Genomic DNA, 57237 nt, shown 5'->3' with positions numbered 1-57237 from the left:
ACAAGAGATTCAAAAAAATGGAAAATGGGATATAATGAATTATAATGATATCATTATGTACTATTGACATGTATGCTGTTAACAATGAAAGCCGAAGAAGTCCTGAACCTGTTACAGATATCCAGAATATTTATAAGATACTTAATAAGGGTGTAAAGAGGAAAACTGTTCTCTATGCACGTGTATCAACAACAAAACAGAAAACAGATCTGCAAAATCAAATAGATCAGATGAAGCAGTGGTGCTTCATGAATGGTTATACTATTAATGCAATATATTCTGATATTGCTTCTGGAATATCATTTGAGAAGAGAAAAGGATTCTTTGAGATGCTTGATCAGATTATGGACAATAAGGTTGAAAAAGTTATTGTAACATATAAAGACCGTTTAAGCAGAGTTGGTTTTGAATTATTAAACTAGATATTCAAAGAAGAGAAATAAATCCATTGAGATAGGATATGAAAATCAATAGGGCAGAGCAGATATATACAGAATACAACGAAAACATCTCCAGTCTATGCCATATTTCAAATAATCTTTATAATCAGGCAAATTATATTCTCAGGCAGTCATTTATAAAAAAGGAGAAAATGGAAGGATATTATAATTTAGTAAAGCAATTTCAGAATCATTAGAGGATGGGATAGATGGTATCTGGTTGCATCCAGGAAGTTTAAGCCTCAAAGAGATAATAACTTCCAAAGGAGTTTGTTATAATGCTTAACAAATTTCAAAACCTGAAGCCAACACTGAAAATGATAAAGATTATTAATAATTTAAAGCCAAATTAAAAATTTCATGAACAGATTAATTATTCTCTATATTTTTATATAGCCATTGAACCTTTTACTATACTTAAATATTAAAAATATAATTTTGTATACAATTGCTCCAAATAATTAAATTTCTGGTTAACATAAACTTTTAGTACTCATTATTTATATTTGAAATATGTACAGACCGCTAAAATATTACTCTGATGAAGTTATGAAAAATATGAATAACAGAGCTAAAGAAATAATGAGCTTTATGTATCCGCCTGTCACAATGTACGAAGACAATGGTTACATAGGAATAGAAGCAGACCTGCCTGGCTTTGCCCGTGATGATATAAAAGTTACACTGGAAAAAAATGCGATAGTGATAAGGGCAGAGAGAGAAATAAAACCTGAAGGAACCGTATTTGAAAACCAGAGGCCAGATAAAGTCTTTAAGAGAATGGCTTTGCCGCTTGAAGTTGATACAGAACAGGATTTTGTTGCTAAGTATAATGATGGAGTATTGTCATTAAAAATACCGGTAAAAAACGTGAAGACTGTTAAAATAGAATAATTATTTTTTTAATATAAACGCAAAAAGAATGATATCTATTATTATAATAATATATGATATTACTGGATGAACTCTGGAAAATAATATCATTGCTATAAGAACTGCTGATAAAAATACTGTTTCTGGAAGTTTTTTATTTTCTTTTGTTTCTCCTCCTCTTTCTTCAAGGGAACGTTTCAGCAAGGGAAGTACGTCCAGGCCTTTTTCAATTGATATGATTGATTTCTGGACAAATTCATTTATTTCCTTTCTATAAAGTTCCTGAAGCATCCCTTCATTGTAAAGTATGTCACGCAGAACCAGAACAAATTTAAAATTCGGATCCAGTGTTTTGCATATTCCTTCAAGCAACGATGACATTCTCATGTAAAGCACAAGTTCTCTTGGCAAGTGAAATGGAAACTCAAATATTACATTGTTTGCTATTTCAAGCAATTCCCTGATATCCATTTCATTTACATTTGCACCTGAAAGGTTTGCTATTGATAATTCAATGCCCTTCCTTATTATTCCGCGGTTTGCAGCAGGTGACAGTGCATTCAGCTGTAGAAGTGAATCCATAATCGTATCTGGATCTTTATTAATCAGGCCATCATAAAGCTTTAAAAGTTTGAATCTTGTATCGTCATCAAGTTTTCCAACCATTCCAAAATCATAAAGTATTATTTTACCCTCATTTGAAATAGCTATATTGCCTGGATGTGGATCTGCGTGGAATATATCATTTCTAAGAAGCATCCTTATAAAGGTGAGGTCAAGCTTATGGGCAAGTTTTGGAAGGTCTATTCCTTTCTGTTTAAGCTTTTTTACATCTGTAACTTTTATGCCTTCAATGTATGTAAGTATTAAAACCTGCTTGGATTCAAAAAGAATGTCCGGTATAATTATATCATATTTCTTAATATTATTTCTTATTCTTTTTATATTCTCTGCTTCTATCATGTAATTTGTTTCATCATATATCCTTGCAGAAAAATCTGAAAGAACGTTTGATATGCTTATATAGAGATAATTATCTATAAATCTTTTAAACGTTTTTAGGAGTTTCTTAATTACAATTAAATCGCTTTTAATTGTACTATCTATATTATGCCTGTTTACCTTTACTGCAGCATCTATTCCCATATAGGTTGCCCTATATACCTGCCCAAGTGAGGCACCGGATATGGCATTTTCATTGAAGTCGCCAAAAACCTTGTTAATTGCGCCAACGTTCTCTTCTATTAGGGCTCTTGCATATGCAAAATTATCAGGAGGCACTTTGTCCTGAAGATCGGAAAATGCCTTTAGATATTCCTTAGGCAGCAGATCCGGCCTGGCTGAAAGTACCTGCCCAAGCTTAATAAATGTTGGCCCTAATTCAATAAATGTATTCACTGCTGCACGGCCGTGCTTCTCTATTTTATAATTATATTCTTCCTGCCTTTTAGATTTGTTTCTATCGGAACTGAATTTCAAAAATACTGGCAATAATTTTCCAAGGTATCGAATTTCCTTTCTGTTCAGACCTTTAAGATCAGTATTCACCTGAGTTCATTTAAAACATCCTTTTAATATTTACTGGAAAGGAATATAGATTATATGTATTGCAATGCGCCCAAATGCAAAAATGTTTACAATCCAAATTCATTTATAATATTACACTGAATTCATGCCATAAAAATTGTTTATAAAAAAAAATAAATCCAATGACATGATTGGTTATTATGAAAAATGTGGAAATCTCTCCCTCAATTATATCCAGCGATCTTCTGGATCTAGGAAATCAGATTAAACAATGCCAGCAGGCGGGTGCTGGTTCATTCCACCTTGACGTTATGGACGGGCATTTTGTTGACAATATTACAATGGGACCTGAATTAGTTTCTTCAATAAGAAGAGGCACGGATTTGAGGCTGGATTGCCACCTTATGATAGAAAGGCCAGATAAATACTACAAAGCATTCTTAAAGGCAGGATGCGACGTTCTGTTAATACATTATGAAACTCCTATAGAAATTGCAGAATTCTTTAAAAAGCTTGAAAAAGAAGAGATAAAATATGGAATAGTTATCAATCCTGATACAGATGTAAATAAAATTTTAAAATTTGTCCCATTCTCTGAAATAGTTCTGGTCATGTCTGTTTATCCTGGTTTTTCTGGGCAAAAATTCATTGAAAGTTCACTGGATAAGGTAAGAATCCTGCGAAAATATATAGATGATAATCTCTACAGCACAAAAATAGAAATAGATGGAGGAATAAATGATCACACAGGAAAACTTGCTGTAGAAGCAGGAGCAGATATTCTTGTATCAGCATCATATATATTTAATAATGGCATTTCCGAAAGCATAAAGAAATTAAAATCCTTATAAGTTAAGGACAATTCTTCCATTGACCCTCTCTTTGAAAGCGTATAGCGCGTCTTTTATATCCCAGAGAGAGTATTCTTTATACATTGGAAGGCGAAAATTGCTTTTTTCAAGTATGCTTAAAAGCTCGGATAAATCTTTTCTTGTTCCTCCAGTTGATCCTGTTATTTCCAGCTCATTTGTGTACAGTTGTGCAATATCCAGATCCGCCATTCTACCTGTCAGTACACCATAGGTAACTATTTTGCCCTTTCTGCGAAGATGCTTAATTGAATCGCCAAACAACTTTCCTCCCAGTGGATTTATAATAATATCAGCAAGGAAATCCTCCGGAATCGAGTCAATAACCTTTATGCCAAGCTCTTCAAGTTCCTTATTTCTTGAATAAACATAGACATCAAGTCCCATTTTATGTGCCAGCTGTACTGTAAATATTCCCGTATTTCCTGCACCGTATATCAGTATTTTATCATTTATTTTCGGCTTTGAGCGTTTCAGAGACCTATAAGATGTTAATGCCCCAATGCCGATGCTCACCGCCGTATTATCGTCTATTGGCTCAGGAACTCTGAAAAGATTCTGTTCATCTATTTTGATATATTCAGAATATCCTCCGTTGGTAATCACACCCCATATGCCGCCATTGTAGCATAAATGTTCATTCCCGGAATAACACATATCACATGCATTGTCAAATATGCGGTTGTATACTATTACCCGATCGCCTTTCCGTATATTTTTTCCATCTTCCATTGCAATTCCCATAACTTCTGAACCGGGAATATGCGGCATTGGCTTTACATTGTATACAACATTGCCAGCTATAAGATTATAATCCAGTGGGTTTAATCCCGCCTTTATTACTTTAACTTTAATTCCGTTGCCTTTTAAATCTGTATCCACAATTTTTATATTATCTATTCCGGATTTGTCAAACTCTATTGCTTTCATATGTAATTATAGACAAATCTGATTATTAAATTTATTGAAAATAATAGTTAAAAAAAATATAATTTAATATTATTCATTTTCAATTTTGGCTCTTAGCGCCTTTAAGGATAGATTTTCTGGAGAATATTTAAGAACACTGTCCAGTATCTCCAGAGCCTTTTCCTTTTTCCCCATCAAATAGTATATGTTCGCCTCATCCTTATAATATTCTGGATTTCTTGCCAGTTTAATGCATTCGTCGAGATCCAATAATGCCTCCTGGTATTTTTTAAGCTCTGTATATATCTGGGATCTTTTATACAGGAATACAGGGTCAGACGAGTTCAAATTTACAGCCTTGCTGTAATCGTTTAATGCCAGATCTCTTTCATTTTGTTTCCAGTAAACATTGCCCCTATTGTAATAATAATCCGGCATATCATCCTCTATTTTAATTGCCGCATCAAATTCCTGCAATGCTTTATCAAGCTCATTCGCATCATCATATATAGAACCCAGAGTATTATGGTAATCTCCCCTGTCCTTACTGAGTTCTATTGCGCTTTTGCAATCTTTAATTGCATCATTATACATATGCATAGAATAATACGCCAGTGCCCTATTTATGAAATAATCTGGGTCGGTTTTAATAATGTTTATTGCCTTTGTGAATTCCTTAACTGCGTCAGCATATTGCACCACATTAAAATATGATATTCCACGTTCATTATAATCATCAGCTTCATCATCTTTCTTATATACATAATTTTCTGACATAATATATGATATTTATATTTAATATATTAAGATTAAGTGCAAAGAATCATGAAAAAACTTAATAATAATTTAACCAATTAAGTGTAACTTGAAAAACATAGAAGATTATAAAAAGCAGCTCGATGAACTGAAGGAAAAGATAAATATTGAGTTAGAAAATTATTTTCATTTTAAATTGCAGGAATGCAATGATAAAAAAATAGCGGATATTATAACCAGGTTGAGAGATTTTACCATGAATGGGGGAAAACGTGTAAGGCCAATTCTCATGATACTTGGGTACAGCATGTTTGCCGAAGAGAATGAAAAAATAATAAAGGCTTCAATTTCAATAGAAATGGCACAATCATTTCTGCTTATACATGACGATATAATGGATCAAAGTGACATGAGAAGGGGGAAGCCAAGTTTCCATAAAGGCATTGAACAGTCGATGAAGGGCGATGGTATAGCAAGAATTGCGGAAAACATAGCAATCAGTGCAGGCGATCTTATTGATACTTTTTCCCATGAGGCGCTTATTCGTTCCGGTTTTAATGTTGAAAATCTTCTTGATGCGGATTTAGAATTTTCCAGAATAATAGAAGATACGGGAAAAGGGCAAATACTTGATATATATTCCTCAATAGAAGATGTATACAGCGAGGAAAGGCTTTTAAAACTTCATTTTCTCAAAACAGCAAGATATACCATTCAGGGGCCGCTTCTCATGGGTGTATATCTATCAGGAAATAAAGAGTATATAGATGACATCAAAGAATTTGGAAAATACGCAGGCATAGCTTTCCAGCTTTATGATGATTTACTCGGCCTTTTTGGCAATGAAGAAAAAACGGGAAAACCGGTGAAAGGTGATGTTAACGAAGGGAAGAAGACACTTTTAATGATAAAAGCTTATAATAATTCAGACACAGAAACAAAAAATTTCATACAACGCTGCCTTAAGAGCGGAAACATAAATGATTCTGACTTTTATCACCTTAGAGAAATAGTAAAATCTACTGGCTCATATGAATATACGTTAACAAAAATAAATGAATATAACAATCTGGCGAGGTCTGCACTGGTAAGAATAAATGGAAATCAAAAAATAAAGGAAATGCTGGATTTCCTTCTTGAATATCTTATAAAAAGGCAAAACTAATATTTTGGCATATGCATGGAATACATTTCTTTTAATGTATTATCATCAATATGTGTATAAATCTGTGTCGTTGCCAGGCTTGAATGCCCAAGTATCTGCTGAATGAATCTTATATCGCCTCCATTCCTCAAAACTGATGTGGCAAATGTATGCCGCAAGACATGAGGTGTAACATTTTTGATTATTCCTGTATTCTTTGCTACTCTCTTTACCATTCTTTCAATTGTGCTTGTGTTAAATTTTGTTTTTTTATTTGATATGAAAAGATAGTTATTGTTTGACATAATTTTGATTCTATCTTTCATGTAAGATTTTACATGGTTATGACATATTTCCGGCATTACCACAATTCTATCTTTATCGCCTTTTCCGCTATGTATATATATTATATTTTCATCAAAATCTACATCTCCGAGCTGCAAATTTGCCAGTTCACTGACACGTACCCCCGTATACAGGAATACTGATATTATAGCATGATCCCTTGAATTTGTTGTACCGTTAATCAGTATGCCTGCGTCTTTCTCATTTAAGTATACCGGCATTTTTTGTGACCTTCTTGGTGGTATAAGATTTGGAGGAATTTCTTTATTTTTAAATTTATAATAAAGCCGCAGGGCCTTCATGGCAAGATACTGTGATGCTTTTGAATAATTTTTTACGGTGACGATGAAATGCTTATAATTTTCTATGTCCTCATAATTTATTGAAGATATATCCTTATTACAGTATAACAGGAATCCAGAGAGCAGGAATTTATATTCCTTTATTGTATAGAAGCTCTTCCTTTCAATTATCATAAATCGTTCAAAGGATTTTAATTCACGATTGCTGTCCATTATTGTGTGCATAATATTATCACCTATTATCTTTACCTTTAAAATCGTCTTTGTTGCTGATACTTGAAATTATAGTAGCAGTATTTGTGGAATTTGCAGAAATGTAATATGCCATTACCAGAGTAAAGAATAGAAGTATTGGCCCCTCAACGAGCAGATATCCTGAGCGGATGCCATTGTACTCACCTGTATTCAATGGAGATACATGCAGTATAAGTGCCATTAAAACGCCTGCACCTATAAATATGAAAGCTACTGCAGCAAGGTAAATCCTGCGCTTTTTAATATCTACAGATGGGAACAGAAGTCCGACAACAGTAAAAACATTGCCAAATATGAGAAAAACTGGAAATATTCTCGGTATTATGCCAAAATAGTAATTATAGCCAAAATATGTTATGAGTTTTTTACCCGGGATAATGAAAATTAAGAGATATGTAATCGAAACTATAAGAATTCCAACATAAAAAAATTTACTGTACCGGTTCATATTTAATATTAATTGTCAGACATATTTAAACTTTTTGAAATGCTATTTTATTGTAAAATTTTAATAAAAGGTATAATTAAACGGCAAATACGTAAATTTATATTCCAATTAAATATCATAAGTTAAATGGAATTCAATAAAATCAAGGCAATGCATTTTCCAAACGATGTTTACATAGGGCATAACGCCATTGATAATATAAGGCAGGTAACTGAAAACCATTTAAAGTCCGGCACAATTTTGATAGTTTCTGGATCAAAAACCTATGAAATCGCAGGAGAAGCTGTTGTTGAAAAATTGCACGGGCTTGATTATCATGTGTTAATGTCAGGCAACGCAACCATGGATGCATTGAAAAAGGCTGAAGAAGAAGTATCACAAATTAAGATAGGAATTGTTATCGGTGTTGGTGGCGGATCTAAAATAGATATGGGAAAAAAGATAGCTTTTGATTTAAACGTTCCTTTCATCAGTTTTCCAACTGCACCAAGCCATGATGGCATTGCGTCGCCAAGAGCTTCAATATATGATGGAAAATCCTTTTTATCAATAGAGGCTGCAATGCCAACAGCTATTGTTGCCGATACCAAAATCATGGCCAAAGCACCTTATCGCTTTGCAGCTGCTGGAGCCTCTGATGTTATATCAAATATTACTTCTGTTATGGACTGGAAGATGGCAAACAGGATAAAGGGGGAACCATTCAGTACCACAGCCGCAGTAATTTCTGAATATTCTTCAAGAGAACTTATAGAAAACGCAGGCATGATTCAACCGGGGCTTGAAGCAAGCATATGGATGATAACAAAACAGATACTTGCATCTGGCACTGCAATGGCAATAGCCGGCTCCTCCAGGCCTGCAAGTGGAAGCGAACATCTTTTTGCCCATGCGCTTGAAATTCTTGGCAGTGGAAATGCAATGCATGGAGAGCAGGTAGCGATGGGTTCCTTAGCTGCAATGTATCTTCATGGTGGCGACTGGAAAATGCTTTACGATACGTACAAAAAAATAGGGGTGTCGACAAAGGCAAAAGATTATGGCATATCTGAAGAAGTTGCCATTAAAGCCCTTTCAATAGCACACAGGCTGAGGCCGCAGAGATATACCATACTTGGCGAAACGGATTTAAGCGAGGAGGTTTCAAGAAAAGCATTGAAGTTGACAGGAATAATATAATTTCCTGCGATTTATTAATATCCAGCAATGGATATCTAATTTAAATCATAACTTTAATAAACCATTTAATTTTATGGAATGTGATCAAATTGGATAAAATAAGTTTAATTGGTGTAGAGCTGGCAAAACCAGGCCTTGTATTCACCTTCAGAGGGGCACTGTCAGGCAAATGCGATGAATGCAGAATAAAAAGTGTTTGCTTCAACCTGGAGCCCGGCAGGTCATATAAAATAAAAGAAGTAAAGGAACAGGTAAATCCGTGCTTCATATATGATAAAAATAAAGTTTCTACAATTGAAGTTGAGGAAGTTCCTGATACGTATAATGTGCAGAATGGAAAGCGCCTTATGGAGGGATCTTCCATTGAATTGCGGAGCATGAAATGCGATTATCTCACCTGCCCAAATATAGAGAAATGCAATCTATTAAATATGAAAGCAAACAAGAAAATTGTTGTCAAAAATATAAAAAGCAGATTGAATTGCCCGAAAGGATACGATATGAGAGAAGTTGAATCTTAATGCTGAAAATTGGATTGATCGGGAAACCAAATGCAGGGAAATCCACATTGTTTTCGGCCATAACTTCAATAGATGTTGATATAGCAAATTATCCATTCACAACAATTAAGCCAAATGTTGGCGTTTCCTTCATAATGGATAAATGTCCGGAAAGTGAGATAAATGCAAAATGTAACCCCAGAGAAGGCAAATGTATTAATGGCATCAGGTACATTCCGGTAGAAATTATAGATGTTCCAGGCCTTATAGAGGGAGCAAGTGAAGGAAAGGGCATGGGAAATGAATTTTTGGATAATATCAGGGACGCCGATATTATAATAAATCTTTTTGATGCTTCTGGTATGAGTGACTCCGAAGGGAATCCATCTGAAAAAAAGCATGATCCAGAAGAGGATATTAAATTTGTGAAAAATGAGATAATTAACTGGATGAGCAATAAAATATCTAAGGATTGGCAGAAATTTGCCAGAAAGGAAGATAACAGCAGTGAAAGGCTGGAAGTTAAAATGCTGCAGAAAGCAGCAACATTTGGTTTAAATGAAAAGGATGTAATATTTATAATGGCGAAGGAAAAATTCCCTGATAAGCTCATTCACTGGAGTCAGGAGGATATAAACAGATTTTCCCAGACAATATTAAAGTATGTTAAGCCGATGTTCAATACAGGCAATAAAGCGGATCTATTAACAGAAAACATGCTCGAATCATTCAATAATACTGATGAAAAAAAATATTTAATTTCAGCGGAATATGAACTTTTAATAGAAAAAGCGTTCAATAATGGATATATAACATCGGACGGAAGCGACTTTGCATTTACAGCAAAATCAGGGGAAGCACAGAAAACTGTTCTCAATAATATAAGGAAAAAATACGAAAATGGCAATATAATGCGTTTTTATGATGTTCTTACATCAATAATAAAATCACTTGGATACATTGTTGTATATCCTGTTCTTGATGAAAATAAATGGGAAGATAAGAATGGAAGAGTGCTCCCAGACGCCTATCTTGTGAAGGATGGTTCAACCGCACTGGACCTGGCATATAAAATACACACAGACATTGGGAAAAACTTCATTCGTGCAGTTAATGGAAAAACGAAGAGGATTATTGGAAAAGATTATAAATTATTAAATAATGACGTTATTAAAGTAATTTCAAATTCAAGGTGATGTAGTGGCAAATGGTATAAATGCAGGAAAAAAATTAATGAAAGCAAGGAAACATTATGAGTGGTCTGATCGTAATTATAAAAGAAGGATGCTTGATCTCAGAAGAAAAAGTGATCCCCTTGAAGGGTCTCCACAGGCCAAAGGCATAGTTATAGAAAAAGTTGGCATAGAAGCAAAACAGCCTAATTCTGGAATCAGGAAATGTGTTAAAATACAGCTCATAAAGAATGGGAGGCAGTTAACTGCTTTTGCACCGGGCGATGGTGCAATTAACTACATCGATGAGCATGACGAGGTCATGGTGGAAGGCATTGGCGGAAGAATGGGAAGAAGTAAAGGAGATATTCCAGGAGTGAGATTCAAAGTAATAAAAGTCAATGACATATCTCTTAACCAGCTTGTACGTGGTAAAAAGGAGAAAACAGTAAGGTGATTTCATGGAACAGTTAATAATGAACAAATATGATATTTCAGGTATACAGATAAAAGACCAGGGTCTTGCCACATATATAAATTTAACATCTTATCTTAACCTTGACACAGGAGGCAGGTTCTCCAATTATCTGTCTGGCAAAAGAAACATAAATACAGTGGAAAGACTGCTTAACAACCTTATGAGAACTGCAAAGTGGACAGGCAAGAAATATTCAGCTTATAGAGTTCTTGGAGATGCCTTTGATATAATTGCAACAAAAACAAAGCAGAACCCTGTTCAGATACTTGTTTCTGCAATAGAAAATTCAGCACCAAGAGAAGAGGTTACAAGGTTAAAATATGGTGGTATTGCAGTTCCTAAATCAGTCGATGTTTCACCGTCCAGAAGGCTTGATGAGGCATTAAGAAATATAGCCAAAGGAGCAACAAAAGCCTCATTCAAACATAAAACACATATACAGGAGTGCCTTGCAAACGAGATTTTGCTTGCAGCCAGAAACGATGCAAATTCATTTGCAATAAGCAAAAAAGAAGAAATTGAAAGAGTTGCAGCATCTGCAAGGTAAACGCAACTTATTTTTAATATTTTAAGCAATTTATTTTTTCAGTTCAACTTTATTGGTTTTGTAAGTAGTAATATTATAATTTTATACTTTGGCTCAATTGCATAACAAATAATTATAACTTATAAGTGGTAGTTATAGATGAACTATAATTTTAAAAATTTTGATACTCAAAAAGTCCAAGGTCGTGAGCTGTTAACAGCATCTTTTTTTGGCCGGATTCTGTTATATCCTTTAATTCTTTTTTTACGTATTTTTTTATTGCATCCTCAAGCCTTTCATTTTCTGCCAGAAATATTTTAATATTATCATTTGCAAATTTATTTCCCTTAAGAAACATTACGCCGGGTGAATGTATTTCATTTACTATAAAAGCACTGACATCTTTATCCAGAGCGGATTTGAGCATAATCATTCCAGGAACTGATTTCGCAGTTTTTGCTGGATTGTCATATATTTCTACAAGTTTTGCAAAGTCACTTATGTCGTAAATATATATTTCCTGACCAAGGGGTGGGCAATCAACTTTTCCATCGGTTACTGGTACTGCCACTTTTACCATGGTAAGACAATATCACTTAAAATAAATATATTCCTGTTTCATTAAGATGTATTAATACTGATTTGCATAAAATGTAGAACAGGCAATTAACTGTGAAATTAATAATAATCTGCATGATTTGGATTTGCGGCTCTTTGTGTTTCTAAAAAATGAATTAAGGGGAATTTGAGAAATTAGAATAATTAAAATTATGAAATGAGTTTATAAATAACTCCTTTTTCACTGTAAAGCCTGTTTTCTGCCTCATCAAATACCACACTGTGTATTCCATCAATAATTTCATCTGTTACTTCTAAGCCTCTTCTGGCCGGCAGGCAATGCATAAATATGTAATTTTGATCTGAAAAATCTGCAAGTTCCTGATTTACCTGATATCCATTAAATAGCTTTTCCTTCTGTGCCTTTTCATTTTCCTCCCCCATTGAAACCCATACATCTGTATATATTACATCTGCCGAATCTACTGCAGTTCTTGGATCTCTTATTATTTCAATCCTGCTTCCGGTCTTTAAAGCCAGATCTTTTGCTTTATGGATTATATCCTGATCAGGTTCATGATGTTCTGGGCATGCTACTGATATGTCCATTCCAGTTATTGCAGCACCAAGAAGCAGGGAGTTTGCCATATTGTTTCCGTCACCTATATAAGCCATTTTAAGATTTTCCAGCCTGTGTTTCTTCTCCATAATTGTCATAAAATCGGCAACAATCTGCATTGGGTGTTCAAGGTTGTCAAGAGCGTTTAATACTGGAACAGTTGCATATTTTGCCAGTTCCCTTACATTTCTATAATCAAATGCGCGGTAAGAAATTATATCCACGAATTTTGACATTACTCTTGCGGTATCTGCGATGGTTTCTCCATCCCCGAGATGCATATCCTTTGGACTGAGATAAATTGCATGGCCATTAAGCTGTTCCATGGCAGCTTCAAGAGATATTCTTGTTCTTGTACTCGGCTTTTCAAAAATCATTCCCAATATTTTCTTATCAGAAAATTTTATAGTTTTATCTTTCTTCAATTTTATGGATGTGTCTATTATTTCACATAAATCATTTTCCATGTCTGCAACTGATAATATATCTCTTTTCATGATTGTAAATAAAAAAGATTAATTTAAAACTTCTTATTTATTTTATCAGTATATAGAGTAATCGCAGCTCTGCTGCCATCGCCTACTGCAGTGGCAATCTGTTCTTCACTTCCAGAAAGCACATCGCCTGCAGCATATATGCCGGGGATGCTTGTTCTTCCCTTTTCATCTGCAATTATAAATCCATGTTTATCCAGCTCCATGCCTATGTTTTTAAGGAAAGATGTTTGAGGAATGACACCTATATACACAAAAATTCCATCAATATTTATGATTTTTTCATCACCTGTGCCAAGATCTTTATATTTTATCCCGGTAAGTTTTTTGCCGTCTCCCAGGAATTCTTCGGATTCTGCATTAAGTATAAAGGGAATTTTTTTCTCATCTATTGCTTTTATGTATGCCTCTTCGCATTTTTTAATTTTTGAATGCGCTATAATAGAAACATTTTTTGCAATTCCTTTCAAATAAAGTGCTGATATAGCGCCGGAATTCCCGCCACCAATCACTGCTACATTTTTATCTTTGAAAAGGTAACCATCACATGTAGAGCAGTATGATATTCCTTTACCATAATATTCATCCTCCCCCTTAATGTTCATCTTTCTATGTGTTGTACCTGTAGTTATTATTATGGCGTTTGCTGTGAATTCTGACCTGTTTGTAATAATTTTAAATTTATCTCCTTCTTTTTTAATATCGCGCACATCTATTTCGGTAATAATTTTTCCGTACTGCTCGTAATGCTTTTTAAAATCTTCAGCAAGGTCAGATCCAACTATTGCATTGTATCCAAGATAATTTTCAACCAGAGGTGATACTCCTGTATTTCCTCCAGGAACTGCTTCACGCTCCAGTATTGCTACACTCATACCGGATCTTTTAATATAAACGCCTGCAGAATATCCTGCTGCGCCGGCACCAATAATAATAACATCATAATCTGTTGCATAATCTCTTTCTGTTGAACTCACGTTAAACTGCATCATAATAAATCACCGTTTAAAATATTGCTAAAAGGTATATATACTTTTAAAATAAAAATAAAAAATTAATAGCCGCCCATGCCGCCTGGCATGCCGCCCATTCCGCCAGCTCCACCCTGTGGGGCTGATGATTTTCTGCTTGCTATTACATCGTCTATTCTCAATATCATTGTTGCAACTTCCACCGCACTTTCTATAGCATGTGTTTTCACACGGAATGTATCATACACACCTGCGTTCAGCATATCACTTATTTTATTTGAATCCATATCAACACCGAAGTTTTTGTTTCCCTTTTCATGCTCAGATTTAAGCGATATCAATGTATTTATTGGATCCATTCCTGCATTTTCTGCAAGTGTCCTTGGAATTATCTCAAGTGCCTTTGCAAAAGCTTCTATTGACAGCTGTTCCCTTCCTCCTACACTGTTAGAATAGGATCTGAGTTTCATTGCAAGCTCGGCTTCTGCTGCTCCTCCTCCTGGAAGATATTTGCCATCTTCCTTTGTTATTGCAACTACACGTATTGCATCATTGAGTGATCTTTCAATCTCATCAACGACATGCTCGGTTCCACCCCTTATTAATATGTTAACGGCCTTTGGATTTTCACAGCCAGTAACAAATGTCATCCTGTCATCGCCTATTTTTCTTTCCTCGACGGTTTCGGCTTTTCCCATTGTTTCTTCTGTTATGTCATCAAGATCGGTAATCATCTTTGCTCCCGTGGCTTTTGCCAGTTTTTCCATGTCGCTCTGCTTTACTCTCCTTACAGCATATATTCCGTATTTTGCAAGGTAATACTGAACAGTATCATCTATTCCTTTCTGGCACAGGACAACGTTTGCACCTGATTTCTTAATTTTATCAGCCATGTCTTTAAGTGTGTCGGTTTCCTGGTCAAGAAATTCCTGGATTTTTGAAGGGTCTGTTATCTGAACTTTCGCATCTATTTCTGTTTTCTTAATTTCCAATGCAGAATTTATAAGTGCTATTTTAGCGTTCTTAACAACAGATGGCATTTTTGAATGAACCTTTTCCTTGTCTATTATTATTCCATTTATGAATTTTGTATCTGCTGCACTGCCGCCGCTCTTCTTATCGACTTTTATATTTGCTGTATCAACTACAGTTTTTTTGCCAATTGTGTCACTAACGGAATTTATTGCCTTTACAACAAGATCTGCAAGGAATTCAGGTGCCACCCCTGTGTTTTTGCCTGACAGTGCTGTAATTGCAACCTTTTTAAGCATTGCATCATCACTTGCACTTACTGCCATATTTGAAAGCTGTTTTCTTGATTCTTCTGCAGCAAGATGGTATCCGTCAGCTATAATTGTTGAATGGACTCCCTGATCCAGCAATGCTTCTGCCTGCTTTAAAAGTTCTCCTGCGAATACAACAACTGTTGTTGTTCCGTCTCCTACTGCTGTATCCTGTGACTTTGCAGCCTCTACAATCATTTTTGCAGTGGGATGGTCAACATCCATTTCTTTCAGTATGGTTGCACCGTCGTTTGAGATAATTATATCTCCTATGGAATCAACCATCATCTTGTCCATTCCTTTTGGTCCAAGAGTTGTTCTTACTGCATCAGCAATTGCCTTGGCGGCTTCAATGTTGTTCTTCTGGGCATTCTTGCCCTGTTGCCTTTCTGTTCCTTCTTTTAATATTAATATTGGGGTTTGACCTGACATCATAACAATCGATTCATAAATATGTTCTTCAATATAAATTTTTCTAAAATTGAAATATTAAAATTAAAGAATGAAAATAATTTTAATTTTTCCTTGCCAAAGTTTTCTTTTTATTTTCCTTCCTTACCTCTGATGGTAGCCTGCCAAGCCTGTAATCTCCAGTATCCACAAATTTTATCATGGATGCCAGAACTGGATGCACATTTTTAATCTCACCATAAATATCAAGTGCAACTTTTCTCAGGTCAGGATGCACCTGCTGATTGCTTCTCAATTCAATGAAATATGTGAGCTCATTTAGATTAGAACTGAAAACTAACGGATATTTATATGCGTATGGAACTGCATACTGAGCTATTTTTGTACCAGATTTTTTCTTTATTTTATTGTATAATGGCACTGCTTGCTCCATCAAATCAATATACTCCGATCTGAGTCCTGATATATCCCCAAGGGTTTTTGGTATATCATATCCATATATTGTTGATAACGGTTTCCTGATTATTGAAAAAAACCGGTGGCGCTGGAATTCCCTAAATGCGCCGTAATTCATAGTTACTTCAAATGTATAATTAATCCCTTCAAAAGACCTGCCGAGTTTATGCCTGCGATTTTGCCTGAGTTCTGTCAACTGATTTAAAATTTTGTGTTCCTTTTCTGAAGGCATGCCGGTGCTTCCATAGTAGCCTGAATTACCATAAACAAGCATCCTGGTAGCCATGTCTATTGCCTTCGCTTCATCCATATAATTGAGCAGTTTTACAGCACAGGCATTGCTATCATCCACATTAAAATTATTTCCAATAGAATCTCTTGCAATATTGTATTCATTCTGGGACTTTCCATGGCCAGATACAGCATCGTCTATTAATTCCGGGAGTTCCGGCTTAAGTTCATTATAAATTAGATTTCCATATTTTGATGCTTCAGGAATTCCATAAGCATTGAGCCTTTCTATAAGAGATATGAACGCCCTTCCATTGCCCGATATTCCTATGTTTGTTAGGGTTGATGATGGAAGCACAGACCTGATTTCGTCAAGAACGGCTGATCTCAGGGAGGTATTATATGATTTTTCTATTGTTTTTTCATCAATATTTTTTAATTCTGATGATCTATAATTTTTTCCACCAATTTCAAAAGTAAAATTTTCCAGTGGATTGATTTCACCCATATATTTGAGCATTTCCGGGTATGCGCTGGAATAAAAATTAAAGAGTTCATTGCAGTATTCATTGTAATCATCAGGTTCTTCTATTCCAGCATCTTCACCATGCAGGAAAAGATATTTTCCATTATCTTTTTTATTGTATTTCACATATCTTGATGATTTTTCCAGATATGACAATCCTATTCTGGGTTCCTCTATCACTTTTGATATTATATTTGACACATTCTGGATTCCAAGCTGGGCTGTTGTAAGCTCGGCTACGGATTCATCACCATAATCAAGAAATATTCTTTTATAGAAATCGACAGCTTTATCTGGATTATTTTTGAATTCTTTTTCATAAACTCCCCTGATATCAAGGCTCCCTGTTCTACTATACCTGGACATTAGAGCTCCTCTATCAATCATATCTGTTTTTATTAAAAAAACATCTTTATCCCTGTTTGAAAAATCATCCATGATATTTGAATTAATTCAAAGAATAAAAATATAACTATTTGTTGATTGTTGTGGCAAATTTAAAGATATAAGATTTTTATATGCATTAAATATACAGTATCATGAAATTAATAGTTCTTGGTGGGTCAGGATTCGTTGGAAGCAATATCCTGAAACAGATGGATGCTGAAGAAAAGGCTTATTTTTCAAGGAATAATTCCGAGGAACTTGACAGGCTTGGCGTTAAATATATAAAAGGCGATGTTAGGGAATATGAAGATGTTAAAAACGCCATTGGTGATTATGACCTTATTGTACATGCAATAGATGTCTTAAAAGAAGATGAGGAAACACATGAAGATTTATCGCTTAAGGGCATGAAAAACGTAGTTCAGGCCATGCAGGAGCTCAGAGGAAATAAGAAACTTATATACTTTTCAGCAATAAATGCAGACAAGGGAAGTACCGATTATTTCAGGTATAAAAGGCTTGCCGAGGATAATGCAATCATGCTCAAAAATTCACTTGTTATAAGGCCGTCCACAATGTTTGGAGCCGGTGATAAATTTACAAAAATGCTTCTTGACGTTGCAAAGGGGAAAGTTCCATACCTGCCAAAGAGCGGCAATATGGCACCAGTATACATCAACGATGTTATCACTGTGATTAAAAATTCACTTGAAAGGTCTGGAGTACTTGATGTGTGCACAAAAGATAAAGTAACATTTGCAGATATGTTCAATATTATTAGAGCCAAACTTGGGATGCAGCCTGTGAAGGAAGTGTCATCATTGATTTTCAGACCTTTTATAGGAACATTGCAGAAAAGAGGATTGCTTACAAAGGAGCAGTTTTATATGCTTCAGCTGGATTATTACAAGGAGAATACATCCTTATTCAGGTATGTAAAGGAGCCAACAACATATAAAGAATATATTGATTCCACAGATTTAAATAATTTATAGACCATGCTATGAAGGAAGGCACTAAAACCTTAATACCGAAACTATAGAGAATACAATTACTGCGAATATCAAAGGAGAACGTTTCCTATGGCTTCGTTATTTATCATATTTATTAATTTTGGCATAAATTCCAGTGTATAATCCGTTATATGCTCAGAAAAATCGGGATCTTTTTTCAAGGTCCAGAGCTCTGATAAGGCTATTCTGAGATTTGAAGCTGCAAGCACAAGGTATGCGGTGTATTTATCGCCATTATCCATTTTTTGTTCAATATCAATCCATTCCTTTGTTTCATGTCTCATAGATTTCCTAACCTGATCTGGAAGAACTGTATCACTATCATATATGTTTTCATTCAGTGTATCCAGTATATCAAGAATTTCCCTGATTTTTTCAACATTTCTCGCCTGAGATACGGCAAGGCCAAGATAAGATTGTACTATTTTTATATGTGCTTCATAAAGGAAAAATGCGTGGTCTGGCGGAAGAGTTTTATCTATTAATTCGCAGTATTCATATAATTCTTCTACTCCCATAACAGTAAATTATTACCTATTTAATTAAATTATTCAATAAAATATAACTACAATAGCTCCGGGCAGATTCGAACTGCCGTCTGCTGGTCCAGGGCCAGTAATGCTTGGCCTCTACACCACGGAGCTTTATACGGTTATTGCTATTTGATATAAAAATATTAATAAATTATAACCATATATCTTTTTATGTTCTCACTTGGCAATGAAGTAAAGCTTACAGTATTCGGTTCATCCCATGGCCCTTACATAGGCGGTACAATGGACGGCCTTCCTGCAGGGATAAATATCGATGAAGAGTTTATACAGAAATGGCTTGACAGGAGAAAGCCCGGGCAGACAATTATAACCACACAGAGAAAGGAAGATGATTTAATGGAAATCATTGGAGGCTCCCATAATGGATATACAGATGGTTCACCATTTACATTTATTTTCAAAAATAAGGATTATATTGACAAACATTATGATGATTTGAAGGCAAATCCAAGGCCAGGGCATGCAGATTTAACCATGTATTACAAATATGGAGAATACAGAAACTATGAAGGAGGAGGATTTTTTTCGGGAAGGATGACCATGCCACTTGTTGCAGCCGGTGCACTCGCCATGGATATAATAAAAAAATACAATATAAAAATAGTAACTTACATAAAATCGGCCGGGGGCATAACGCTTGAAGAAAGCCCCCCAGATAATGAAGATTATGCATACGATTTTAAGACAAGAATGCCGAATAAGGAAAAAGATGAATTGCTATATACCAGAATACTTGATGTAATAAAGGAAGGCGATAGCCTTGGGAGCGTAATAAGTACCAAAATTTGCAATGTTCCAGAAGGCATCGGGGAACCATTTTTTAATTCTATTGAAAGCGAGATCTCAAAAGCCATGTTTTCCATACCGGGATTAAAGGCGATAGAATTTGGTTCTGGATTTAAACTGGGCAATATGAAGGGTTCCCAGGCAAACGATGAATTTTACATTGAAAATAATAAAATAGTAACAAAAACAAATAATTCTGGTGGCATACTTGGGGGCATAACAAATGGAATGCCTGTTGAGTTCAATATTGCTATGAAACCAGCATCGTCAATTAGATTGCCGCAGAAAACCGTTAATATTGAAAAAATGGAAGCCTCAGAAGTTGTGGTGAAGGGCAGGCATGATCCTTTTATATCTTACCGTGCGGTTCCTGTAATTCAGGCAATGACAGCATTTGTAATACTTGATATGATCATGTCAAAAAGATCATTATAAATGGAAAACCAGGTATCTGAAGGAAAGAACAGATACAAATATGGATATAAACATTATAAAAGCGATGGAGTATTTTGCTACTTTCATTGAGGTGATAACTGTGTTCATAAGATTGTGGAAGGCGTTTTCTTCACCCATTGTTACATTTATATGCTCTGTATGCGTTCCAACTGAAACAGGGCTGCAATTCTCAATGGCATCCATTACTGTTTTATTTATAAGATTGGCAACAGGTTCTGGTTCACAGTGCATTCCAAGAGGATTTATATCCAGATTTCCAACATTCACTACATGATTATCTGTTGTATATATATCCATGTTCTTTACCCTTTTATCAGATTTTAACCGTGCCAGTTTTATTATATCCCTGCTTATATTATTAGAATCTGTTAAAACTATGGCATTGTAATGGTCTTCAATTTTGAAAACCAGTGCCTGCACGCCCATTGATGCCAGGCCATTTATTTTTTCATAATTTCTTGCATATCCGATAATGGCAGGATATTTTGAATCTGTGGATTTGAATTTTTTTATGAGAGGATTTATAATCATATCGCAGTTTTCCAGTTCATCAGCATTTTCAATAAAACTGTTCTGTGCATCCAGCAATGCAAAATTCTCCGCGCCATTTTCCTCAAGGGCTTTCATGACCTTTAAACCTGCTTTTATTGAAATATCATCAAATGGTTTATCATAAGGTATTACTGCTGAAATTCCAGAGTTGCCAAATTTTTGAAGTGAGACATCGTAACCGTCCACATTGAATTTTACAAAATCAGATACAGAATTATAATATTTTATTTTAGACATTGAATTTTTAACAGCTCTGCCAATATTTTTAATATCGTTTACTCCACTGCAATTATTGCTGTTTGTTGTTGCAGTATGAAAAACCATTACATTGTCCCTTTCAAGTTCTTTGCTGAGCTTTAATGGCAAATTGCTGCTGCAAAGATTACCGAATGGGCCAGGATGCACAAACGGGAAAACAAGTGTAACTAAATTCTCATTTCCCTTCTTTATATTTGTTGTAACTACCGGAATGTTTCTTTTTTTGTTATACACATGGCTGAAAAATTTTTCACCTATATCTCCGTCATTATCTCTGTTAAGGAAAAAATTAATCAGTTCTGAAGGCCTTGACTTGTATTTTGCTGTGAATCCTATTGTTGTAAATATAAGGAATAAATATGAAAAAATAACGTAAATAATTGTTGCCACAATGAGTGGAACAATAAATCTAACTGCAATGCTATTTATTTTATAAAAAATCAATGCTATAATTATATATGAATATGTATAATTCATCGAAAGAGCTATTGCGGAAATCATGGATGATGGATAATAAATATATAAAACCAGGAATCTTAAAAATGCAGGAAAAGCTATGGCTACAGCTATAATATAATAATCTGGCATTAAAATTATTGGGTGCAATAAAACACCAACCAGGAAAAATAATGTAACCATGACCAGTGATATGAAATCAAGGTATATGATACGGTTATTATTGAATTGTTTATTTGTAAGTTTAATGCTAATATAATCAATAAGCAATAAAAGCATGAATGGGAGAATCGATACAATTAGAAGTAAAATAAAATCGTTCAGTATAAAATAATTAATGAGAAATAGTATGACAACTGGCAATATTAAATAATACCACTTAGGTGAAGTTTTTAGATATCTTGATAATCCTGCCAGTGTATTTCCTTTTTGCACAACCGTTAATGGAACTATTAGATATAAATTATTCCGCTTAATTATTTAGGAATATAGATAAATTAGTATCTGCTTTTCATCATTTTAAACTGCCCGTATCCTGTTAATATCCTTATGAATTTCGGAATTTTAATTTCATGATCATTGATATCCACTGCAAGTGATGAAATGCCGGAAAGCTTTTCTGGTGATGATATAACACAAATATTTTCAAAACCGGTTTTTTTTATTATTCTCGCCGATAGCTGTTGATTCCCCCGCCCAAGCAGGAATCCCTGTCCACCAATAATCGATATTATTATCTTTACGTGCCCTGTAAATATATTATTGTATATTGCATCCTCACCAGCATCTTCTGTTATTAAATTTTTTCCCTTAAAGATGTCAAAGCCAAGCATATTTGTTTTAAAGCCAAGGGAATTAACTATTGCCTTGCAGGTACTTCCCGGGCCTATTATATAATAAACATCTTCTTTCATATTATCAATAATGTATTCTGCAATATCATATGATGAAGATTCCGGATATTCTGCCTTTGAGGAGAACATCATTCCATCAAAATCGGGAATTTTTAAAGTTCCAAAGCTGGTAATCTCCAGTTTTCCCTTTCTGTACTGCTCTTCATTAATATCCGCAACTTCGCATTCTATATATTCTGGATCAGATATGCAAAATTTAGTAAAAACTTCAATTGCATATTTTATATTTATAGAAAAAACAGAACTGTACATTTTTACTCCTGCAGGAACTCCAATAACTGGTATACCCAAACCTGCTTTCAATACGTCCCTTGCAGTTCCGTCTCCTCCAACAAAACATATTAAGTCTGCCCCGGAAGCAGAAAGCAGGAAATTTATCGTGTCCTTTGATGTTGTTGGCTCTTCGGGATGATATGAAATTGTATATTTCAATCCAGCAATGTCCATTTCATCAGATCCCATGCAGCCATATGGAACAATAAATGTTATGTCCCTGCATTTAATTCCTGAAAGAAACTCTATTGATCTTTTAATTGATGTTGAATCTTCAATATTTTCCAGATGCATATTATCGGACCCTTTATTGTTTCTTATGCCTCCATAACCAGCAAGCGGGTTAACAAAAAATGCCACTGTTTTCACAGATAATACACCTTTCCATCCTCAGGAATTAATATATTTTCATAATTCAATGATTTGATTTGATTGAGTGAATCAGCAGACATGTGTGTGGGAACAAGGATTTTAGATCTGCTTAAAGTAAAGGCTTTAAGTGCATCATTTACTGTTGAATGGCCATATTTTTTTGCTTCATCTTCCTTATTATTGCAGTACGTGGCTTCGTGTATAAAAATATCACAATTTTCACCATTTTTTATTGCTGTTTCCGAATATGATGTATCGCCTGAATAGAATAATTTTTTATTTTCTATTTTGATTCTGTATGTATAGTCTTCTACAGTATGAATGCCAGGTGCAACTGTAACCCTGTTATCAGGATTATTGAATTTTACTCCTTCGAGCATAAATTCAGGCGTATTATAGTATTTAAGTATGGATATTGTGCTGTTTTCTATTTTCTCAGGGCCAATTATATTAACAGGGTCTGTTATGCCATTAAGTGCTCTCTGCCATATTAGTTCCGGGATGCCACCGTAATGGTCCAAATGTAAATGAGTAACCAGAACTGCCTTAATATCTTTTAAATTTATGCCTGAATTAATTAATTCCTCTACAGCATGAGGGCCACAGTCAAGAAGTGTATTATCCTCCAGGAGAAATGAACTATTCTTCTTTCCAATGTCAAGTTTTGAACTCCATGTGCCTATTGCCTTAAATTTCATGGAAACGTATATGTTTAAAGATTAAAAATTTAGTGCCTTACCATGTTTTCTATAATTCCATACAGGTCTGTGAATTCTACAAAGAAATCAGATGGTTCGATTAATCTGGAGGAAGATGGATTAAATGCAACAAAATATTTTGATCTTTTTTTCATTGATAAATCCATGTAGGAGTCTCCTACACTGACTGTTTCGGACTGTGATATGCCATATCTTTCCTGTATTTTTTTTACATTTAAGTCCTTCGTGGCTGGATCAACGTTTTTAATAAAATTATGATTTTTTACATCAACTTCATTTCCTGTGTAATAATCAATGCCAAGAAGTTCAGATAAATATCCAGCAAAAACCTGCGATCCTGCAGATACTATGGCTGTTTTTATTTTCCTGTTCTTCAAATATTCCATTGTCCTTAAAACGTTAAAAGATAAATCATTGAGATTTAAATATGTTTTAATTTTTGTTTCTGTGAGTTCCTCAAAAATATTATCAGGCAGTCCATTATGCCAGAGATAATCAAAAGTATATTTCATTTCATTTGCTAAATATATCTTTTTCATCGATCTGTGTATTATTATATCCCATGAATTTCTATTTTTTAATAATACTCCATCCATATCAAATACCATTAATTTAATATTTTTTAAATAGTCTTTGTCTGCTCTTATGCCATTTTTCAGTTCTTCTATTTCTATCATTAAGTATATATTAACAATATATATTAAGAACTTACTATATAGTTTTCATATAATTATATATATAATATGAATTTACTTCATGGCATAAAAAATTTATAGCCCTGCAATATATATGACGTAATGTCAGAGATTAAATCGTGCCATATTTTCATTTTAATAGAAAATAATATTTCCATCAATGAAAGGTGTAAAGCATGAACATTTACTATATAATAACATCAGTGGCAATTCTTCTGACACTTTTTGTATTTGCATTAAAATTCAATGTATTTGATTTTAAGGGCACAGTGGCTGCCCTCATAGTTGGTATTATTGTTCTGGTTTTAGGGTCTCTCTACTGGCTTATTTTAATGCTTATATTTGCTGTTACAGCACAGCTCGCAACAAAATTCAGAATTAAAGAAAAAATGCAGAGAAAATTGCAGGAAGGCGAAAATGGAGAGAGGCACGCATCCAATGTCATATATGCTGCATTGATAGGAATTGCTATAGCAGTCATGAATGCAGCAAAAATTGGAGGATTTCCATATTTCCTGATATTTGGCGTTTCTTTTGCGTCGGTTAATGCAGATACTTTTGCATCTGAAATAGGGGTATTTGACAGTAATGTTTATATGATTACCAGCTTAAAAAAAATAAGGCCAGGAATAAACGGTGGAATTTCTTTACTTGGGGAAGCTGCCGCACTATTTGGTGCATTTATAATTGGGATATCATATGTCATACTCAATTTCCATGGTTTTGATGTTATTTCATTGCTAGTTATAACAGTTCTTGGGTTCACGGGATGCCAGATCGATAGTATTTTAGGTGCCCTTTTTGAAAATAAAGGCAAAATGTCCAAGGGCCAGGTTAACGCTTTTTCAACATTGCTGGCTGTGGCTATTGCATTTATACTATATCTTTGATAAAATATGATCAATACAGTTATGTTTATTAACCGTCATTATATTATAGATTATGGCAAAAATGTTCGTAGTTCTTACAAAAGGAAAAGACGATCTGAATATGGTAAATGTAGCAGCTAATTTTGCTTACAGCTCTGTTAAAAATGCAAATGCAACAGTTCATTTTATGTTTCTGGGAAGGGGAGTTGAGAATTTATTGAAGGATTCCAATGGAATAAAGCCAATCATAGAACTTGTTGATAAGATGAAAAGCGCAGGAATAGAAATTACATATTGCAAGGTTTCGGCAAAAGGAATTGGGCTAAGCGAAGAACAGCTTCTTGAAGGCATTGAACCTGTTATGGGTGGAATTCAGACAGCAAAAGAGATAGATAACGGTTTTTCAGTAATTACATTTTAATTTTTTTAATATAGATCGCCAACTTTAATAATCAGTTTGCCTTGAAATTTTATGAGTAATATTTCATGGAGTACTGCATGTGCAATCGCTCTTGCTGATGGAAAAATTGATTTACCAAAGGAAATGGAAGACCCGTTGGAAACAGGGTTATTTTTCAGATCTATCGGAAAAATTCGTGGCCAAGTAAGAGATTATAGATGCAGCATTGATGGATCAAAACTGGGAATACATGTTGTAGAATTCATTGACCATTATGAAGTACATGTTGATAAATTTGACCCGCATAAAAAACCTTTAGAGCATATTGTTTTCGACAGCCCTGATACAATATTAAAAATACCTCTATTGCTAAAAATTATTAAAAAAAATTAATTTGTGCAGTGAAGTAATTTCAATCTCCAGTTCCTTTTCTTATAATTTCCATTGCCTTTTTAATATCTTCCACAGAAGATTCATTCTCCAGCGTGCTTATGTCGCCTGTTGTTTGATTTAAATATACTGCCTTAATTACACGCCTCATGATTTTGCCTGACCTTGTTTTTGGCAAAGCAGGAACAATATGTATTTCTTCAGGTACCATTATTGGGCCGAGATCATGCCTTATCCGTTTTTTCAGTGCATCGATAAGTTCACTGGTTTTTTCAAAGCCATCTTTCAGCGTTACAAACGCTATTATTGTATCGCCTTTAACAGTATCCGGTTTTCCGAATACAGCTGCTTCCGCTATTTCCTTCAAAGATACAAGCTCATCCTCTATTTCAATGGTTCCTATTCTGTGCCCGGATACCTTTAAAACCTCATCACTTCTTCCAAGCAGCCAGAAATAATTGTCTTCGTCCCTTATTGCATAATCTCCCATGAGATATTTTCCTGGAAACTTTGAAAAATAAGTATCTATATATCTTTGATCGTCGTTGTTGACTGTCATCATGAGCCCGGGCCATGGTTTATCTATAACTATGTATCCCTTTTCTCCACTTTTGGCGGGAGTTCCCTCTTCCCTGAGTATCTCCGGAACTATTCCGGGCATTGGAAATGTTGCGGAACCTGGCTTAAGATCCGGCATGCCAAGTTCAACAGATGGTGCTATTGTAAATCCGCCTGTTTCGGTTTGCCAGTATGTGTCTATTATCGGGCATCTGCCCTTTCCTATATTTTCATAAAACCAGTGCCAGGCTGCAGGATTTATAGGTTCTCCTACCGTTCCCAGTGTTTTTAAGGACGAAAGATCGTGATTCAACGGATATTTATCTCCATATTTCATTAATAACCTTACTGCGGTGGGCGATGTGTATAATATGTTTACTCCGTATTTTTCCACAATTTCCCACATTTTATCTGGTTTGGGATAATCTATAGCGCCTTCATACATAATCGATGTAATCCCGAGAAGCAGTGGAGCAAAGACAATATAGCTGTGACCTGTGATCCATCCTATATCGGCAGCGCACCACCAGCGATCAGATTCACCGGGATTAAAAGCCCACTTCAGAGTATTTGCAATCCATACTTGATATCCGCCGTTACCATGAACAATGCCTTTTGGCTTTCCGGTTGTGCCTGATGTATATAAAATAAATAGAGGATCGCTGGAATCAAGTTCTTCGGGCTCAACATAGCCATCTTCAAGAATTTCATCATAATAATAATCCCTGCCAGATTCCATATTGATTTTATCATATGTATTCCTTACAACAATTACGTTGTCAACGCCTTTACTTAGATCTATTGCTGAATCCACAATTTTCTTTAGCTGTACTGTTTTTCCCTTCCTGTAGCCACCATCTGCAGTAATGACAGTTTTTGAATTTGAATCATCAATTCTCTGTGCAAGTGCTTCTTCACCGAAACCGGAGAATACAACATTGAATACCGCTCCTATTCTTGCGCATGCCAGCATTGCTATAGGTGCTTCTAGAATCATTGGAAGGTATATTGTAACTCCGTCGCCTTTTTTTATGCCAAGATTCAAAAGTGCTTTTGCGAATGCATTTACTCTCCTGTAAAGACCAAAATATGTGATTACTTTTTCTTCGCCCTTTTCAGGGACCCATATATATGCGACCTTGTTTCTCTTCTCCGTCATTGCATACCTATCCAGGCAGTTATATGACATATTGGTTTTTCCATTGACAAACCATTTATAAAAGGGCTTGTTCGATTCATCGAGAACAGTATCATATGGATGGAACCAATCTATTATTTTTGATTTTTCCCTCCAGAAATCGACCGGATCATTTATAGCTCTCTTATATTCTTCAAAATACCTGGTCATATGCATTCTGTATTTTTCATCCACCGGAAGAGTTTCTTTCATAGGTAATAATAATACACCATTACTTAAATATTTAATTGAAAATACGGGATTTATTAAACATTAAAAAGGTTTTTAATATTTTAATAGGCATTTAATTAATTTTTTAATTTTTCAACAAGTTCCGGAACAACGGTAAAAAGGTCTCCAACTATTCCGTAATCACACTCTTCAAATATTGGTGCACTTTTATCCTTGTTTATTGCGATTATTGTTTTAGAACCTCTTATTCCTGCTATATGCTGTATCTGGCCTGAGATGCCGAGAGCTATATAAAAATCCGGCCTTACTTTTTTTCCGGATAATCCAACCTGCTTGTCCTCACTAAGCCATTTATAATCCAGGCATACAGGCCTTGATCCTGATATTTCAGCATGAAGCACAGCAACTAATGGCATAATCTTTTCAATATTCTCCTGGCTTCCAAGCCCTCTGCCTATTGATACAATAACCTTGGCATTCCTTATATCTGTTCCTCCAGATTCTTTGTTTTTCACATTAATTATTTTGTAATTGCTCTTTTCGAGGTCAATCTTTTTGACATCAGATTTTTTATTTATTTTCTCAGCCTCTATTATGCCTGCGGAAACAGTAAACATTTTGAAATTGCTTTCCTCTTCAACTACAGTTTTCCCGCCATGGAAGAATCTTTTCGTGGTGATATTTTCTTTATTCTCAAAATAGAATATTTCAGGCATGCATTTCATTTTTAATTTGTATGATAATATGCCTGCCAGTTCTCTGCCAGTATTTGTTGATGATATGAAAATAAAGTCATAATTATTTTTTTCAATATGCCCTGCTAAAAATTTGCTTAAATTATCTACAAAACCATCACTGTAAAAATAAACTGTAGCTGCCCCATATTCCACCAGTTCCTTATTCTCTGTAGATATTACATCCACATCCATTTTTCCACGTAAATATGTAACCATTTCCATAGCGTTTTTTGGCTCATCTGAAAATATTAATCCTTTCATTTTACCACCCTCAATATTTTTGCCACTTCATCTATTCCTTTTCCGTCCTCATAAATTATTTTCTTTCTCTGGCTTTCAGGGGCTTTATCTGAAAGTATTTTTGTGTCATCCTTGTATTCAGGTTTGCCCTCAACAATATTTATGTTTTTCTTTCCTGCCATCATGATCTGCATAACTTTTGGCAATCTTGGTTCGTTTATTTCCTGAGCAACAGAAACTATTGCCGGGAGATTGGTTTCAACAGTTATATCCTCGCTTTCGGATTCAACAGTTACATTTGCTGTTTCCCCGTTAATTTCTATATTAATTGCATTTGTGATTACATTTAAACCCAGTGCTGATGAAAGCAATCCTGCTAACAACCCGGAATATGAATCTGATGACTGGTCTCCTAGAATTATAATGTTATACTTAGATTTATTAAGTTCACAGGAAATGACACTGGCTGTTACCATTGGGTCAGATTTTTTATATCCAGTAATAACTGTGCCTTCGTCCACACCCATTGCATATGCTTCTTTCATGGTTGATGTTGATCTATCTGTACCAAATATTATACCTGTAACTTTACCGCCATATTTTTCTTTCAGCTGCACTGCTGCTTCTACTGCATTTTTGCTGAGAATATCCATCTTTAATGGCATGTTATCCATGATAGGCTCATTGTTGTCGTTCAGCTTTATCTGGTCCATATCCACCGTTTGCTTAATAAGGACTGCTATATCCATAAATGCTCATATTAAAACCCTATTTAATTTTTTCAATATAGAAAATAACACTTTATCTTTCTATTGTCCGTTTTTAACAAAATTTGGATTAAAATTTTGCATAATATCAGTTAGACTTTAATTTATTTGTATAATTGTATACTTGTCATATAAGTGAGCTAAAACTTTTATTTGATGTTTTAATTTTTATAGATTTGCTTAATCATAAATTATAAAATATTTTCGAGATATTAATTATATCTTACCTGTTTCCAATATATAAAGATGCCGAAATATTTCCACAATCCAATAATTTAATTTTAATTCCTTATGAATGCTATTAACTATCATTTAAACAATTATAATTGTAAAAAATAATCAAATTAACATGTAATTATACAAGAACAACAATAAATTCAAAAAGATTTATATAACAGCCTATGATATTATCTATGCAGGTAGGTAAGGCATTCCATTAATTGGAATGCCAATCCTTTAAATTATAATTATATTCTGGATAGATCAAGAATAATCATATTGTTGTAATAATACATTCTCTTATTCCTTATTCCCCTTATTAATTCAGAGAAAGATATGCTTATACCAATAGAATCAATAATCATATTCAGTATAATATAAGCTATAAAATAGGAAAATAGCTGTATTAATATTCCATTCAACGATTTAGATATTAATTTATCCATCTTTAATTGTGATTTCATCATTTTAAACAATTCCTCTATGTTCCATCTTAAGTTATATGCATATGCTGTATGCTTATCATCTAAATTTAATATACTGGTAATATAATCATATTCCATATTATTGATATTAACCCTTACAATCCTTAATGTAAGGCCATTGTTAAACCTTATAATTTCATGATTATTTATTTCCCCTATGCTTTCATACACTGCATTCTTCTTAATCCTTGAAACAAATAGTATATTTTTATCCTTTAATTCCTGGAACTTTTCTAAATTATAGTATCCCAGATCAAATACCAATATAGAGGAATACAATATTTTATCATCCATTTTATCCAGCAATTCATTTAAAAATAATGAATCGTTTTTATTTGCTGATGATATGGAAATATTCAGTGGCATAATATATGGATATAATACAGAAGATGTATGTATTTTTATTCCATTAATTTCAGTGCCATGGTATTTCCCTGAACCCTTTATTGATGTTTTCAATAATGTAGAATCTATTCCTATTAGTCTCATATACCTTGAATATTTTTTATAATCATGTGCTTTAATATATAACTCAACAAATTTATAGAATAATAGCATGAATGTGATTATACCCAGTTATAATTTGCATATATTTTTAAGGAGTTATATAATAAGCACAATATTTAAAATAAAAGCTTCAATTCACTATCTTTGGATGAGAGAGAATTAAGATTTTGAAAATATAGGGCAAAGTTCTAAAACTCGATATTCCAATAATCCCGGAACAGTGAAATAAAATTAAAATTATTTAAGCAATGAAAGGAGGAAATAGTATGTTTGCAAAAATGGAAAACATATAAAATAAAGGTTTATAGATTAAATTATAACAGAATATCTCCTAATGATACACTGCAACTTTAAATGGGTAACATCAAATGGAATATAAGACCTGTTTGTATTTAATTTTGATAGATGGTACTGTAAAGTTAAGAAGCCTATGATATTATTCTTCTTCTAGATTCTTTAGGAATTCAACGGATCTTCTTTCTATTATAGATATAATTTCATTTATATCCTCTTCTGTTAACATGAAATTTTTGTTGATGGTTTTATTTTTATCAATTATTCCCATGGTAAAACTTCCAAATACATATCCTTTAATGAACGATACAAATTCTTCCTTACTTTTAAAATTCCATAATTTATATGTTTCCTTTGAATTTAACTCGAGCTCATCTATAAATTTTTCAAGATCTCCCCTTTCCATTGATTTTAGTGCCATAAATATAATAACGACTTATAGAATAAAAATATTGTGTAGTTATTTAAAAAGTATTAAAGGTCACACTTACCGGTTGGGCATGCAGGATCAAAAGTTGCATCCAGCTTTAAAAGCTTATCTGGCATCTTCATTGTGAGGTCAATCTTTTTTTCCTCGTCGCTTTTTTTCTGCCCGTTGCCTGCATACAGTACCTGCTGTGTCTTGCTTCTGTCACGGTATACTGTTATTCCCTTGCAGTGAAGTTCTTTTGCCAGGCGGTAAGATTTTTCTATGTCTTCAGGAGTTGCTTCAAATGGCAGATTAATAGTCTTTGATACTCCTGAATCACAGTATTTCTGGAATGTTGCCTGCATGATAACATGCCAGTCCGGGTCTATTTCTTGCGCTGTTACAAAGAGTTTTTTGATATCTTCCGGTAGATCCAGATTTCCGAGCTTGCCGGTTTCTGCAATCTTTTCCATAAGTTCCTGGTTCCATAGCTTCCTTGATTTCAATACATCTTCCAGCAATGGATTTACTTCCAGCAGTTCCTGGCCATTCAGGACATGCCTGACAAACGCCAGGGCAAATAATGGCTCTATCGATGAAGAGCACCCGGAGATTATGGATATTGTGCCGGTTGGTGCTATAGTTGTTGTTGTGGAATTCCTCATTTTTATTCCCTTTTCCTCGTATTCCGATCCATACCATCCTGGAAATACGCCCCTTTCTTCTGCAAGGCGCTGTGATTCCAGATGAGATTCATCGTTGAGTGTTTTCATTACATGCTCACCGAATTCCAGTGCTTCGTTGCTGTTATATGGAATGCCAAGCATTATAAGCGCATCTGCGAATCCCATTAGCCCGAGGCCAATTTTCCTGGTTTTTCTTGTCATGTTTTTTATTGATTCTACCGGAAATTTGTTTGCGTCCACAACATTTTCCAGAAATCTCGTCGCAATTCTTATTGTTTCTTTATATTTATCATAGTTAAATGTAGAATTCTCGACAAACTTTGATAGGTTTATAGAGCCAAGATTGCATGATTCGTAAGGCAAAAGTGGCTGTTCGCCACAGTTGTGAACCACAATTCCATTGGCTACAAATGAATGAGTGGATGGTTCTACAAGATCATATACATCATCTTTCCCGATGTATTCTATACTGCTGACTCTTGCAGTCCATAAAGCTGCGTAAGGACCTTTTTTGTAGCTGTTTACAATATCATTTAGCTTTGTGTTTTTTCTTTCAGATATAAAACCTATAGACTTTCCGTAATTTATTAGATTTATACCTGATATATTAAGTTCATGGAAGTCTTGTGTCGTATATAATCTCATTTTCCTCTTTGAATCTGGAAGCATTTTGATTCCAGTTTTCTTACGATTTGTATATATTCTGCTAAAAATGCCAAAATTCAACAGCAGCATCTGTACCTGTTTTAATAAGCTTATACTTATTGAACCCAGTCTTACTGCATACCTGGACTTTCCAGAAGACAATACAGCACCATCTGCTTCGAATAATGCCTGCAGGAACCCCTTTTGCATTTCCATGCTCCCCTCAAATACCTTATCAGAAACCTGCAATTTTTCTTCTACCAGGTCATAGCCTACAGCAAATTCCTTTAGCCTTTCTGATGCAATTGTTATGCAATTTCTGCTTTCAATATTTACCATGCTTACAGGGTAATCCCTGTTGTTGGTAGATGGCCTTATTATATTGTTTACATACCCTTCAAAATCTTTTGCGAATACACGATCCTGATCATAGAAAGATAAAACAGCACGATCGTTGTTATTTCCATTATTTATATGGCCATCGCCGACAAGCCAGCCCAGAACTCTGCCTTCTTCCATGCTACCATAAGGGCCAAAGGAGCCACTCTCGTTTAATATTCTTATTTTTTCTCCAGTTTTTAATTTTGATGCTTCAATCCATCCTCTCTCTTCACTGTATATTCTATGGTCACCGGTAACTTTTATCTCAAAACCTTCCTTTGTTGTTAACCTATATGCATCTTTAAAGCCTGTATATATGACATTTGATGACCTTCTAAATTTTCCTCCAAATCTTCCATCTACCTTTATATTCAATGGATTTCCTTCATCATATAGTTGTTTAGCTGTTTTTATTCCTTCAGAAGTGTATATTCTGGTATCACCGGTAACACAGGGATTGGTTGATTCTATATCTCCAATGTTCTTTACCGGGTTTTTTCTGTTAATTTCATCAAGGAATATCATTCCCGGGTCTCCGGTTGTCCATGCATGATTTACAATAGAGTTCCATAGTGTTGATGCTTTAATTTTACCCATAACTTTTTTGTCTCTAGGGTTAATTAGATCTATATTTTCATCACTATCAAGCTTTTCAAAGAATTCATCGTTTACTCCGACAGATATGTTAAAGTTACTCAAGATTTTATTTTCAGAATCCTTGCTGTTTATGAAGTCCATTATATTTGGGTGGTTATAGTTCAGTATTCCCATATTGGCTCCTCTTCTCTTTCCACCCTGCTTTATAACATCTGTTGTTACATCAAAAATTCTCATGAATGAAACAGGGCCAGATGCAACACCTTTAGTTGATGCAACTATGTCATCGCTTGCCCTCAGGCGGCTGAAAGAGAAACCTGTTCCTCCGCCGGATTTGTGTATCTCAGCAGTTGCTTTCAGTGTATCAAAAATTGAATCTATGCTGTCATCCACTGGAAGCACAAAGCATGCACTGAGTTGCCCAAGTGGCCCGCCTGCATTCATTAATGTAGGTGAATTTGGAACGTACTCAAGGCTGGTCATCATATTTTCAAATTTATTGATCCAGTAATTAACCATAGTCTTTTTTGTCTCGATAAAATCCAGGAAATCTTCATATGAACCGTCAACTTTCTTCTCCTTCTTCAATTCATTAAATCCTCTTCTGAGTTCTTCATCCTGAGTCTTTGTTATGCCAGAATAGACTGTTCCATTATTGTTTATTTTGCCTGTTTCCTTATATGATATATAATCGTATAATCCCTGAATTATTCCAAGATGCACTGCTACCCTGTGAAACATCTGTTTTGGAGTTTCTATAATTTTTCCTTCCGAATCTTTAAAAAGATACCTGGCTTCGAGTACCTTTATTGCATTTACGCTTAATTTTAAATCGTCTTTGACTCCCAAAAACTCTTTTTCCTGCCTTACTGTATTTCTCTTTTCTCTATACAGTATGTATGCTTTTGCAACAGATACATATGAAACACCATTGATTTTATGGACCATCAAAGTATTTTCAACAGCATCCTGGATAAGTTCTACTGTTGGTTCCTCATTTCCTTTCTCAAGTTCCTTTGTAATATAATCGGCAAATTTATTCGCCTCTTCCATGGAACCTGTTTTAACAGACAACATTGCCTTGTATATTGCCATTGCTATCTTCTTTTTATCGAATGGAACGCGGGAGCCATCCCTTTTTGTTACGCTATTTAAAACATTTATCATTTTGCATCACAGTGTATTAAGAACAATACATAGATGTATTTGAATATTTTTTTAACCATTTTTTTTACTTATTATTTATCCAAACCGTGCCTTTAATTACCACATTTGAATAAATATTTATTACCTAATTAGTTAAAATATTAAATATATATTTTTTAAATTAATATATATATCTACCTGTAACATGTGCCCATGAAATGGTAATGTTTTTCAAAGAAACAATTATACCTTATAATGGACCTTGATAATTATATATCAAAACTTAAAAGTTCTTCGGCCACACCGGGAGGAGGTTCGGCCTCTGCCATATCTTCCATGTTTGCTGCATCTCTTAACTCCATGGCAGCATTGCTTTCAACTGGTAAAAAGAAGCTCTTAGCACATGATAATTATTTTAAAACCATTGCAGATGAATCCGGAAGTATCATTGGTGAATTGAAAAACCTCAGTTTAGAAGATGAAAAGACATTTCAGGGAATTATGGATGCATTGCACATTGATAGAAACGAACTGGATCGAGCCGATGCAATAAATACAGCCATAAAAAATAGTGTAAGAGTATCATGGAAAATAGCAGGCATTTCTTTGCACAATATGGAGAATTCACTTTTCCTTTGCAACAATGGAAATGCTAACCTCATTACTGATGATATATCAGCAGCTTATATGGCATATACAGCAATACATACTTCCGTTAACAATATAAAGATAAACCTGAAATTTCAGAAAGATAAAAATTATAAAGAGGCAGAACTTTTAAAGCTTAAATTTTTCATGGAAAATGTAGAAAGTATCATAGAAAGTATAAGATTAAAGGAAAATTCTATTATCCCCTGAGCCAAAATATTTACTACATATTAGTTATTACAGTATTATGTCACAGGATATACAAAAAATTATTGATAAATTTGGAATAACGGATTATGCTTTATACGGAAAATATGCTGCAAAATTAGGGCTTTCAAACTGTATTCCCAATAATAAAGGGAAAATCATATTAATGACAGCTATGACACCAACGCCTGCTGGAGAGGGAAAAACTACTACTGCTATAGGGTTGGCACAGGCATTGCAAATGATTGGCAAAAAAGCAGGAATTGCCATAAGGGAACCATCGCTTGGACCGTGCTTTGGCGTTAAAGGTGGCGCCACTGGTGGAGGAAAGTCAACTGTAGAGCCATCTGATAAAATAAATTTAATATTTACAGGGGATTTTCCTGCGATTTCGGCTGCACACAACCTGCTTTCTGCAATGATAAATAATCATATATATTTTGGAAATGAAATGAAAATTGATGTAAAAAAGATAGCTTTTCCAAGAACAGTTGATATGGATGACCGGTCTTTGAGATCAATAATAGTTGGCAATGGTTCTTCAAGCAATGGAACGCTTGCAAATGATTCATTTGTTATAACTGCAGCATCTGAAATCATGGCTATAATGGCACTTTCGAATGGGTATGAAGATTTAAAAGAGAGGCTTGGCAATATAATAGTCGGTTATACAAGAAAAAATAAACCGGTATTTGCAAGGGACATTAAAGCCAATGGAGCTATGGCAGCACTGCTTTCCGACGCATTAAAGCCAAATATGGTACAGAGCATAGAAAATGTTCCTGCCATTATACATACAGGGCCATTTGGCAATATTGCACATGGAACGTCAAGCATTCTTGGTGATTATGCTGCACTTAATTTGTTTGATTATACAGTTACTGAAGCAGGTTTCGGATCCGACCTTGGCTTTGAGAAATTTATGGATATAGTTACCAGGGAAGCAGGATTAACAGTAAATGCAACGGTAATAGTGGCAACAATCAGGGCAATGAAGCATCATGGAGGAGCAAAAAACATAGATGCAGAAGATATTGGTGCCATTGAAACAGGCATTCAGAATCTTTTTGCGCATATTGAAATTGTAAGGAAGTTTGGAATTGAACCTGTTGTTGCATTGAATATACACACACTTGACACGGAGCTGGAGATAAAGAAAGCATCTGATCTTCTTGATCAGGCAGGAATAAAATATGCGGTATCAAGAGTTTATTCACAGGGTGGCAAGGGTGGGATAGAACTTGCTGAAAAGGTTCTGGACTCGATAAAAGAAAACAAAATTACCTATGCCTATGAAAAAGATGAACCGGTAAAAAACAAGATAGAAAAAATTGCCAAAAGGGTATATGGCGCAGATGGTGTTGACTTTTCAAGGGAGGCACTTATGGATATAAAACATGCGGAAGAAAATGGCTTTGGGAATTTTTATATATGTATGGCAAAAACTCAATCATCTATTTCTGACAATCCATTACTGATCAATGTTCCGAACAATTTCAAGGTAAAAGTTAATTCTGTCATTGTAAATGCAGGTTCCAGATTTATAATACCTGTTCTTGGAGATATAATGACAATGCCAGGGCTTCCAAAACATCCAGCTGCAGAAAAGATAGACATAGACAGTAAAGGAAATATTACTGGATTATCATAATTATTCAAAATATGGGCTACTGAAAGTTCATTTATGTATACCTGATTTCGTTTTGTGAAACCACAGGCACAGAACAAACTGATGGGAAATGCATATTATATATTTATAGGTGCCATCAGCATCTTTGTTGCCAGTTACAATATTGCGATAATATCTGTGGCCTTAAAACCCATTGAAATAGCATTCAGTGTTGGATCTGGAATTGTTTATCTCCTTGGTTCACTGATATTTCTGGGTGCAATGTTTGGAGCTGTTATCAGTGGAGTTCTTTCAGACCGGTTTGGAAGAGTTAGCATACTTTTAATTGATATACTTACTTTTATTGTTGCCGGGGCAGGAAGTGCACTATCAACAAATATAGCAATGCTCATGTTTTTTAGAACGGTTGTTGGCATTGGTGTGGGAATAGATTATGTGGTAATATTTACTTATTTGTCTGAAATAATATCTGTTAAAAACTCAACAAGGAATCTTGCATTGATAATGTTCTTTGCAAATTTTGGCATATTATTCTCATACCTCATTGGTGGAATTTTATTAACCCTTGGCCCTGCTGGATGGAGATATGTATTGCTTTCCGGGTCACTGTTCTCTATAATTCCACTTGCAATGCGGGCACGGCTCAAGGAATCATCCATATGGAAAATTAAACGGATTAAATCCATAAGGTCGATAATCAGTGATGTTACATCAAGAAAAAACAGAAAAAATCTTTACAGATTCTCGGTTCCATGGTTCCTTTATCAAATTGGTGACCAGAGCCTTACAATGTTTCTGCCTTTCATATTAATATCTGCCCTGGGGATTTCTGCTGTAAGTGGGGCTTTCTCAGCAGTGCTTGTAAAGGCATTTACCATACCGGCTTCAATACTGGCTTTTCTTGTTATACAAAGGCTTGGAACCAGAAAGCTTCAGGCAACTGGATTCATAATAAGATCTGTGTTTCTTGGCATACTTGGCTTTGGTTTATATTTTTCTTTAAAGTTAACTGGAATAGAAATTATAATGCTTCTCGGATTTGCATTTTTCTTTGGGTCTATGGGCCCGGATAAGACAACGGTAATAATGCCAGTAGAAAACTATGACGAATCAATAAGAGGCTCTGGCCAGGGGTTTAATGAAATGGCTGGAAGGTTTGGCGGCCTTATTGGTATTCTTTCTTTTGCATTCTTTGGCATGGGTGGAATAGATATAGGCCTTATTTTCCTTTCAATTACCTGCATAATTGGATTCTTTTTTACACTTGCTTTCAAAGTTAAAAGCAAAGAAACAATTATTGGAAACGATGAAAGTCAAAATATTCAAACTGGAACAAAGTAAACATCGTTTACTGTAAAATCCTGAAATTTCTTGAATTTGGCTGTTATTTCCATTCCAATTTTTATTTTTTTAATATCTTCAATGTAAAGCCTGGACATGAAGAGAGAATCTATATCAGGAAATTCCACAAGTACAAGTGTAAATGGCACGTCATTTTTAAAACTTTCACCAGAATAGTAGCATGTTGTAAATGAGTGCACTTTGCCTTTCAATGGAAGAGCAATATCTTCTGTTTCTGATCCGCAGTACATGCAGTATTTTCTGTATGTTCCATATTTATATTTGCATTGAGGGCACATTGACCCAAGCAATCTGTTTTCACCAAGAGCTTTAAAAAAAGGTGAATCCTGTGCATAACTATGCCTGTATTCTGTTGTATAATTCCATTCCACAATTAAAGGGTCTATTTTAATTAATTTTTTGCCTGCCATTAAACCGCCTCCATTATTGTAACTGCTTCATATGCTCCGGTGCCTGCATGGCTGTGGATTAATCCTCTGGATGGTTCTTTTACCTGCAATTTTCCATTTCCCATATGTTTTTGGATACTCCCCTGAAGCTGCCAGAAAGCGTATACTGCCTGCATTATTCCGGTGGCACCGATAGCATGGCCTGAAGCCTGAAGGCCGCCTTCCATGTTTACCGGCAATTCTCCCCCAAGCAATGGTTTGCCATCATCAATAAATTTACCGCCCTTTCCTGGAGGGCAGAATCCCATGTCCTCATATGCCTGAATTTCAGCCGATGTATATGCATCGTAAAGCTCCGCAAAATCAATTTCCTTTTCAGGATTTTTTATGCCTGCACGTTCATATGCCATTTTTGCAGCAAGCCTCCCTGCACGGAACGAATGCACACCCGGGTATTTAAGGCTTTTATACATATTTTTATTTTCACCAGGAAGCAGCGGAATTTCACCAAATGGGCGATCTGCGAGCCTCATAGTATCTGTAGATGACCCTATTGACCTTATCCGCACTGGTTTTGATGAAAATGATTTTGCAGCTTCTTCAGATGCAAGTATAGCACATGCGGCTCCATCAGACATCAAGCATATGTCTAGCATTTTTAAAGGTGTCGAAACAACTGGCGAATTCAATACGTCTTCAACAGTAATTTTCATTGGTGCCTGTGCAAATGGATTGTAAATAGCGTTGTTATGGTTTTTTACAGATACCTTTGCCATTTGTTCCTCAGTGGTTCCGAATTCATGCATATGCCTTGTTGCCATTAATGCATAATAGGCGGTATAGAAACCACCAAGAGGATAATCAAAATTCGAATCGCTGCCAAGCGCTATTATGTCATTGCCCCTCCATGTTCCAACATGGGACATATTTTCAAATCCGTACACAAGGCATGTATCCATATTGCCGGAAGCAATTTCTTCATATGCAGTTTGGAATGCTAATCCGCCAGTAGCTCCTCCGGCCTCGATTCTTTTTGATGGTTTCCCGGCAAGCCCAATAAAATCATTGGACATTGCACCGGCTATTAACTGGCCCTGGAGATGGTCAGAAAAGTATGCAGATACAGAACCTTCAATATCCTTCACTGTAATTCCTGCATCCTTTAATGCATAATCCATTGATCTTTTAACATTGAGCCTGAAATCCTCGTTGAAATTTGATTTTTTGAACTCTGTCATGCCGCCTGAGACCATGAAAACTTTTCTTGCCTCATAAGCCATTTTTTCCACCCCTGGAATATTTTTTAATAAGTGCTTCGCTTATGACCTTTTTTCTGATCTCATTGGTTCCTGCTCCGATAGTAAGCAAAATTGAATCTCTGAAAACCCTTTCTATTTCGAAATCTTTAATGTAACCGTAGCCACCAAAAATCTGCAGTGCTTCCCTTGCTATATATTCTGATGATTCCGATGCATAAAGTATTGCCGATGCCGCGTCCAGTGAATCCATTCTATTTTCCTGAACCCTCGTCAGTGCTTCCATTGCGAAGATCCTTGAAGACTCAAATTTTGTGTACATATAGGCAAGCTTTTCCTGTATTAATTCGAAATCCTTTATTGCCTTTCCAAACTGCTTTCTTTCAACTGCATAATTTATGGATAAATCCATTGCCCTCCTTGCAATTCCAATAGCATTGAATGCAAGCACTGCACGCTCGAGATTGAGGCCGCTTAATAAAACCTTTTTGCCTCCATTCATTTCCCCAACAATGCGGCCTTTATTCAATGTTATATCATTAAAGAATATGGTACCTGTTGGTGATCCTCTCATTCCCATTTTATCAAATTCCTGGCCTCTGGAAAAGCCTTTATCGCTGCTTTCTACAATAAATGGCGTTATATTTTCACCGGTTCTTGCATATACAAGAAAAACGTCTGCATATGGAGCATTTGTAATAAAGATTTTGCTTCCGTTCAATACAAAATCATTTTTGTTCTCTACTGCTTTTGTTTTCATTGACAATGCATCTGAACCTGACGATGGCTCTGTCATTCCAAGTGAACCGATATATTCGCCTGAGCATAATTTTTCTAAATATTTTTCACGCAAATATTTTGACCCGTTTCTGTATAGATTATCAAGGCACAGATTGCTGTGTGCACCGTATGAAAGGCCGAGAGAACCTGATGCATAGCTTATTTCTTCCTCTATAATGGCCTGTGAAATATAATCTGACCCGGAACCTCCATATTCCTCTGGAATTGTTATACCGAGATATCCTTCCTTTCCCATCTTCCTGAAGAGTTCTGCTGGGAAAAAGTTTTCCCGGTCCATTTTTTTTGCAACAGGCATGATTTCTTTCTCGGCAAACTGCCTGGCGCTCTGCTGAATCATAATATATTCGTCTTTCAAGTATACACCTGCAAAAAGATTGTTATAAAATATATAAACATGCACTGAAAGAACAAATAATTAATAGTGCCCTGCGAAGCATATATATGTATAGATACAATCCAAATTTATGTTAAGTTATGATAATATAGTTAAAGCAGAAAGTGAAATAAAGGGAATATTGCACCGAACACCACTGTTTCATTCTACAACGTTCAGCAATATGTTTTCCTGCGATATTTATTTCAAAATGGAAAATTTCCAGAAAACTGGTTCATTCAAATCGAGGGGTGCAATAGCAAAATTTTCAAGATTAACCGATGAACAGAAGAAGCATGGAGTTATAACCGCCAGTGCAGGGAACCATGCGCAGGGAGTTGCATTTTCAGCATCGTATTATGGTGTTGACGCAAAAATAGTCATGCCTGAGACTACACCGCCGGCTAAAGTAAATGCGGTTCAATCCTATGGCGCCACAGTAATATTGAAAGGAAACAGCTATGATGATGCCCATAGCTACGCAGTACAGCTTTCAGTGGATGAAAAAAGAGAATTTATTGAAGCTTACAATGATGAGGATATCATAGCCGGACAGGGAACTATAGGCCTGGAAATTATGGAAGATATCAAGCCAGATATTGTTGTAGTTCCTATCGGAGGTGGAGGTTTAATTTCCGGCATATCATTTGCAATTAAATCAAAGGACAAAAATGTGAAAATAATTGGTGTTGAATCTGAAAAGGCTAATGCCATGGAATTATCAATAAAGGAGAATAGAATAGTTCCATACACCAGCAATGATACCATTGCTGATGGAATAGCTGTAAAATATCCCGGAAACATAACATTTGAGCTTGTTAAAAAATATGTTGATGATATTGTAACTGTTTCAGATGAAAACATTGCGTATGCATTATTTAAATTGCTTGAAAGGGAAAAAGTGCTTGTTGAACCATCAGGATCAGCGGGCCTTGCTGCATTGTTTGAAAATAAAATTGATGTTAAAGGCAAAAAGGTTGTTATTGTATTATCAGGAGGGAATGTAAATTTTCTTCTGCTTTCCAATATAATATACCGGGCTCTGGAAATGGAAGATAAACTGCTGCGTCTTGAATTTAATCTTCCAGACCATCCTGGAATCATGGAAAAAATTGTCAATGCAATATCCTCATCTGGAGCAAATATATACCACGCTGAAGTTGACAACCTTAACAAGGATACACCTATTGGATACCAGTATCTCCTTTTCACCATTAATATTCTTGATAAAAGCAGAATAGACGAATTGCTTGGGAATCTGAATAAGCTTGGATATAAATTCAGAAGGGTTGGTTAAGGTAAATGATATACTCTTCCTAAATGGTTGGAAGTACCACTTTTGCTTCGCTTTTCCTTCGCCTCTTGCATCTCTGGCAGTTTTCTAAACCTGTTGCAGAGTTTTAGGGCCATTCAGATTCTGGACGTTGCCTCTTTAGAGGAAGCGGTGCTTTTTTTTGCATGCAATCTGAACATTCTTTATTTCATTTCTCTGCTCGAATTGCAAAATGGAGACACTCCCAACCTGGCAAGAAAATCTTTTCAGAACAATTCATTGGTGATGATTTTTAATGCACAATTATTTCCATTTCAGCATCATAAGTGTACAAATTAATATTTAAACGGTAAATGTATACATTTGCACTTCATCCACATCGCAAGTTCATGCATTTTCATGCCTCAATTATTTGTAATTGAGAATCGTATGTCAATATATTATTTCAAAAGTGTCAAAATTTTGATCTTCGATAGTATACGATTCTACCGATGATACATAAGCAGATGGTATTCTTTTGCAGTATCCTTCAAGTAGCGAAATCATTTCAGGATCTCCAGAAAATACAGCAGAAACGGCACCGTCAGGCATATTTTTAACCCAACCACAAATGCTAAGTTCCATTGCCTTCTTCTTTACATGTGCCCTGAATCCTATCCCCTGGACATGGCCATGGAATGTGAATTTGATTGCTGCCATGAGAAAGATATTGCATTTTTATTTAAAATTTTTTCTCAGAGTTGTTGCTCTATATATTCTTTTACTATTTTTCTCAGAGTTTTTCTCAATATTTCTGATAATGCTGCTGTTGATATATCCAGCTGTTCTGCTATCTGTGTCATATTTAGCTTTCTTTCTGGATCAAAATATCCATTTTCATATAATTTTATTATGATCTCTTTTTCCCTCTGTGTAACTTTCTGGTTTTCGCCAAAGGAAAGGTCTGTTATTGAATAATTTATATTGCTTTCTTCAAGTTTACGCTTTAATTCAGTTAATTTTGCATAGCTGGGCAACAGCAAACTGTAACTTACTGTGTTGCTGTTTAAGGCTTTACTGCCAAGAACTACGGAATCGGATGAACCTATGATATAACATGCACTGCAACATGATGCTTTTGCCCAGAGTATTCTGTCACCTGCTTTTACTGACTCGATAGAAATTTTCTTTATATCCGGAAATGCTTTATTCAATTCACCGGGTAAATTAAAGCTTATTCTGTGGGTGGTTGTCTTTCCATCTATTTTTAATCGTTCTATTACTGTTCCTGGAAAATTAGCATACACATAACTGGTAACTTCACAGTCCGATCTTTTCATTGTGATATTTACTTTAATTCCAGTATTTGATTTATTCACTAAAGTAAATAGCATATAACTTAAATAAATTTAGTAAAAAAAGAAATACTTTATATGTTAAGTAACGTATTTAAGTACTCAAAATTAATACAATTATGATCAAAATGGGAATATCATATCCAGTATGGGATAGTGCAATGTTTGCTTATACAATTTCTGCACACATTATAATAGTAGCCATAACACTTGCAATGGCACTGGTTATAACAATAGCAGAGTATATTGCACTGAAAAATAAGAATAAATATTACGAGGCACTGGCACATAAACTGAGCATAGCGCTTGTAATAAATTTTGCAATTGGAACTGCTTCTGGAGTATTCATGGCAGTAGAGCTCATGCTTTTCTGGCCTGAATTCATGAAACTTGTTGGAGCAGTAGCAATGTTGAGTTTCTACGCTGAGGTTTTTGCCTTCCTCGTTGAATCAGTGACATTGATGGTTTATGTCTATTTCTGGGATAATTTCAAAAATAGATGGAACCACTGGCTTGTAAGCTGGGGTGTCCTTTTCGGGACAGGTGCATCTGCATGGCTTATAACAAATGTCAATGCCTGGATGAATACCCCTACAGGATCGTTTAACATTGCGAATTACATCAATACTGGTGTAATATCAGGTGTCAATCCGTTAAAAGTTTTCTATGAGCCATCTACTGGACCTGAACTTTTCCATATGTTCATGGCAATGTATTTCGCAGGGTCAATGGCTTTGCTTGCTTACTTTGCATACAAATATTTAAAATCAAAGAATGATGATGAAAAGAAAATAGATACATCTGCCATGAAAATATTATCAGTTGTAGGAGTAGTTGATATAATATTGATAGGAATAAGCGGTTCAATAGAGCTTTCAACTTTGCTTACACTTGAGCCATTAAAATATGCAATGCTTGAATTAAACATGGCACCGGTAATGTCTGGGGCACCAGAACATCTATTCGGTTTTATATCCAATGGAAAGAGCATTGGTTTTATTCCATTAGCAGGTGCCCAGTCTCTTCTTGCCTATCCGTTTACAAAGGGAAATGCGGGATACATTCCAGGATTATCATCATATCCATCTTCAGTATGGGCACCTTCTGTAGTCCATGATACGCTTGATCTTATGGTTGGATTTGGTGTATTAATGGGATTATTCTGGCTTGCAGTGCTTGTACTTAAAATAATGAAAAAGGATATATTTAAAATAAAATATGTATTATACGGGTTTATATCCCTTGGATTCCTTGGAATGTTCACAATGGAAGACGGCTGGTATACTGCAGAAGTTGGCAGGGTTCCATACATACTATTGATGCCTTATAAGGCCAATGGGCAACCACTTATAGCTGGCCACTATGGCATAATGACTATAGCTCAGGCAGCATCAACTTCTACAATTGTATGGCCTCTTGGAATAGTTATAATTCTATTTTATCTCATAATTATACCATTCACATTCTATTTCAATGCAAAAGTATTGAATCTTTCACATGTGGATGATGATTTAAGAAAAGCAGAAAGGGATTTAAATATCCCTGAGACTGGGAAAGATATTAATAATGTAAATGCGGGGGCGAGATAAATGTCGTTTTACCTTGATGCGAATGGTGTATTTTTAAAGATTGTCATTGCGGCTATGGTTACATTTCTGTTCTCAGAATTCATAGCTATATTTCCAATATTCAGCAATTATGAGAAGCACAAAACAGTAGTATTGAAGCATATAGTTCCAATATGGGAAATTACAGGAACAATGATAGTGTTTTTTGTAGTTGAACTTGAACTTATATATTCAGGATTAACTCCAATAGCTTCATATCTGTTTATACCTGTAATAGGAACATTCGTTGCACTGCTCATATTGAGAAATGTTTTCATAATATATGCAGAGTTTATTTGGAAAAAGGTTGACAGCAAACCGTTAATGATGTTTTACTCGGCTGCCACTTTCATTATGGTTATAGGCTTTGTTACAGCAATAGCTGCATTGATGGTTGGAAACAGCGTATCAACTGCAATTCCTTCACTTCCACCTCTTCTGCACCTTGATCTTGCGAATCTCTCAAAATCATATGTAGATTACTTTGCATTGCTGACTGCTCCTGTATATTCTGCTGTTTACTGGGAATTTTTATTCGGCACATTATTCATAGCCTTCGGGATGTCTAATGTATTCTACAGAACTGCAAAAAGAACAAGTTATATTCCGCTGCTTACAATAATATTTGGATTATTCCTGAACGTAAATGCATGGAACGTGGTTGCCACACTTGACGGTGCAAAATTTATGGAATATTATATGATATTGCCTGTAATAATAACAGTGGCAATACCACTGCTGTATATGTACAAACCAACAACACACTTTGCATCATACAAGCCATTCTGGTTCCTGTCAATGACTATTGCTGTACTTTCACTTGAATTGCCTGTAACAAACATAGCAGGGGGTGCATTCCCTATTACTGCTTTTGCTTCTACAAATTCCATGCAGTTTGCCAATTTCTGGCTCAGTATTATAGGCGGGATAATATTCCTGTTATTGATGATAATGTATGCATATGTTTATAACAGTGGAAGATTTTCATTCAATCCAGAGAAAATTGAAAAATCTCAAAAGACTAAGAAAACGGAAAAAGTTGAAACGGCAGAAATGAACACTGTGCAGAAAAATTAATTTTTTTTACATTTTATATTTTTTATAGTTAATTTTTTAATATTTTTAATTTAATATTTGCTTATTAAAGTTACAACATCTTCATCATTGACTGAATAATCGAGTCCTACCCTTGCTTCTATTTTTCGTGACGGCCCAGCAATAATAGCATATCTGAAAGTAGAAATCATCTCTCTGCTGATCTTTCGGCATACATCCCTTATTGTTGCTCCCTCACTGAGTATTAATGGCCTTTCATAATCCACTTCGCCTGACTTATTCCTCATATATACTCTTACCATATCAAGTGACTTGTAAATCATATTTTTCATATTTTCAAGGTTATAACCTGTTTCTGCAGATACTTCTATATAGTTAGAAAATTTTTTCAGTTTCTTTTTTAGCTGTTCTTCATCATGCGGCATATCTATTTTGTTAACTACCATAAATGATTTTATATAAACTATATTTCCCTTAAAAAAATCAATTAAATCGTCCATATCAATGCTTTCCCTTATATAGATATCACCGTTTACAATTTTAAATTCCTTTGCAATGTCCCTTATGTCCTCATTATTTATTTCAACATTTCTGGGCTTATGTATTCTCAGTCCACCATAATTGGTTCTCTTGAAAGCTATATTTTTCCTTTTTTTGTTCAATACGATCCCTGCTTTGTAAAGCTCATCAAGAATCCTTTCAAGACCTTTTAGCTGGATATCTGTCACCATTACGATTAAATCAACGTTTCTTATTGTGCTGATAATTTCCCTTCCCCTACCGGCACCCAGTGCTGCATTGTCAATTATGCCAGGAAGATCAAGTATCTGAATCTGTGCACCGTTGTAGTTCAGTGTACCTGGAATAACAGTAAGTGTTGTGAATTCAAAATTGCCTACTGCGCTTTTTTTGTTTGTAAGCGCATTCAGGAGAGAACTCTTGCCTACATTTGGATATCCAACAAGGGCCAGTGTGGCATCCCCGCTTTTGGAAACGGAAAACCCATACCCTCCAGATTTTTTATGTGATTCTTCTTCTATTTCAAGCTTGGACATTCTGGCTTTTAACAGGCCTATATGCTTCTCCGTAGCCTTATTCTTCTGTGTTTTCTTTATTTCGGCTTCTATTTCTTTTATTCTTTCCTGTATCGTCATATTCTCACTTTTAATTCATAAAGCATTATGGCTTCAAACTCGAAACTCATTTCATTAATTTTAATGAATTCATAATAATCATTTTTGTTTATAAACGCTTTTATATCTGTTAAATCCGAAAGAATAAGGTAAATATTGCCGCCTGGATTCAAATATTTATAAGCATTGTCAAGAAATCTTCCTGTTACGGCAAAACCATCTGAACCGCCTGACCACTGTAAGCTCTCATTTTCAACGGGAAGATATGGTGGATTAAATATTACAGTATCGTAGGTTCCGTGAACATTGCTAAATAAATCTGACTCTATTATTACCATCTTTACATTATTTTTTTCAGCATTATGCCTTATCAGTTCAATAGCATTGTGAGAAATATCAACTGCGGTAACGTTATGTCCCTGCGAAGCAAGAGCAATCCCTATTATTCCAGATCCGGATCCCATGTCAAGAATATTTTTTCCGCATTTTATATTTTCAAGAAGAAGATAAGAGTCCTCTGCAGGCTTATAAACATCGTCTGAATAATCAAGATCAATCATGATTCCTAATAATACTATAAAGATATTTTATGTTTATTAAATTTATGATGAAATCACCTGTGATGTGCCTTTATTTTTAATAACTTCGAATGAGGCATCTGCAACAGAGATTAATTCTCCATGGTGTGTGATCATTATCATCTGTGGAACTATATTTTCACCCTTCAATGAATAAAGTATTATATCCTTTAAATTGTTTCTTCTGTCTTCATCAAGGAAATTGGTTGGCTCATCCATGATTATTGTGCTGATCCTGTCAAGAACGTATTCAGTAACAGATAACCTTATTGCTATTGCAAGGGCTGTTTTTTCACCGCCGCTTAATGATTCAAGGGTCTGTTCCATGGAATTCTGGGTTACTTTTATGTCAAAATTTTCATCGATTGCTATATCATCAAAATCAAGATTGAATGATTGCAAATATTTCCTTGTTAAGTTTGTCATTGATGTCGATGCGTCCTTCCTTATTATTGCCTGAACGCCATTGTAATCAAATGAGTCCCTGATTTTTCCCAGCACACTTATTGCTTTACCGAGTTTTTTATATTTTTCCGCATCCTGTTCAAACCCTTTAGCAAGGTCTTCATTTTCTTTTATTCTTTCGGATGTGGCTCCAACCAGAGTCTTCAATTTTATTGTGTCCTGTTCAGCAGTGTTATATAATATTTCTATTTCATTTTCCTTTCTGTCTATCCCATTGTATTTTTCAAGTTCAGCGTTATTATTATCCAGCTGTTTTTCCAGATCGTGTATTAAGTTATTTCTTTCCTTTATTTCATCCTGAAAAGAATTAATGCGGACTTCCATTTCGCGTGCATGATCCAATTCATTTTTTAGTTTTTCAACATCGCCTGAAATTGAAGATGTTTTATTATACTGGATATAATCTGGGACGAATCCAATGTCCAGTTCGTATTTTTCAATTTTCTCTTTGCCTTTAGAAATCAATGAATTGTATTCATTAATTTCGTTTTTTATGCTTTCTATATCAATGCCTGATATGATATTTTTGCAACGGTTATATTCATATTCGTATGGCTGGAGAACTTTTATCTTTTTCTCAAGTTCGTTATTTTCAGATGAAAGTTGCAGGAATAAGCTATGGATATTATATTTCCTTTTAAGCTCCTCTTCCATTTCTGTTTTTTCATTTTCAATGGAATTTATTTCATCTATATATGATGCTGCAATTTCTGTTTCATTTCCAGCAAATATTTTATATTTTTCTTCAAGTTCTTCTTTTTCAGTTTCTATTGACTTCTTTTCTGTTCCGAGTTTTTGGATGTTCTGTAAAATTTTATTGATTTTGTTATTGTATTCTTTTGATATGGACTCCATATGTTCCCTGGTAAGCTCTGTGCCGCAAAGTGGGCACCTGTTCTTCCCATTCAATGTCTCCATGCTTTCCCTTGGTTCTTTAAGTTCATTGTTATATAAAGTAACAGAAGATTTTATCTCGGATATTCTGCTGGTTTTGGCCATTATATTGTTATTTATTTCTTCTTTTATTTTTCTCAGATTCTTCAGTTCATCAACATTTATATTATATGTCCTTATGAAATTATCAATGTATAGTTTTCTTTTACTCAATCTATCTGAAAGTGATTTTATATTGCTTTCAATTTTAATATATTCCTCATGAATTTCTGTATATTTCCTTATTTTATCGATATTTAAATTGTATTTATCATAGTAATCAGAATATTCAGTATGATGTTGCAAAAGATTTTTTTCTTTCTCCACCATATCGTTATATTGTTTAATTCTGTCATTTGCCCTATCTAATTGCATTATATAGTTATCCATTTCCTTTTTTTCCACAAAATAATTATTTATCATATCTCTTTTTTTATAGTATGGATTGGCTTCCAATTTCTCAAGTTCTTCTTTTTCTGATTGTAAATTTGTTATATTCTTTCTCAATTCAATTATGCTTTTTTCCCGACTATCAATTTCATTATTATACTGAATAATATTTAATTTTAAATGTTTCACAGTTGCAAGTACTGAATCACGCTCTTGTTGCTTTTTTTTCAGTTCTTCCAGTTCTTTTGAATACTCCTCTGCCTCTTTTTCCGCCTTTTCCAGCATATCATTATTCTCTATTTTCTCTTTATTCAATTTTTCATTTTCATTTCTGATTTCTATAAGCCGATCACTTGAATTCTGAAGCAATATTGATTCGTTCCTGAAATCCGAAATAACATCACGAATACGATCTGCACTTTTTGATAATGATGTTAGCCCTATTATATCTGAAAAAATTGTTTTTCTTTCCTTTGGAGTTCCTGAAATTAAGGAATCCATCTGCCCCTGCTCAACAAATACTGAATTCTTGAATACATCCCTGGAAACGTTTAATATCTTTGTGATTTCAGCATTTACACCTTCGTAGGTTTCTGCAGCAATCACACCATTTTTTTTCACATAGGCAAGCCTTTCTGCATTTTTTGCTTTCTTTACTCCAAAGTGTCTGTAAACCTCATAATGGTCACCGTTAATGTTGAAGTTTAATGTTGTTTCAAAGAAATTTTTGCCTTTTTTTATTAGTTCGTTAATTTTTTCATTGTTTCTGGATTCAGCAAATAATGCAAATTTGATTGCATCCAGTATGCTTGATTTTCCTGCACCATTCTTGCCTGTTATTATATTCACTCCCTGCTCAAAATTTATTTCCGTATTTTCATGTGATAAAAAATTTGTAATTTTTATAGATTCTATTATCATTATTCCACCTGCATTATTTCCTTTATGAGTTTGTATGAATTTTCAGAATCTTCATTCTTTATGGAATTAAAGATATTTTCTGCAAGCGATGCCATATTCTCATCCTTGAAATATGCCATAAAATAGTCATGTAATTTTGACATGTTTGGCTTTTCTTCAATGCTTTTTACCTCTTTTTCAAACACCGGCCCTCTGATTAATGCATGATCCAGTGCCTTAATTTTTGATTTTACATCTTCGCGGTCCACTTCTCCATGTATTGTTACAGAAATAAGAGGATCTTTTTCATTGGTCTTTGGAGTATTAATAATTTTCTCTATATCTTCCATATAATTTTCATAGTTTGAATTAACAGTATTCTGATATCTAGTTGATTTTAATTTTATTCTCTGTGCATCTATTTTCCCATTTCCTATATCAACTAAATTTACCGATTTCCCATTTCTTAAAAAGTTTTTAACCTCATTTGTGCTGTTTAAATCCGTGGAACCTGCATATGAAAATACAGGATATTTATCTGTTATTAAATATGAATCGTGCACATGCCCAAATGCAAGATATTTAAAATTGACAGGCAGGTCTTTAGAATCAACTTCACAGGCTTCTGGTATTAAATAAGGTGAAACGCCCTGGTGAGACATCATTATTGAATTCTTATAATTTTTTGCCTCAATATCTGCTTTCTTATACTGTTCAACAAGATTATTTTTTCTTAATCCCTTCATGTTTGATATTCCGGACAATAATATATCTTCATTACCATAGTTTATAACAATGTTCTGAAGCTCTTCCACACCAAGAAGCTTTACGCCAAGAAAATCAAATATTCTGGATGCAACCTCATCCGTTCTCTTTGGGCGGTCATGGTCTCCCATGATTAAATACATTATTTTATTTTTTTTATAGAGTTTTAGCATTGCTTTTTTAAACTCATTCATAGCCCTGTTTGAAGGAGACCATGTATCAAATAAATCACCAGTATGAACAAAGAAATCCACATTTTCCTCTAAACCAAGATCTATTGCTTCATTGAATGATTCATAGAAATCTTCCTCACGGAGGTCCATCATGTACTGCTTATAGCCTAAATGTGTATCAGATAAATGCAAAAAGCGTGCCATTAAAATTCACCTAAAAGGTCCTTAGTTTTTTTCACTACTTCTGAAGGATCATTTTTCTTCCTTACTTCTTCCCTTGCTTCTTTTAATAATGCTATTACATCAATATCAGATCCTCCTGCCATGGTTTCACGGTTCCTTATTTTTACTATTGCAGGCATTTTCACAATTTCTCCAACTATTATTGCTTCACCAGTATCGAGCGATGGCAAATCATTCATTAAATAACCTGTAATATTTTCACTGCTTTCCAAAATCGCATTCTGGTCAGATGGATTTGTAACTCTCAATATTATCTGTGAATTGCACTGGCTAAGGACATCAGCATCTATTTTTCCAGGCCTCTGGGTAATAACAACAAGAAATATTCCGAATTTTCTTCCTTCTCCAGCTATTTTTTTAACCATTTTTGCAATATTGCTGTTATTCCTCGGAGGAACAAAATTATGCGCTTCTTCTATGAAAACAAATACAGGATATTTGAACTCAGATGATAGCTTAACATCATAAATTGAGCTCAATACTCTATATGAAAAGTAATTTGCGAGAAATTGATCCATGCCGGATAAATCCATCACTGACATTTTCCCCGGGCCAAGATAATCGTTTATTCCTGTTGTATAATCCTGAAATATCTCCTTTATTTTCTTAAGGAATGTTAATCTTCCACGTATTTTTCTGTAATCCTCCGGGGGCAAAGATTCTGCTGTTTCAAGGAAATCGTTTAAGTCCTTTTTACCCTTCATTTTTTTGTAAATGTCATCAACAATTGAGATTAAGTTTGTATATCCTTCTTTTATGTCCATTATTCCCTTTACATCGTCCGGAGAAAGATCGCTGAACCTAATTGTAAAGTTATTAATTATTCCAACATCATTGTTTGTATATCTTCCGGTACTTAATGGCGTTCGAAAAACACTTATATTATCTGAATAAATTTTTCCATCCATTCTTTTTTTCATGAAAACATAATCTGCATGGGGGTCAAGAACAATAATTGAAGCTCCCTTTTTCAATAATTCTTCCATTATCACCGATGCTGTGTGGCTTTTTCCTGCTCCGGTCTGTGCAAGTATTGCAAGATGCCTTCTTAATCCGTTTATATTTAGTGAGACATTAACTTTGCTATCAGGCAACGAACCTATTTGAAGTGATTCTTCATCATTGAATGAAAATACTTTCTGCAGTATTTCATCTCCTGCAGGGTATACAGGCATTCCCGGCTTAATTATTTCCCTTGACTGAGACAGATAGCCATTTTCAAGCTTTCCAAGTATGGTTGATATGCATATATTTACGAAATCATTTAACCCTGTTTTAGCGTATCTGTCAATGCTCTCGTAATCTATGCTATCGTTCATTAGTTCGCTTTTTGAGACAATTTCTTCTATTCTGCCTATCAATATGTTATCTTTAATTTTTAAGCTGACATATTCCCATTTTTTTATGTCACTACCATCTGATATAACAAACTGAAATTTATTTGAAGTATTTTCACCGATAGTGTAACCTATTTTATACTCTGATTCTTGCACGCCGTTCACCCCTTGTTTCATAAAATGTTATTCCAAGTTTCCTTTCCATAGCACGCATATAGATCTTCTCCATTTCCCCTGACCTGAATTTTACCTTTTTATCAACATCAACCAGCCAGAGGTTATAAATTTTGTATCCTGTATAACCATAAAATAATATGTTTACTATTTTATCATCAATGTTAAATGGCTTCTGGTCAAGAGTTTCCTTTACAAAATCCCTTGAGAGAACCTGTACTTTCAATGGAAGGTCCATTGGGTCTGGAAGTATGTCAAATGATACATAATTTATATCTGTTCCTTCCAGTGTTTTTCTGTACATTACAGGAGTTGTGTATCCGCTTTCTTTTGCAAATGATTTTATTATATAGTGATCATTTTTATAAATTTTAGATTCCCTTCCTATTATTTTTAATGTTTCTGGATCGTTTCTTGCTGTGCTTAAAAGATATTTCTTAAAATCTTCAGTGTAAGTACTTTTTGACATGAATATTAATGTTGTTTCCTTTTCATAGGCCTTTCTTATAAGGCTTTTAAGAGTTTTCATATATTCGTACATAAAATTTTCATAGTTTTCTATTCCAAGGGGCTCGATTCTATGTGATATTCTTCCCTTGAATGAACCGTCAATAAATATATATTCCGGACTGTTATTTTCCAGAAATTTTAATATAGATTTATGCTCTGAATTTTCCATCAGTAATATTGTGAAATTCCTCTGCTCCACCGGGTCTACAGCAACAAGATCTGCATGAAAATCTGAAGTAATATTATTTTTATAAAGTGTATAAGCCCTTATAATTACTATATTCTTTCCATTATACAGCATTCTTATAAATTCAGAACTGTCGGTGGATGCTGCATCTATTTCACCCGGTTCCCAGGGAGTAAATTTATTATAATTTGAATTGAACAGCTCCTGATAGAATCTATAAAGTTCCGATGTTTCATCCATTTCCAGATCTCGTGACATCGATTGCTTATTTGTTTCAAGGTAGTTCATAAAATCAGAGAATGTGTCCATTTTATAAACAATATATTCAATTCAAAAATAAATCTTTGCATAAATTTTACACTGGATCATGAAAGCAATGATAACGGTATTAAAAAGATTAAATCAGGCATAAAATTTAAAAGCCTTGCTATATTATTGGTTCATTGTAAGGATTAAATAAAATGCAGTAAATGCAGGTGTATTTATGTTTCAGAGTGTAAAAGTTGAAAATGAAAATATGGAAAAAGTTATTGATATTGTAAAGTCGAATATCAATACCTACGAGGTTGTTGCCAATCCTGCAAGCATTAAATTCTTATTTTTTGACAGTGACAATCCAGATATAAATAAACAATTTGATGATTTGAGGAAAATTTTGGTTCCAATGGGATACATACCGTTGCTTGTTCTTGATGTAGAGCATTATGTAGAGGTTGGAATCAGGCCTAAAGCTTCATACAGAAGCAGTAAGGTAAATTTAATTATGCTTATTCTTACATTAATTTCAACAATATATGTGGGTTCTATATATGCCAGCAGCTTTGTCAGCCCCGGTGCATATGCTGAAGAATATAAATTATTGTATGGCTTTGTGTTTTTCTCGCTTCCATTAATGTTTATTCTTGGCATACATGAGACCGCGCATTATTTAGTTGCAAAGAAGTACAGTGTAAATGCCTCACTGCCATTTTTCATACCATTTCCGTATATGATTGGGACATTCGGTGCATTTGTTTCCCTTCGAGATCCAGTGCCAACAAGGAAGGCAATGGCAGAAATTGGCGCTGCGGGCCCTATAGCAGGATTCCTTGCGGCGATTCCACTATTATTTGTGGCACAGTACTTTGAAGGCATATTCAAGCCGATCGGAAATTATATACCATTTATTCTTAACTATCCGGAAATATACCATTTATTTGGCATAGTTGAGCCTTCAAATGTCCCGATATTTCCCATGGTATTTGCAGTATGGGTTGGCATGTTTGCAACAGCAATGAATCTCATACCAGCCGGGCAGCTTGATGGCGGCCATATAGCCAGAGGCATACTTGGGCCTAAATCGTATATTATAGGTTATATATTTATAGGTTTTCTTCTCTATCTTACAATAGCATACGATTATATAGGCTGGTTTTTCCTTGCATTATTTGTTATATTTATGGGCATGGTTCATCCACCGGCACTGAACGATTATGAAAAGATATCAAAGTTTGATATTGGTATAGGGGTTTTTTGCCTGGTAATGTTTGTTCTCACATTTACACCACTACCAATAAAACCATAAAAAATTAATAACTAAAAAAGAATATAGAAATAAGGGCTTGTGGTCCAGTGGTTATGACGCTTCCCTCACACGGAAGAAATCGCCGGTTCAAATCCGGCCAGGCCCATTTACAATTATGAATATATCTGGTGGTGAAATTTATAAATTTCTTTATTTGCAATAAAATAAATATAGAATTATAATTTTCTGTGTTTCAATATTAACATTTTAAAGCCTTCATAATTTTATATTTATAATTTTATGCTATGGATTTTTGCATCATTTATATACGGGTTTAATGGGAATTGCTAGGCAAGAGAAAATAACTGAAAACAGTATTATTTTTGGATTTTTCGGTATATTGCATGCCATTCCAAAAACATAAATATTATGGAAAAAATAACAAATAAATTTAGAATTTGAATACAAATAGTTTACTAAATTTACGCAAATATTTTTATATAACCATTGATTACACTTATATGCGTATCGAAAGGAAAAAAACTCTCTTACTGTTATCAGTTTTATTTGCCGCAGCTCTCATGATAGGCGTGCCTTTGTCGG

Annotated in this window: 52 protein-coding genes, 2 tRNA genes and 1 pseudogene; 22 read left to right on the top strand and 33 right to left on the bottom strand. The window is 34.6% G+C overall.

Features of this window, described 5'->3' with window-relative positions; all coding sequences use genetic code 11:
* Nucleotides 1-84 precede the first annotated feature (84 nt).
* Nucleotides 85-419 (top strand): annotated as a pseudogene (locus WKI77_RS00645) (IS607 family transposase); the annotation flags it as partial.
* A 534-nt stretch (nucleotides 420-953) separates the two neighbouring features.
* A complete protein-coding gene (gene hsp14, locus WKI77_RS00640; RefSeq protein ID WP_337859906.1) occupies nucleotides 954-1334 on the top strand; it encodes an archaeal heat shock protein Hsp14 in 381 nt (126 codons plus the stop codon).
* Here the strand turns inward: hsp14 and WKI77_RS00635 are convergent, their stop codons facing one another.
* Nucleotides 1335-2861 carry an AarF/UbiB family protein gene (locus WKI77_RS00635; protein ID WP_337859905.1) on the bottom strand — a complete coding sequence of 509 codons (1527 nt, stop codon included), beginning with the start codon at nucleotides 2859-2861 and terminating at the stop codon, nucleotides 1335-1337.
* 179 nt (nucleotides 2862-3040) lie between these two features.
* On the opposite strand from WKI77_RS00635, the gene rpe reads away from it, so the two are divergent.
* Nucleotides 3041-3691: a ribulose-phosphate 3-epimerase gene (gene rpe, locus WKI77_RS00630; RefSeq protein ID WP_337859904.1), complete on the top strand. Its 651-nt coding sequence runs from the start codon at nucleotides 3041-3043 to the stop codon at nucleotides 3689-3691.
* Here rpe and WKI77_RS00625 read toward each other — a convergent pair.
* Nucleotides 3686-4639 carry an alcohol dehydrogenase catalytic domain-containing protein gene (locus WKI77_RS00625; RefSeq protein WP_337859903.1) on the bottom strand — a complete coding sequence of 318 codons (954 nt, stop codon included), beginning with the start codon at nucleotides 4637-4639 and terminating at the stop codon, nucleotides 3686-3688. The genes rpe and WKI77_RS00625 overlap by 6 nt on opposite strands.
* Before the next feature lie 69 nt (nucleotides 4640-4708).
* Nucleotides 4709-5395: a tetratricopeptide repeat protein gene (locus tag WKI77_RS00620; RefSeq protein ID WP_337859902.1), complete on the bottom strand. Its 687-nt coding sequence runs from the start codon at nucleotides 5393-5395 to the stop codon at nucleotides 4709-4711.
* Between the two features lie 88 nt (nucleotides 5396-5483).
* Here WKI77_RS00620 and WKI77_RS00615 point away from each other — a divergent pair, with 88 nt between their 5' ends.
* Nucleotides 5484-6539: a polyprenyl synthetase family protein gene (locus tag WKI77_RS00615; RefSeq protein ID WP_337859901.1), complete on the top strand. Its 1056-nt coding sequence runs from the start codon at nucleotides 5484-5486 to the stop codon at nucleotides 6537-6539.
* Here the strand turns inward: WKI77_RS00615 and xerA are convergent.
* Nucleotides 6536-7390, bottom strand: a complete 855-nt coding sequence (gene xerA, locus WKI77_RS00610) for a site-specific tyrosine recombinase/integron integrase (RefSeq protein WP_337859900.1) — start codon at nucleotides 7388-7390, stop codon at nucleotides 6536-6538. The two genes, WKI77_RS00615 and xerA, sit on opposite strands and share 4 nt — an antisense overlap.
* Before the next feature lie 7 nt (nucleotides 7391-7397).
* A complete protein-coding gene (locus WKI77_RS00605; protein WP_337859899.1) occupies nucleotides 7398-7868 on the bottom strand; it encodes a hypothetical protein in 471 nt (156 codons plus the stop codon).
* Nucleotides 7869-7994: 126 nt separating this feature from the next.
* Here WKI77_RS00605 and WKI77_RS00600 point away from each other — a divergent pair, with 126 nt between their 5' ends.
* The 5 genes from WKI77_RS00600 to WKI77_RS00580 all read left to right on the top strand — a co-directional run bounded on the left by WKI77_RS00600 (nucleotide 7995) and on the right by WKI77_RS00580 (nucleotide 11744).
* Nucleotides 7995-9047 (top strand): NAD(P)-dependent glycerol-1-phosphate dehydrogenase, encoded by a 1053-nt coding sequence (locus WKI77_RS00600; protein WP_337859898.1) that lies wholly within the window; start codon nucleotides 7995-7997, stop codon nucleotides 9045-9047.
* A gap of 80 nt (nucleotides 9048-9127) precedes the next feature.
* A complete protein-coding gene (locus tag WKI77_RS00595; protein WP_337859897.1) occupies nucleotides 9128-9568 on the top strand; it encodes a UPF0179 family protein in 441 nt (146 codons plus the stop codon).
* The gene (ychF, locus tag WKI77_RS00590; RefSeq protein ID WP_337859896.1) at nucleotides 9568-10743 is read left to right on the top strand and encodes a YchF-related putative GTPase; all 1176 of its coding nucleotides are present in this window, start codon (nucleotides 9568-9570) and stop codon (nucleotides 10741-10743) included. The genes WKI77_RS00595 and ychF overlap by 1 nt, the downstream gene beginning before the upstream one ends.
* A 4-nt stretch (nucleotides 10744-10747) precedes the next feature.
* Nucleotides 10748-11176: a 30S ribosomal protein S12 gene (locus WKI77_RS00585; RefSeq protein WP_337859895.1), complete on the top strand. Its 429-nt coding sequence runs from the start codon at nucleotides 10748-10750 to the stop codon at nucleotides 11174-11176.
* Between the two features lie 4 nt (nucleotides 11177-11180).
* Complete coding sequence (locus WKI77_RS00580) at nucleotides 11181-11744, top strand: 30S ribosomal protein S7 (protein WP_337859894.1); 564 nt, start codon at nucleotides 11181-11183, stop codon at nucleotides 11742-11744.
* 151 nt (nucleotides 11745-11895) lie between these two features.
* On the opposite strand, the gene WKI77_RS00575 is transcribed toward WKI77_RS00580, so the two are convergent.
* The 5 genes from WKI77_RS00575 to WKI77_RS00555 all read right to left on the bottom strand — a co-directional run bounded on the left by WKI77_RS00575 (nucleotide 11896) and on the right by WKI77_RS00555 (nucleotide 17710).
* Nucleotides 11896-12303, bottom strand: a complete 408-nt coding sequence (locus WKI77_RS00575; RefSeq protein WP_337859893.1) for a diguanylate cyclase — start codon at nucleotides 12301-12303, stop codon at nucleotides 11896-11898.
* Nucleotides 12304-12491: 188 nt separating this feature from the next.
* Entirely contained in the window at nucleotides 12492-13397 is a 906-nt protein-coding gene (gene argF, locus WKI77_RS00570; protein WP_337859892.1) for an ornithine carbamoyltransferase, read from the bottom strand.
* 23 nt (nucleotides 13398-13420) lie between these two features.
* Nucleotides 13421-14386, bottom strand: coding sequence for an FAD-dependent oxidoreductase (locus tag WKI77_RS00565; RefSeq protein WP_337859891.1), 966 nt, complete (start codon nucleotides 14384-14386; stop codon nucleotides 13421-13423).
* Between the two features lie 62 nt (nucleotides 14387-14448).
* A complete protein-coding gene (gene thsA / locus WKI77_RS00560; protein ID WP_337859890.1) occupies nucleotides 14449-16083 on the bottom strand; it encodes a thermosome subunit alpha in 1635 nt (544 codons plus the stop codon).
* A 79-nt stretch (nucleotides 16084-16162) separates the two neighbouring features.
* Nucleotides 16163-17710: an FAD-dependent thymidylate synthase gene (locus WKI77_RS00555; RefSeq protein WP_337859889.1), complete on the bottom strand. Its 1548-nt coding sequence runs from the start codon at nucleotides 17708-17710 to the stop codon at nucleotides 16163-16165.
* A 101-nt stretch (nucleotides 17711-17811) separates the two neighbouring features.
* Here WKI77_RS00555 and WKI77_RS00550 point away from each other — a divergent pair, with 101 nt between their 5' ends.
* Nucleotides 17812-18654 carry an NAD(P)H-binding protein gene (locus WKI77_RS00550; RefSeq protein WP_337859888.1) on the top strand — a complete coding sequence of 281 codons (843 nt, stop codon included), beginning with the start codon at nucleotides 17812-17814 and terminating at the stop codon, nucleotides 18652-18654.
* Nucleotides 18655-18722: 68 nt separating this feature from the next.
* On the opposite strand, the gene WKI77_RS00545 is transcribed toward WKI77_RS00550, so the two are convergent.
* Nucleotides 18723-19190 carry a DUF1940 domain-containing protein gene (locus WKI77_RS00545; protein WP_337859887.1) on the bottom strand — a complete coding sequence of 156 codons (468 nt, stop codon included), beginning with the start codon at nucleotides 19188-19190 and terminating at the stop codon, nucleotides 18723-18725.
* Between the two features lie 53 nt (nucleotides 19191-19243).
* Nucleotides 19244-19316, bottom strand: a tRNA-Gln gene (locus WKI77_RS00540).
* Between the two features lie 60 nt (nucleotides 19317-19376).
* Here WKI77_RS00540 and aroC point away from each other — a divergent pair.
* Nucleotides 19377-20447 carry a chorismate synthase gene (gene aroC / locus WKI77_RS00535; protein ID WP_337859886.1) on the top strand — a complete coding sequence of 357 codons (1071 nt, stop codon included), beginning with the start codon at nucleotides 19377-19379 and terminating at the stop codon, nucleotides 20445-20447.
* Here aroC and WKI77_RS00530 read toward each other — a convergent pair.
* The 4 genes from WKI77_RS00530 to WKI77_RS00515 form a co-directional block, all read right to left on the bottom strand.
* Nucleotides 20442-22169 (bottom strand): DUF2070 family protein, encoded by a 1728-nt coding sequence (locus WKI77_RS00530; protein WP_337859885.1) that lies wholly within the window; start codon nucleotides 22167-22169, stop codon nucleotides 20442-20444. The two genes, aroC and WKI77_RS00530, sit on opposite strands and share 6 nt — an antisense overlap.
* A 62-nt stretch (nucleotides 22170-22231) precedes the next feature.
* Nucleotides 22232-23290 (bottom strand): ATP-NAD kinase family protein, encoded by a 1059-nt coding sequence (locus tag WKI77_RS00525; RefSeq protein ID WP_337859884.1) that lies wholly within the window; start codon nucleotides 23288-23290, stop codon nucleotides 22232-22234.
* Nucleotides 23287-23991 carry an MBL fold metallo-hydrolase gene (locus WKI77_RS00520; RefSeq protein ID WP_337859883.1) on the bottom strand — a complete coding sequence of 235 codons (705 nt, stop codon included), beginning with the start codon at nucleotides 23989-23991 and terminating at the stop codon, nucleotides 23287-23289. Before WKI77_RS00520 ends, WKI77_RS00525 begins: the two co-directional genes overlap by 4 nt.
* A 29-nt stretch (nucleotides 23992-24020) precedes the next feature.
* Nucleotides 24021-24689: an HAD family hydrolase gene (locus tag WKI77_RS00515; RefSeq protein ID WP_337859882.1), complete on the bottom strand. Its 669-nt coding sequence runs from the start codon at nucleotides 24687-24689 to the stop codon at nucleotides 24021-24023.
* A gap of 194 nt (nucleotides 24690-24883) precedes the next feature.
* Between WKI77_RS00515 and WKI77_RS00510 the strand changes: the two genes are divergently transcribed.
* From WKI77_RS00510 to WKI77_RS00500, 3 genes are read left to right on the top strand one after another with little or no spacing between them, the layout of a single operon-like run.
* The gene (locus WKI77_RS00510; RefSeq protein ID WP_337859881.1) at nucleotides 24884-25597 is read left to right on the top strand and encodes a DUF92 domain-containing protein; all 714 of its coding nucleotides are present in this window, start codon (nucleotides 24884-24886) and stop codon (nucleotides 25595-25597) included.
* Nucleotides 25598-25649: 52 nt separating this feature from the next.
* Nucleotides 25650-25997, top strand: coding sequence for a DsrE family protein (locus tag WKI77_RS00505; RefSeq protein ID WP_337859880.1), 348 nt, complete (start codon nucleotides 25650-25652; stop codon nucleotides 25995-25997).
* Between the two features lie 51 nt (nucleotides 25998-26048).
* Entirely contained in the window at nucleotides 26049-26369 is a 321-nt protein-coding gene (locus WKI77_RS00500) for a hypothetical protein (protein ID WP_337859879.1), read from the top strand.
* Between the two features lie 19 nt (nucleotides 26370-26388).
* On the opposite strand, the gene acs is transcribed toward WKI77_RS00500, so the two are convergent.
* The 6 genes from acs to WKI77_RS00470 form a co-directional block, all read right to left on the bottom strand.
* Nucleotides 26389-28314, bottom strand: coding sequence for an acetate--CoA ligase (gene acs, locus WKI77_RS00495; protein ID WP_337859878.1), 1926 nt, complete (start codon nucleotides 28312-28314; stop codon nucleotides 26389-26391).
* A gap of 95 nt (nucleotides 28315-28409) precedes the next feature.
* Nucleotides 28410-29291 (bottom strand): electron transfer flavoprotein subunit alpha/FixB family protein, encoded by an 882-nt coding sequence (locus WKI77_RS00490; protein ID WP_337859877.1) that lies wholly within the window; start codon nucleotides 29289-29291, stop codon nucleotides 28410-28412.
* Nucleotides 29288-30019, bottom strand: coding sequence for an electron transfer flavoprotein subunit beta/FixA family protein (locus WKI77_RS00485; RefSeq protein ID WP_337859876.1), 732 nt, complete (start codon nucleotides 30017-30019; stop codon nucleotides 29288-29290). The genes WKI77_RS00490 and WKI77_RS00485 overlap by 4 nt, the downstream gene beginning before the upstream one ends.
* 485 nt (nucleotides 30020-30504) lie before the next feature.
* Nucleotides 30505-31299 carry an IS4 family transposase gene (locus WKI77_RS00480; protein WP_337859875.1) on the bottom strand — a complete coding sequence of 265 codons (795 nt, stop codon included), beginning with the start codon at nucleotides 31297-31299 and terminating at the stop codon, nucleotides 30505-30507.
* 385 nt (nucleotides 31300-31684) lie between these two features.
* Complete coding sequence (locus tag WKI77_RS00475) at nucleotides 31685-31963, bottom strand: hypothetical protein (RefSeq protein ID WP_337859874.1); 279 nt, start codon at nucleotides 31961-31963, stop codon at nucleotides 31685-31687.
* Nucleotides 31964-32016: 53 nt separating this feature from the next.
* Nucleotides 32017-35427, bottom strand: a complete 3411-nt coding sequence (locus WKI77_RS00470) for an ATP cone domain-containing protein (RefSeq protein WP_337859873.1) — start codon at nucleotides 35425-35427, stop codon at nucleotides 32017-32019.
* A gap of 234 nt (nucleotides 35428-35661) precedes the next feature.
* Between WKI77_RS00470 and WKI77_RS00465 the strand changes: the two genes are divergently transcribed.
* From WKI77_RS00465 to WKI77_RS00455, 3 genes are read left to right on the top strand one after another with little or no spacing between them, the layout of a single operon-like run.
* The gene (locus WKI77_RS00465) at nucleotides 35662-36264 is read left to right on the top strand and encodes a cyclodeaminase/cyclohydrolase family protein (protein ID WP_337859872.1); all 603 of its coding nucleotides are present in this window, start codon (nucleotides 35662-35664) and stop codon (nucleotides 36262-36264) included.
* Nucleotides 36265-36301: 37 nt separating this feature from the next.
* Entirely contained in the window at nucleotides 36302-37912 is a 1611-nt protein-coding gene (locus tag WKI77_RS00460; RefSeq protein ID WP_337859871.1) for a formate--tetrahydrofolate ligase, read from the top strand.
* A 54-nt stretch (nucleotides 37913-37966) separates the two neighbouring features.
* Nucleotides 37967-39232, top strand: a complete 1266-nt coding sequence (locus WKI77_RS00455) for an MFS transporter (RefSeq protein WP_337859870.1) — start codon at nucleotides 37967-37969, stop codon at nucleotides 39230-39232.
* On the opposite strand, the gene WKI77_RS00450 is transcribed toward WKI77_RS00455, so the two are convergent.
* The 3 genes from WKI77_RS00450 to WKI77_RS00440 are packed head-to-tail and all read right to left on the bottom strand — an operon-like array spanning nucleotide 39214 to nucleotide 42054.
* The gene (locus WKI77_RS00450; protein WP_337859869.1) at nucleotides 39214-39663 is read right to left on the bottom strand and encodes a Zn-ribbon domain-containing OB-fold protein; all 450 of its coding nucleotides are present in this window, start codon (nucleotides 39661-39663) and stop codon (nucleotides 39214-39216) included. The two genes, WKI77_RS00455 and WKI77_RS00450, sit on opposite strands and share 19 nt — an antisense overlap.
* Nucleotides 39663-40922: a thiolase domain-containing protein gene (locus WKI77_RS00445; RefSeq protein ID WP_337859868.1), complete on the bottom strand. Its 1260-nt coding sequence runs from the start codon at nucleotides 40920-40922 to the stop codon at nucleotides 39663-39665. Before WKI77_RS00445 ends, WKI77_RS00450 begins: the two co-directional genes overlap by 1 nt.
* Nucleotides 40912-42054, bottom strand: coding sequence for an acyl-CoA dehydrogenase family protein (locus WKI77_RS00440; protein ID WP_337859867.1), 1143 nt, complete (start codon nucleotides 42052-42054; stop codon nucleotides 40912-40914). Before WKI77_RS00440 ends, WKI77_RS00445 begins: the two co-directional genes overlap by 11 nt.
* 109 nt (nucleotides 42055-42163) lie before the next feature.
* Here WKI77_RS00440 and ilvA point away from each other — a divergent pair, with 109 nt between their 5' ends.
* A complete protein-coding gene (gene ilvA, locus WKI77_RS00435) occupies nucleotides 42164-43369 on the top strand; it encodes a threonine ammonia-lyase (RefSeq protein ID WP_337859866.1) in 1206 nt (401 codons plus the stop codon).
* Nucleotides 43370-43777: 408 nt separating this feature from the next.
* Here the strand turns inward: ilvA and WKI77_RS00430 are convergent, their stop codons facing one another.
* Nucleotides 43778-44044 carry an acylphosphatase gene (locus WKI77_RS00430; RefSeq protein ID WP_337859865.1) on the bottom strand — a complete coding sequence of 89 codons (267 nt, stop codon included), beginning with the start codon at nucleotides 44042-44044 and terminating at the stop codon, nucleotides 43778-43780.
* 35 nt (nucleotides 44045-44079) lie between these two features.
* Entirely contained in the window at nucleotides 44080-44703 is a 624-nt protein-coding gene (locus WKI77_RS00425; protein WP_337859864.1) for a helix-turn-helix domain-containing protein, read from the bottom strand.
* A gap of 95 nt (nucleotides 44704-44798) precedes the next feature.
* Here WKI77_RS00425 and WKI77_RS00420 point away from each other — a divergent pair, with 95 nt between their 5' ends.
* Both WKI77_RS00420 and WKI77_RS00415 read left to right on the top strand, forming a co-directional pair.
* Nucleotides 44799-46268 (top strand): cytochrome ubiquinol oxidase subunit I, encoded by a 1470-nt coding sequence (locus WKI77_RS00420; RefSeq protein WP_337859863.1) that lies wholly within the window; start codon nucleotides 44799-44801, stop codon nucleotides 46266-46268.
* On the top strand, nucleotides 46269-47363 hold the full coding sequence (locus WKI77_RS00415) for a hypothetical protein (protein WP_337859862.1): 1095 nt from the start codon (nucleotides 46269-46271) through the stop codon (nucleotides 47361-47363).
* 50 nt (nucleotides 47364-47413) lie between these two features.
* Here WKI77_RS00415 and WKI77_RS00410 read toward each other — a convergent pair whose 3' ends face one another.
* From WKI77_RS00410 to WKI77_RS00385, 6 genes are read right to left on the bottom strand one after another with little or no spacing between them, the layout of a single operon-like run.
* Nucleotides 47414-48496, bottom strand: coding sequence for a GTP-binding protein (locus tag WKI77_RS00410; protein WP_337859861.1), 1083 nt, complete (start codon nucleotides 48494-48496; stop codon nucleotides 47414-47416).
* On the bottom strand, nucleotides 48493-49035 hold the full coding sequence (locus tag WKI77_RS00405; RefSeq protein ID WP_337859860.1) for a HemK2/MTQ2 family protein methyltransferase: 543 nt from the start codon (nucleotides 49033-49035) through the stop codon (nucleotides 48493-48495). Before WKI77_RS00405 ends, WKI77_RS00410 begins: the two co-directional genes overlap by 4 nt.
* Before the next feature lie 42 nt (nucleotides 49036-49077).
* The gene (locus WKI77_RS00400) at nucleotides 49078-51762 is read right to left on the bottom strand and encodes an AAA family ATPase (protein WP_337859859.1); all 2685 of its coding nucleotides are present in this window, start codon (nucleotides 51760-51762) and stop codon (nucleotides 49078-49080) included.
* Nucleotides 51762-52883 carry an exonuclease SbcCD subunit D gene (locus WKI77_RS00395; RefSeq protein ID WP_337859858.1) on the bottom strand — a complete coding sequence of 374 codons (1122 nt, stop codon included), beginning with the start codon at nucleotides 52881-52883 and terminating at the stop codon, nucleotides 51762-51764. The genes WKI77_RS00400 and WKI77_RS00395 overlap by 1 nt, the downstream gene beginning before the upstream one ends.
* Nucleotides 52883-54415, bottom strand: coding sequence for an ATP-binding protein (locus WKI77_RS00390; protein WP_337859857.1), 1533 nt, complete (start codon nucleotides 54413-54415; stop codon nucleotides 52883-52885). The genes WKI77_RS00395 and WKI77_RS00390 overlap by 1 nt, the downstream gene beginning before the upstream one ends.
* Nucleotides 54396-55439 (bottom strand): DNA double-strand break repair nuclease NurA, encoded by a 1044-nt coding sequence (locus WKI77_RS00385; protein ID WP_337859856.1) that lies wholly within the window; start codon nucleotides 55437-55439, stop codon nucleotides 54396-54398. Before WKI77_RS00385 ends, WKI77_RS00390 begins: the two co-directional genes overlap by 20 nt.
* A gap of 175 nt (nucleotides 55440-55614) precedes the next feature.
* On the opposite strand from WKI77_RS00385, the gene WKI77_RS00380 reads away from it, so the two are divergent.
* A complete protein-coding gene (locus WKI77_RS00380; protein WP_337859855.1) occupies nucleotides 55615-56694 on the top strand; it encodes a site-2 protease family protein in 1080 nt (359 codons plus the stop codon).
* Between the two features lie 33 nt (nucleotides 56695-56727).
* A tRNA-Val gene (locus tag WKI77_RS00375) sits at nucleotides 56728-56800 on the top strand.
* The last annotated feature ends 437 nt before the right edge of the window (nucleotides 56801-57237 follow it).

The organism is Ferroplasma sp. (genome assembly GCF_037442045.1).
Taxonomy (GTDB): Archaea; Thermoplasmatota; Thermoplasmata; order Thermoplasmatales; family Thermoplasmataceae; genus Ferroplasma.
This window is presented reverse-complemented; position numbering and strand designations above follow the sequence as displayed.

What these genes read in the sequence shown, in the direction of transcription:
- WKI77_RS00510 (WP_337859881.1), top strand. Translation starts at nt 24,884, where the DNA reads ATGAACATTTACTATATAATAACATCAGTGGCAATTCTTCTGACACTT.
- ychF (WP_337859896.1), top strand. Translation starts at nt 9,568, where the DNA reads ATGCTGAAAATTGGATTGATCGGGAAACCAAATGCAGGGAAATCCACA.
- WKI77_RS00405 (WP_337859860.1), bottom strand. Translation starts at nt 49,035, where the DNA reads ATGATTGATCTTGATTATTCAGACGATGTTTATAAGCCTGCAGAGGAC.
- WKI77_RS00465 (WP_337859872.1), top strand. Translation starts at nt 35,662, where the DNA reads ATGGACCTTGATAATTATATATCAAAACTTAAAAGTTCTTCGGCCACA.
- WKI77_RS00490 (WP_337859877.1), bottom strand. Translation starts at nt 29,291, where the DNA reads ATGAAAGGATTAATATTTTCAGATGAGCCAAAAAACGCTATGGAAATG.
- WKI77_RS00580 (WP_337859894.1), top strand. Translation starts at nt 11,181, where the DNA reads ATGGAACAGTTAATAATGAACAAATATGATATTTCAGGTATACAGATA.
- WKI77_RS00505 (WP_337859880.1), top strand. Translation starts at nt 25,650, where the DNA reads ATGGCAAAAATGTTCGTAGTTCTTACAAAAGGAAAAGACGATCTGAAT.
- WKI77_RS00420 (WP_337859863.1), top strand. Translation starts at nt 44,799, where the DNA reads ATGATCAAAATGGGAATATCATATCCAGTATGGGATAGTGCAATGTTT.
- WKI77_RS00565 (WP_337859891.1), bottom strand. Translation starts at nt 14,386, where the DNA reads ATGATGCAGTTTAACGTGAGTTCAACAGAAAGAGATTATGCAACAGAT.
- hsp14 (WP_337859906.1), top strand. Translation starts at nt 954, where the DNA reads ATGTACAGACCGCTAAAATATTACTCTGATGAAGTTATGAAAAATATG.
- thsA (WP_337859890.1), bottom strand. Translation starts at nt 16,083, where the DNA reads ATGATGTCAGGTCAAACCCCAATATTAATATTAAAAGAAGGAACAGAA.
- WKI77_RS00500 (WP_337859879.1), top strand. Translation starts at nt 26,049, where the DNA reads ATGAGTAATATTTCATGGAGTACTGCATGTGCAATCGCTCTTGCTGAT.
- WKI77_RS00470 (WP_337859873.1), bottom strand. Translation starts at nt 35,427, where the DNA reads ATGATAAATGTTTTAAATAGCGTAACAAAAAGGGATGGCTCCCGCGTT.
- WKI77_RS00625 (WP_337859903.1), bottom strand. Translation starts at nt 4,639, where the DNA reads ATGAAAGCAATAGAGTTTGACAAATCCGGAATAGATAATATAAAAATT.
- aroC (WP_337859886.1), top strand. Translation starts at nt 19,377, where the DNA reads ATGTTCTCACTTGGCAATGAAGTAAAGCTTACAGTATTCGGTTCATCC.
- rpe (WP_337859904.1), top strand. Translation starts at nt 3,041, where the DNA reads ATGAAAAATGTGGAAATCTCTCCCTCAATTATATCCAGCGATCTTCTG.
- WKI77_RS00575 (WP_337859893.1), bottom strand. Translation starts at nt 12,303, where the DNA reads ATGGTAAAAGTGGCAGTACCAGTAACCGATGGAAAAGTTGATTGCCCA.
- WKI77_RS00545 (WP_337859887.1), bottom strand. Translation starts at nt 19,190, where the DNA reads ATGGGAGTAGAAGAATTATATGAATACTGCGAATTAATAGATAAAACT.
- WKI77_RS00600 (WP_337859898.1), top strand. Translation starts at nt 7,995, where the DNA reads ATGGAATTCAATAAAATCAAGGCAATGCATTTTCCAAACGATGTTTAC.
- WKI77_RS00380 (WP_337859855.1), top strand. Translation starts at nt 55,615, where the DNA reads ATGTTTCAGAGTGTAAAAGTTGAAAATGAAAATATGGAAAAAGTTATT.
- xerA (WP_337859900.1), bottom strand. Translation starts at nt 7,390, where the DNA reads ATGCACACAATAATGGACAGCAATCGTGAATTAAAATCCTTTGAACGA.
- argF (WP_337859892.1), bottom strand. Translation starts at nt 13,397, where the DNA reads ATGAAAAGAGATATATTATCAGTTGCAGACATGGAAAATGATTTATGT.
- WKI77_RS00385 (WP_337859856.1), bottom strand. Translation starts at nt 55,439, where the DNA reads ATGGACACATTCTCTGATTTTATGAACTACCTTGAAACAAATAAGCAA.
- WKI77_RS00460 (WP_337859871.1), top strand. Translation starts at nt 36,302, where the DNA reads ATGTCACAGGATATACAAAAAATTATTGATAAATTTGGAATAACGGAT.
- acs (WP_337859878.1), bottom strand. Translation starts at nt 28,314, where the DNA reads ATGAAAGAAACTCTTCCGGTGGATGAAAAATACAGAATGCATATGACC.
- WKI77_RS00550 (WP_337859888.1), top strand. Translation starts at nt 17,812, where the DNA reads ATGAAATTAATAGTTCTTGGTGGGTCAGGATTCGTTGGAAGCAATATC.
- WKI77_RS00395 (WP_337859858.1), bottom strand. Translation starts at nt 52,883, where the DNA reads ATGGCACGCTTTTTGCATTTATCTGATACACATTTAGGCTATAAGCAG.
- WKI77_RS00555 (WP_337859889.1), bottom strand. Translation starts at nt 17,710, where the DNA reads ATGGATGATTTTTCAAACAGGGATAAAGATGTTTTTTTAATAAAAACA.
- WKI77_RS00430 (WP_337859865.1), bottom strand. Translation starts at nt 44,044, where the DNA reads ATGGCAGCAATCAAATTCACATTCCATGGCCATGTCCAGGGGATAGGA.
- WKI77_RS00475 (WP_337859874.1), bottom strand. Translation starts at nt 31,963, where the DNA reads ATGGCACTAAAATCAATGGAAAGGGGAGATCTTGAAAAATTTATAGAT.
- WKI77_RS00445 (WP_337859868.1), bottom strand. Translation starts at nt 40,922, where the DNA reads ATGGCTTATGAGGCAAGAAAAGTTTTCATGGTCTCAGGCGGCATGACA.
- ilvA (WP_337859866.1), top strand. Translation starts at nt 42,164, where the DNA reads ATGTTAAGTTATGATAATATAGTTAAAGCAGAAAGTGAAATAAAGGGA.
- WKI77_RS00450 (WP_337859869.1), bottom strand. Translation starts at nt 39,663, where the DNA reads ATGGCAGGCAAAAAATTAATTAAAATAGACCCTTTAATTGTGGAATGG.
- WKI77_RS00410 (WP_337859861.1), bottom strand. Translation starts at nt 48,496, where the DNA reads ATGACGATACAGGAAAGAATAAAAGAAATAGAAGCCGAAATAAAGAAA.
- WKI77_RS00400 (WP_337859859.1), bottom strand. Translation starts at nt 51,762, where the DNA reads ATGATAATAGAATCTATAAAAATTACAAATTTTTTATCACATGAAAAT.
- WKI77_RS00520 (WP_337859883.1), bottom strand. Translation starts at nt 23,991, where the DNA reads ATGAAATTTAAGGCAATAGGCACATGGAGTTCAAAACTTGACATTGGA.
- WKI77_RS00480 (WP_337859875.1), bottom strand. Translation starts at nt 31,299, where the DNA reads ATGCTATTATTCTATAAATTTGTTGAGTTATATATTAAAGCACATGAT.
- WKI77_RS00605 (WP_337859899.1), bottom strand. Translation starts at nt 7,868, where the DNA reads ATGAACCGGTACAGTAAATTTTTTTATGTTGGAATTCTTATAGTTTCG.
- WKI77_RS00515 (WP_337859882.1), bottom strand. Translation starts at nt 24,689, where the DNA reads ATGATAGAAATAGAAGAACTGAAAAATGGCATAAGAGCAGACAAAGAC.
- WKI77_RS00620 (WP_337859902.1), bottom strand. Translation starts at nt 5,395, where the DNA reads ATGTCAGAAAATTATGTATATAAGAAAGATGATGAAGCTGATGATTAT.
- WKI77_RS00415 (WP_337859862.1), top strand. Translation starts at nt 46,269, where the DNA reads ATGTCGTTTTACCTTGATGCGAATGGTGTATTTTTAAAGATTGTCATT.
- WKI77_RS00485 (WP_337859876.1), bottom strand. Translation starts at nt 30,019, where the DNA reads ATGGATATAGCAGTCCTTATTAAGCAAACGGTGGATATGGACCAGATA.